At 63.8% G+C, this 41347-nt stretch carries 29 protein-coding genes and 1 tRNA gene; 23 read left to right on the top strand and 7 right to left on the bottom strand.

The genetic code is table 11. The features are described from left to right. Positions 1–79 precede the first annotated feature (79 nt). Positions 80–2863, bottom strand: a complete 2784-nt coding sequence (locus HMPREF3172_RS09170) for an esterase-like activity of phytase family protein (protein ID WP_070516987.1) — start codon at positions 2861–2863, stop codon at positions 80–82. A gap of 202 nt (positions 2864–3065) precedes the next feature. Then, positions 3066–3821, bottom strand: a complete 756-nt coding sequence (locus HMPREF3172_RS09165) for a lipoate--protein ligase family protein (RefSeq protein WP_070516985.1) — start codon at positions 3819–3821, stop codon at positions 3066–3068. Between the two features lie 98 nt (positions 3822–3919). Between HMPREF3172_RS09165 and tmk the strand changes: the two genes are divergently transcribed. Both tmk and HMPREF3172_RS09155 read left to right on the top strand, forming a co-directional pair. Continuing rightward, a complete protein-coding gene (gene tmk, locus HMPREF3172_RS10700) occupies positions 3920–6616 on the top strand; it encodes a dTMP kinase (protein WP_070516983.1) in 2697 nt (898 codons plus the stop codon). Beyond that, positions 6613–7767 carry a DNA polymerase III subunit delta' gene (locus tag HMPREF3172_RS09155; protein WP_070516981.1) on the top strand — a complete coding sequence of 385 codons (1155 nt, stop codon included), beginning with the start codon at positions 6613–6615 and terminating at the stop codon, positions 7765–7767. The genes tmk and HMPREF3172_RS09155 overlap by 4 nt, the downstream gene beginning before the upstream one ends. A gap of 88 nt (positions 7768–7855) precedes the next feature. Here HMPREF3172_RS09155 and HMPREF3172_RS09150 read toward each other — a convergent pair whose 3' ends face one another. Beyond that, entirely contained in the window at positions 7856–9466 is a 1611-nt protein-coding gene (locus HMPREF3172_RS09150) for a MocR-like pyridoxine biosynthesis transcription factor PdxR (RefSeq protein WP_083281501.1), read from the bottom strand. Between the two features lie 181 nt (positions 9467–9647). On the opposite strand from HMPREF3172_RS09150, the gene pdxS reads away from it, so the two are divergent. Beyond that, positions 9648–10559 carry a pyridoxal 5'-phosphate synthase lyase subunit PdxS gene (pdxS, locus tag HMPREF3172_RS09145; RefSeq protein ID WP_061940879.1) on the top strand — a complete coding sequence of 304 codons (912 nt, stop codon included), beginning with the start codon at positions 9648–9650 and terminating at the stop codon, positions 10557–10559. Between the two features lie 86 nt (positions 10560–10645). Here the strand turns inward: pdxS and HMPREF3172_RS09140 are convergent, their stop codons facing one another. Next, complete coding sequence (locus tag HMPREF3172_RS09140) at positions 10646–11773, bottom strand: M20 family metallopeptidase (RefSeq protein WP_083281499.1); 1128 nt, start codon at positions 11771–11773, stop codon at positions 10646–10648. A 160-nt stretch (positions 11774–11933) separates the two neighbouring features. Here HMPREF3172_RS09140 and HMPREF3172_RS09135 point away from each other — a divergent pair. Together HMPREF3172_RS09135 and HMPREF3172_RS09130 are read left to right on the top strand one after the other, a co-directional pair. Further along, a tRNA-Thr gene (locus tag HMPREF3172_RS09135) sits at positions 11934–12006 on the top strand. 259 nt (positions 12007–12265) lie between these two features. Next, a complete protein-coding gene (locus tag HMPREF3172_RS09130) occupies positions 12266–13165 on the top strand; it encodes a universal stress protein (RefSeq protein ID WP_070516977.1) in 900 nt (299 codons plus the stop codon). Between the two features lie 103 nt (positions 13166–13268). On the opposite strand, the gene HMPREF3172_RS09125 is transcribed toward HMPREF3172_RS09130, so the two are convergent. Continuing rightward, on the bottom strand, positions 13269–13958 hold the full coding sequence (locus HMPREF3172_RS09125) for a TetR/AcrR family transcriptional regulator (RefSeq protein WP_083281496.1): 690 nt from the start codon (positions 13956–13958) through the stop codon (positions 13269–13271). 192 nt (positions 13959–14150) lie between these two features. Here HMPREF3172_RS09125 and HMPREF3172_RS09120 point away from each other — a divergent pair, with 192 nt between their 5' ends. The 16 genes from HMPREF3172_RS09120 to HMPREF3172_RS09045 all read left to right on the top strand — a co-directional run bounded on the left by HMPREF3172_RS09120 (position 14151) and on the right by HMPREF3172_RS09045 (position 34279). Further along, on the top strand, positions 14151–15770 hold the full coding sequence (locus HMPREF3172_RS09120) for a carboxyl transferase domain-containing protein (protein ID WP_070516975.1): 1620 nt from the start codon (positions 14151–14153) through the stop codon (positions 15768–15770). 5 nt (positions 15771–15775) lie between these two features. Next, positions 15776–17767, top strand: coding sequence for an acetyl-CoA carboxylase biotin carboxylase subunit (locus HMPREF3172_RS09115; RefSeq protein ID WP_070517054.1), 1992 nt, complete (start codon positions 15776–15778; stop codon positions 17765–17767). Positions 17768–17788: 21 nt separating this feature from the next. Further along, a complete protein-coding gene (locus tag HMPREF3172_RS09110; RefSeq protein ID WP_070516973.1) occupies positions 17789–18958 on the top strand; it encodes an acyl-CoA dehydrogenase family protein in 1170 nt (389 codons plus the stop codon). A gap of 142 nt (positions 18959–19100) precedes the next feature. Next, positions 19101–20744, top strand: a complete 1644-nt coding sequence (locus tag HMPREF3172_RS09105) for a class I adenylate-forming enzyme family protein (RefSeq protein WP_070516971.1) — start codon at positions 19101–19103, stop codon at positions 20742–20744. Next, the gene (locus HMPREF3172_RS09100) at positions 20741–22066 is read left to right on the top strand and encodes a beta-ketoacyl-[acyl-carrier-protein] synthase family protein (RefSeq protein ID WP_070516969.1); all 1326 of its coding nucleotides are present in this window, start codon (positions 20741–20743) and stop codon (positions 22064–22066) included. The genes HMPREF3172_RS09105 and HMPREF3172_RS09100 overlap by 4 nt, the downstream gene beginning before the upstream one ends. Before the next feature lie 131 nt (positions 22067–22197). Then, entirely contained in the window at positions 22198–23778 is a 1581-nt protein-coding gene (locus HMPREF3172_RS09095; protein ID WP_070516967.1) for an AbgT family transporter, read from the top strand. A gap of 55 nt (positions 23779–23833) precedes the next feature. Further along, positions 23834–25009, top strand: coding sequence for an acyl-CoA dehydrogenase family protein (locus HMPREF3172_RS09090; protein WP_070516965.1), 1176 nt, complete (start codon positions 23834–23836; stop codon positions 25007–25009). Positions 25010–25320: 311 nt separating this feature from the next. Next, positions 25321–27006: an L-lactate permease gene (locus HMPREF3172_RS09085; RefSeq protein WP_070516963.1), complete on the top strand. Its 1686-nt coding sequence runs from the start codon at positions 25321–25323 to the stop codon at positions 27004–27006. An 86-nt stretch (positions 27007–27092) separates the two neighbouring features. Then, positions 27093–28559 (top strand): cardiolipin synthase, encoded by a 1467-nt coding sequence (gene cls, locus HMPREF3172_RS09080; protein ID WP_070516961.1) that lies wholly within the window; start codon positions 27093–27095, stop codon positions 28557–28559. Positions 28560–28619: 60 nt separating this feature from the next. After that, on the top strand, positions 28620–29135 hold the full coding sequence (locus tag HMPREF3172_RS09075; protein ID WP_218078936.1) for a MaoC family dehydratase: 516 nt from the start codon (positions 28620–28622) through the stop codon (positions 29133–29135). A gap of 24 nt (positions 29136–29159) precedes the next feature. Then, positions 29160–29975, top strand: a complete 816-nt coding sequence (locus tag HMPREF3172_RS09070; protein ID WP_070516959.1) for an HpcH/HpaI aldolase/citrate lyase family protein — start codon at positions 29160–29162, stop codon at positions 29973–29975. Positions 29976–30043: 68 nt separating this feature from the next. Then, complete coding sequence (locus HMPREF3172_RS09065; protein WP_070516957.1) at positions 30044–30700, top strand: peptide deformylase; 657 nt, start codon at positions 30044–30046, stop codon at positions 30698–30700. Next, the gene (locus HMPREF3172_RS09060; protein ID WP_070516955.1) at positions 30697–31722 is read left to right on the top strand and encodes a hypothetical protein; all 1026 of its coding nucleotides are present in this window, start codon (positions 30697–30699) and stop codon (positions 31720–31722) included. Before HMPREF3172_RS09065 ends, HMPREF3172_RS09060 begins: the two co-directional genes overlap by 4 nt. Before the next feature lie 54 nt (positions 31723–31776). Continuing rightward, entirely contained in the window at positions 31777–32298 is a 522-nt protein-coding gene (msrA, locus tag HMPREF3172_RS09055) for a peptide-methionine (S)-S-oxide reductase MsrA (protein WP_082784622.1), read from the top strand. 23 nt (positions 32299–32321) lie between these two features. After that, complete coding sequence (locus HMPREF3172_RS09050) at positions 32322–32960, top strand: nitroreductase family protein (protein WP_256173377.1); 639 nt, start codon at positions 32322–32324, stop codon at positions 32958–32960. A gap of 35 nt (positions 32961–32995) precedes the next feature. Then, positions 32996–34279, top strand: a complete 1284-nt coding sequence (locus tag HMPREF3172_RS09045; protein ID WP_070516953.1) for an MFS transporter — start codon at positions 32996–32998, stop codon at positions 34277–34279. A gap of 13 nt (positions 34280–34292) precedes the next feature. Here HMPREF3172_RS09045 and HMPREF3172_RS09040 read toward each other — a convergent pair whose 3' ends face one another. Then, on the bottom strand, positions 34293–34934 hold the full coding sequence (locus HMPREF3172_RS09040; RefSeq protein ID WP_061940826.1) for a metal-dependent transcriptional regulator: 642 nt from the start codon (positions 34932–34934) through the stop codon (positions 34293–34295). 78 nt (positions 34935–35012) lie between these two features. Continuing rightward, positions 35013–36302 carry an Nramp family divalent metal transporter gene (locus HMPREF3172_RS09035; protein ID WP_070516952.1) on the bottom strand — a complete coding sequence of 430 codons (1290 nt, stop codon included), beginning with the start codon at positions 36300–36302 and terminating at the stop codon, positions 35013–35015. Between the two features lie 137 nt (positions 36303–36439). Between HMPREF3172_RS09035 and HMPREF3172_RS09030 the strand changes: the two genes are divergently transcribed. Further along, positions 36440–40315, top strand: a complete 3876-nt coding sequence (locus HMPREF3172_RS09030) for an efflux RND transporter permease subunit (RefSeq protein ID WP_070516951.1) — start codon at positions 36440–36442, stop codon at positions 40313–40315. Further along, positions 40302–41216 (top strand): CPBP family intramembrane glutamic endopeptidase, encoded by a 915-nt coding sequence (locus tag HMPREF3172_RS09025; RefSeq protein ID WP_070516949.1) that lies wholly within the window; start codon positions 40302–40304, stop codon positions 41214–41216. Before HMPREF3172_RS09030 ends, HMPREF3172_RS09025 begins: the two co-directional genes overlap by 14 nt. Positions 41217–41347 lie beyond the last annotated feature (131 nt).

Here is a 41347-nt window from a genome sequence, read left to right as displayed (position 1 = left end):
TTTAATGCGGCGCATTTGCGCGTGAGGTTGCATTAAAGCGTGAATCTGGGCTGTCGGCTAAGCGGGTGGGGCCGTGGAATCAGCCGCGGCGGCGAGCCAAAGCTTGCAGGCCGAAGCCTCCGCCGATGAACACAGCGGCCGCAGCAAGTGCCGCAGCGATGCTCACACCCGTGCGCGGCAGAGCCCCACCCTTCGAGGAGGGCGCCTTCGCCTCGGGGCCGGCCTTGTCGCTGGCGTTGCCGGTGGCCTTGTCGCCGGCCTTGTCAGTCGGCTCGTCGCCGGCTTCGTCTGCGCCGCCATCACTGCCAGCATCGCCGGAGTCTCCCGAGGTGCCGCCCTCCTGGCCGTCTTCAGCACCGCCCGTGGGGTCATCGGAGGGGCCGTCAGCGTTGTCATCGCCCGGTTCTTCCTCTGCAGGAGGCGCATCTTCGCCGAAGACCTTGCCCAAGCGCAGGAACACAGTTTCACCGGTTGCGTCATCGAGAGCGTCGTTGTCGGTGACGGCGTAGGCTTCGCCGTCAGCCGCGATGGTGAAGCCTTCCAGCTTTTCCTGCGTCCAGCCGTTGAGCGCCTGCAGCTTCGGCAACACGTCAACCGCAACAGCCTTCTTGACCTTCTGCGGCTTTGCGCCGTCCTCTGCAGCGCCGGCCGCGCCACCCGAACCCGAGCCGTCGGCACCCGGAGCGGTGCCGCTGCCGGCGATTGGCGCCTCGTCAGCCGTACCAGCCTCAACCGCGCCGCCAGCCTCAGCACCATCCGGCAGTGTGACCTTCATGATGCGCTTAACCGCAGCGTTGGGGCCGTTCTGCTTGTCGCGTTCGATCACGGCGAGAGTGTTCTTGTCGACCACGGTGAGTTCGGACAGGCCCATCCAGTCGCCGTCCTTGTCAGTGGAGTCGAGCTCGTAGGAGAACCACTCCCAGGTCTTGTCGGTGGTGCTGTAGCGGCCGATGCGCACGGTGTTGTCGCCCTCGAGCGCTTCGAGCGGCTTGGCTTCGGGGTCTTTCCACAGGGGACGCTGGATTGCGGCGTAGACGTATTCGCCGCCCTTGCCGTCGTCAATTGCGTCAACGCCCTCAAGCCCCCACTTGCCGATGTGCTTGGCAACATCGTCCGGCAGGCTGATGGTCTCCTTGATGTTGAGCTCGCCGTCCGTGCGGTGAATCGCATTCTTGTCACCGGTCTTGCCTTCTGAGGCAATCCAGAAACCGCCGTCTTCACGTGCGGAAATGCCCTCAATGTCGAGGCCCTCGGCAGGCTTGCCGTCCTGCATGACGGAACGAGCGTCAGTGATGCGGGCGGGTGCGTTCTTGTCGCTGACATCGACCGTGTACACGCGGCCTTCGGCCAGAGCGGAGTCCGATGCGGCGTACAGGGTCTTTGCGTCAGTCGGGTGGGCGGTCAGAGCGCCCAGAGCGCTGAAGCCCAGTTCGGACTTATCCGCCACGATTGACGGCTGGGGGTCCTTCTTGTCGGACAGCTGGTAGACATTGACGGCCGAACGCACGCCGTTCTTGGCTTCGTCGACCTCGCTGGAGACCAGCAGCATGTTGCGGTTTTCAACCGGCAGGATGCCCTCCGGACCGTTGGTGGTGAACAGCAGCTGCACGAATTCGGGCTCGGCCGGGTTTTCAACGTTGTAGACGGCTACGAAGTTCGAACGCTCCGAACCGACGAAGGCGTAGCGGGTGCCGTTCATGGTGGCCGTTGCAATGCCCTCGATTTCCGGGCCCTTCTTTTCGGCGCGCTTGTTGTTGTGCAGGCCGTAGCGGTTGGCGATGTCCTCAATCGACGAACCCGCATCCCACACGACCTTGCCGCTGCTGTCGAAGACCGACCATCCGCGGCTGCCGCCCTTCCAGTCGCCCTCGTTGGCGGTGGCCAGGTGCTCATCGTCAATCCAGGCAATCGCATCGGGCTCACGCGGCACGCCGCCCAGCGAATCCGTGGGCTTGATGAGCTTGTCCTTCTTGGCGTCGACGTTCTCAAGGTCAACGCTGCCGGTGCTGAAAACACTCGTAATTTCGTTGGTGTTCAGGTCGATGATCGCCACACCGTTGTTTTCCTGCAGCGTGACGGCCAGCTGGTTGCGGCCGTTGATCGACACGTACTCAGGTTCGAGGTCCTCAGGAGTGTCAAGACCAGCCTCGGCGACCTTGGGCAGGGGAGTGCCGTCCTCATTGTGGAAGCGAACAGGTTCGGGCTTCCAATCCGAGGCGGGGTCGCCTTCGAGCTTGATCGTCTGGACGAAGCCGGTCGGCTGCTGGGGGAGCCCGCCGTCGCCCTTGTCTTCGTCACGTTCGTTTTCAATCGCAATTGCGGCGCGCTTGCCGTCGGGGCTGATGGCAATCGAGTCGGGCTGGCCGCCCAGATCGTAGGAGCCGACCTTTTTGTGGTCGCTCAGCTTGATGACGTCAACGCGGCCCTTGGGGTTTTCGTAGTCCTTGCCGGTTTCGCTGATGACGACGAGCACGTATTCGCCTACTACTGCGACCGAGGTCGGTTCGTCGTCCGCGTTGCCAAGGGTTGCGAGGCTGACAGTGCCGAGTCCCTTGGGGCTGCCGGGGTCGCTGACATCGAGGAATCCGATGCGCTTGCCCGCAGCGTCGGTGTAGACCATCGTCTTGCCGTCTTCGGAGATGTCGGAAATCTCGGCAACGGTTTCGTCTGCGATGTCGACGCCGTCAGGGCGGTTTTCGTAGACGGGGTAGGTCGCGGTCCGGGCGAACGAGGCGCCGGAAGCGGCCGTCTGCGCGTTTGCCGGGGTCGTGTCTCCGGATGCGCTGAGAACAGCGGGGGTGATGCCGACGCCGGCGATCAGACCGGCGGCGAGTACTGCGGGGGCAAGACGAGTGAGCTTCACGGATGAACTTTCTGCAGGCCGAAATCGAACCTATTCACCGTCGTACTTGCTGGTGAACTCACCGTTTCACTGAGGGTAAAACTGCGTGAACGGGCTGGGCGGGGTGTGGGGTGGCGGGTTGCCTGCGCGGCCGCGGCGGGCCGTTCTCACGCTTTAATGCAGTTTCACGCGCTGATGCGCTGCATTAAAGCGCAAATCTGCATCAGCGCGTGGATTCGAGCTGGCTGACCGAGTTGTACGCGCCGGCCGCCTCGATTTCCTCGGCTGAGAACTCCGACGGCTCAAGGTCATAGCCACGCGCATATTCCGCCAGAAAGGCCTGCTCGACTGCATCGACAGTGATGTCCGGATGGACTTCGCTGATCGACCCGCCGGTCGCGGGGTCCCAGTCGACCCCGAGCGCCGCCTCGACATCCGTCAGGACGGAGCGAATGGGGGCCGGATCCGTGACGATGACCGACGATGAGAACAGCCACCCCGTCTTCGTCACCCGCTGTGCCGTGCCGATCGCCTTGATCTTCCCGGCGACGTTGACGCTGTGTTCACCGGGACAGTACTCGCCGGGGATCTCCCCAAGCCGCGCGTCGACCCCCAATGACTGCAGGGCCCGCACATACATGTCACCGAACGAGGTGAAGCGTGCCTGAGTGCCCGTGAACATCTGGTCTGCGGGCTCCACGTGGTCGATCACGAGGCTGCCGTGGTGGTAGGCCGCAACTCGTCCGCCGAGTGTGCGCAACAGGGGAGTGAACCCGGCTTCGCGCGCCTTGCCGACCGCGTCGTCGAACCCGGCGAGGAACCGGTCGCGGCCGCCGAACACAACGGTCGGTTCGGGCCGGTAAATGCGCAGCGCACCGGGCCTGCGCCCCGCACGCACAGAGTCGAGGAGCACGCGAGCCAGGGACAGCGTGGTCAGCGGGTCGTCGTGACCTCGGGGCAGAAAATGGAGTGTCGACACGAAAACACTGTAGCGGGACGCTTTCGAACGGTGTGTGTTCAGCGTCGTGTCAGAGGGTCAACGTAGGCTGGGTTTGTCAGGACACAGGAGGTCATCAGATGAGCAATGACAAGAGGCTTTCGGCCAAGCAGTCTTTCGGCGGCCCGAACGCAGACACCTCTGACCGGATTGCGGCCATCACCCCGCAGCGCGGTGTCATCGGGCATGCGGTTCTTGAAGCCGCGACGTGGCTGGCCGTGATGTCCTCTGTCCTGCTGACGTATTCTCTGGCCGGTGTTGTGGGCTTTGCATCTTCGGCCCGAGGGGGTGCGCTCGCCGCTGTTGTGCAGCGCGAAGCTGACGGCGATTTCAACCGCAATTTCGCCAATCCTGCGTACTTGGCGGTCATCGTGCTTTTGGGCATCGGCAGCTTTCTGCCGCTCAAGCGGGTCCGCTCGATGGAGTTTTCGCAGCGCACTCTGATTCTGACCATCACGTCCGTGCTGACGGGCATCACCCTCATTGTCTTCGGCGTGTACTCAACTGTGTGGATGGGTGCGATTGCTGCGCTGTTCCTCGGTGCGCTCATTTCTCTGCAGGTCATTCACACCCCGGAACTGCACACCAAGCCCTGGCGTGCGGGCACCGTGTCTGCAGTGATCTTCTTCTTCATCGGCGCGGTCGCCCAGATTCGGGCGGGCATCGGCGCCGGCATGCCCGCCGTGCCATGGACGGTCTTCGCATCCGGCATTGTCATCATCCTGGCCGGCGTGCTCATCATCGTTTCGCCGTTGCAGCGCTCCCGCATTCCCTCCACCGGGGCGTTCCCGCTGACCCGTGCGCTGCGACAGGCTCGCGCCCACGTAGATGTGGGCACCCCGTGGCCGGTGTACGCGCTGTTCGGCGTGATCGGCTCAATCTTCGTGGTGATTGTGCCTACTGCTTCTGACGAATCGTTCGGCATCATGAGCCTCGGGCTCATGGTGTGTGCCGTTCTGGTCGGTTGGGCTGCCGGGTACGAGGCGGGGCCGACTTTCGCTCCCGGCATGACCCGGCCCAGGCTCACCGCCTTTTCGCTTATCGGCGCGGGCGTTCTCGCCATTCTCGGCGGCATGGTTCACGAAGTCTCCGGCACTGCGCTGCTGTTCGCCGCGGCTGCCTTCGCCGTCGGTGTGGGCGTGCGGGCGCAGGACTACCAGATTTCACGGCGCATCGGCCTGGGCATCGGCGCCATCATCACACTGCTTATCCTCAGCCTGGACGCACGCTTCACAGTCGTGCTGAGCGAAGCCTCAACCTGGAACATCACAGGCTCTGCAGTAGCAGTGTCCAGTGTCGGACTCCTGGCCATGGTCGGCGGCATCATCGCGCTGTTCCTGTTCTCACCCACCGGTATTCACGGCATCGGCGTCGACATCGTCCACGCGTTCCGCACGCGGACAGCAGACGGGCAACCGGGTCAGTCTGCCGGTTCTGCAGGCGCGCACGGCCCCAAACAGCCGCACGCACCGGCCGCACCTGCTGGGCACGGTGGGCAGGCAGCTCAGTCCGGTGGCGGCCTGCAGACGCCCTCCGTGCGGACCGCGCAGAGCGGTTTCTTTATCGCGGTCGAAGGTCCCGACGGTTCGGGCAAGACAACGCAGATCGACTTCATCCGCAAGCACTTGGCCGCCCGCGGCCTGCACAATGTCGAAACCACCCGCGAACCCGGCGGCACCGACAAGGGCAAGCAGATCCGCGCCGCAATTCTCGACGGCCAGGGAGTCACCCCGAAGTCCGAGGCGCTGCTGTACGCCGCCGACAGGTCACACCACGTGGCCTCCCTGATCGACCCCACCCTGAGGTCCGGCGGGGTCGTCGTCACCGACCGCTACATCGACTCCTCGCTTGCCTACCAGGCGGCCGGCCGCGAACTTGCAGAAGAAGACATCTTCGCCCTGTCCGCGTGGGGAACTGATGGGCTCATGCCCAATCTCACACTGCTGTTGGACATTTCCCCAGAAGCCTCTGCCAAGCGCACATCACAGCGCGGCAATGAAAATCACCTGGACAAACAGTCCGCAGAGTTCCGTGGCCGAGTGCGCGCACGTTTCCTGTCTCTTGCGGAAGAAAACCCGCACCGCTACGTGGTCATCAACGCCGATCAGCCCGCACAGAAGGTCTCTGAGGACATCGCCGCGGCTCTCGATGCGGCACTTGATGCTGCGGGCCTGGGCCGCAGGCCGCAGGGGCAGCAGGACCACTCGCAAACCCCGCGGCGCTCCTCAGCGGATCTGCTGACATCGGACGACCCCGATGCCACACAGGCCATGCTTTCGCTCGAAGCTGAGAATGTTCCTGCCGAATCAGAGCAGCGCTCACAGGGCGCGTCTGGCCAGTCAGCTTCGGCGCAGGGTCCGGCGGTTTCACAGATGCCCGTCGTGAAACCAGCAGAAGAACAGCAGAAACCAGCTGCCGGATCGCAGGAAACAAGCGAAGGCCAGAAGCCAGCTGACATTCAGTCGAAGCGCGCAGAGGAACAGCAGGAATCCGCTGAACCGGAACAGGTCGAAACTGCTGCGGGCAGTGCTGAAAGCGCTGACACCGCCGCAGACCCTGACAGCAGTGTTCCGCCGAAGCCGGAAGCGAAACCTGCTCCCGTGCCGGAAGCTGACACAATCCTTCCGGACACACCGTCTGTGAGCGCTGACGACGATGCCGCAACCCGCATTCTGCCGTCCCAGCCGGAACAGAGCGCCGAAAAGCTGCGCAAGCAGGCCGAAATCGAACGCCAGGCGCGCGAACGTCTGCGCCAGGCCCGCAGGGACAAACGGTGAGTGTGTGGGATGACCTCGTCGGCCAAGAAGCAGCCATCAGCGAACTGTCCGCTGCTGCTGCCGGCCAGGGGATGACGCACGCGTGGCTTATCACCGGTCCACCCGGTTCGGGCCGATCAAATGCGGCCCGGGCCTTCGCTGCCGCGCTGCTGACTGAAGACCACGGCGCAAGCCTCAGTCCCGAGGCACAGCGAGCACTCTCCGGCACCCACGAATCAATGACGATGCTGCGCACCCAGAAGTCCGTCATCTCCATTGACGAAGTGCGCCAGCTGGTCAGCACCTCGCAAAGCTCACCGGTCAACGCCGATTGGCGCGTCATCATCATCGAAGACGCCGACCGCATGGCCGAACGCACCTCCAACGTGCTGCTCAAAGCCATCGAAGAACCACCCCCGACCACGGTGTGGATCCTCTGCGCGCCCAGCCCCGAAGACGTCCTGACCACCATCCGGTCGCGCTGCCGGACCGTGGGCCTGCGCATCCCTCCGGCAGAAGCCGTTGCCCAGCTGCTGGTCAACCGCGACGGTGTCGACCCCGAGCGTGCCAAATGGGCTGCTGCCGCCGCACAGAACCACATCGGAAGGGCCAAACATCTGGCACTTGATGACGACGCAGCTCAGGCTCGCCACAGGATCCTTGAAATCCCGCAGCGGCTCACATCCGTCGGCGCCACAGTGCGACTGGCGGGGCGAACAGTCGAAGCTGCATCCGAACGTGCCGAAGAGCGCACAAAAGCCCGTTCTGAGAAAGAACGCGCCGAACTGCTCGAAACCTTGGGAGTCGAACCCGGCAAAGCAGTGCCGCCAGCTCTGCGCCCGCAGGTGAAGAAATTAGAAGAAGAACAGAAGCGTCGAGCAGTTCGCGCACGGGCTGACGAACTCGACTCGATCATGCTGGAACTTCTTTCGCTGTACCGCGATGTTCTGCTGACCCAGCTGGGCAGCGGCGACACACTCATCAACATCAGCGAAGCCGAACTCATCCGCGAAATCGCTGCACAAGACGACGCCACAACTACGCTCAAGCGCATCAACGTGCTTGAACTGGCCCGCGAACGCCTGCAGACCAACACCGCACCCCTGCTGATCGTCGAAGCCGCGTTCATCGGACTGGCCAACCCCTGGCTGGAAACTCACACGACGCGCTGAGTCTGTGGGCTGAGTCCGCGCGCTCGGGAGCAGTACGCAGGAACGGCGCTGCCAGCAAACGGGGCACCGTGTTGCAGCCCGCACCACATCACCTCAGCGAGCGGGCAGCCTCCACAAGCCGGCGAAGCCCCGTGTGCAGTTCGTCCTCCGGCCCGCCGAAGCCCACAACAATCCCATCCGGCAGTCCACCGTCACCCACACCGCCAGGCCCCTGCCCAGCCCAGTACTCCGACAGCGGCTGCACCCGAACCCCGTGCGATTGAGCCGCGGCAACCAGCTCAGCTTCCGGCAGATCGACCGTGACAACAGCGGCGAGGCCGCCCGGCACCTCGTCAACATGGAATCCGGGAACCCGCCCCAGCACCGTCCGCACAACATCCAACTTGATCCGATGCTGTGCGCGCACCGCCGCCGCGTGACGTTCCAAACCACCCGACTCAATGAGTCCAGCCACTGCCCGCTGCAGAATCCGGCTCACCGGCGCTCCCAGCTGTGCGCGCAGAACCGCAAGATCATCGATCCACTTCGCCGGCACGTGCAGGTGGCCCAAAGCAATGCCGGGGCTGATGAGCGACGCCAATGATGACAGCAGAACGACCGGTGCGCGCTCCGAAACCGCAAGCCCAGCCAAAGTCGGCAAAGGCGCTGCGTCCCATCGGAACTCGGCGGTGTGATCATCCTCGATCACAGTGAAACCATGCGAATCGGCTGCAGCCAATACCGCCAGCCGCCTGGCCAGCGGCAGCGAACCACCCAGCGGATATTGGTGCGAGGGCGTCACAATGAGCGCGTCCAGACCATCCGGGATCTGCTCGGGAACCAGCCCGTGATCGTCAACGGGCACAGGAATCAGCCGGTGGCCCAAAGCCTCGACAGCTCGTCGCAGGCCCGGATACCCGGGGGATTCAATGCCGATGTTCAGCACTGGCCGTCCAACTGACACTGCCGACCCGGTCGCGTCTCCACCTCGTCCCATTCGGTGCTGCAGACAGTCCAGAACCAGGCGAAGGCCGTCGCGAGCACCCGCGGTGACGACAACTCGCTCGGCAGAGGCGGGCATGCCGCGCACACGTCGCAGCCGGTCGGCAAAAGCGACTCGCAGTTCGGCAAGACCCAGTGGTTCTGAGCTCCCCTCCCGGAAGTCTTCTTCGGCTTCACGCGCGGCCGACCGCCAGGCCGCCCGCCACGTGGGCGACACCACCCCAGAGCCGTCCACACGGGAGGGCAGGAGGCTGATTGACGAGGTGGAGCCCGCTCCTGCGCTACCACGGCTGCTCCGGCGGGCCGCGTCGGTCTGGTCGTTCGCACGGAACTCGTCGGCCGCTGCGTCTTCACTCTCACTTTCGCGAGATGCCCGAGGTGCCTGCCCGCGGTTGTGCAGCTTGGTTGGGGTCGGCGGGTGCTCGGCTGCCGCTGGGCGTGGGACCGCGGCGAGGTCGGGGCTGACGATCGTGCCAGAGCCTTCTGCCGACACAATGCACCCTTCGGCGGTCAGCTGTTCGTAGGCGGCGACAACCGTGCCGCGCGATACTCCTGCTAAGCGGGCGAGGCTGCGGGTTGACGGCAGTTCGGTGCCGGGAACGAGAGTCCCGGTTTCAATCAGGGAGCGCAGCTGACCGGCGATCTGCACGGGAAGCGAAACGCTTGTGCTGCGATCAACGGACACAGGCAGCGTCACTGGGCGAGGGGTGCGGGCCATGCTCAGACAGTAGCTGACCGCCGGATAAGTGGTCTAATGCTGGGATGCAGAACTGGACCTGGCTTTGATCCGCTTTACGGGCCACGATGGGCGAAGTCACATCAGTTGGCCGCCCCGGCACAGTGCCGCAAATGTCGCAGGCATCGCACGCCCAAGCGGCCGAAGCCCGAAAGGATTTCCCATGGCAGCACCCGGACATCAGACAGCCGCTCAGTCGAGCATGGTCAAGCGAGGCCTGGCAGACCAGTTCAAGGGCGGCGTCATCATGGACGTCGTCACTGCCGAGCAAGCCCACATTGCCGCTGATGCCGGTGCGTGTGCCGTCATGGCCCTTGAGCGCGTGCCTGCCGACATCCGCGCGCAGGGCGGTGTGGCCCGCATGTCCGACCCGGACCTTATCGACTCGATCATCGAAGCCGTTGACGTGCCCGTCATGGCCAAGGCCCGCATCGGCCATCAGGTCGAAGCGCAGGTGCTGCAGTCGCTCGGCGTGGACTTCGTTGACGAATCCGAAGTTCTCAGCCCCGCCGACTACGTCAACCACATCGACAAGCACGCTTTCGACGTTCCGTTTGTCTGCGGTGCCACCAACCTGGGTGAAGCGCTGCGCCGCATCAACGAGGGTGCCGCCATGATCCGCTCCAAGGGTGAGGCCGGCACGGGCGATGTTTCGGAAGCCACCAAGCACATCCGCACGCTCAACCGCGAAATCAACGAAATCGCAGCCCTGTACGAAAACGCGCCCGACGAACTCTACGTCCGCGCGAAGGAACTCCAGGCGCCGTACGAACTGGTCGTCGAAACCGCCCGTGAGCGTCGCCTGCCGGTCCCGCTGCTGGTTGCCGGCGGTGTCGCCACCCCGGCTGATGCCGCGTTCATGATGCAGCTGGGTGCTGACGGCGTGTTCGTCGGTTCGGGCATTTTCAAGTCCGGCAACCCCGAAGCACGCGCCAAGGCCATCGTGACCGCCGTGCAGAACTACAACGACCCGACCGTCATCGCGGATGTGTCCCGCGGCCTGGGCGAGGCGATGGTCGGCATCAACGTCGCAGACCTTCCCGCGCCGCACCGCCTGGCCGAACGCGGTTGGTGAGCCTTCAGGGCTGACCCGGGCTCAGCACGGCCCGTGTCAGCCCAGAGTGGCCTGGCTCAGTTCAGCCCGGCTCAGTCCAGCCCGGCTCAGCTTGGCAGACCTTCTGTCAGCAGGTGTTCGAGCATGCCGGCGGTCAGTGTGGTGCGCGGACCGATCCAGTCGACGAGCGCGTGTTCGTCGTCAGCGTGCGAACCTCCGCCGACCGTGCCGAGACCATCAACGGTGGGCACTCCGATGCCGGCGGTGAAGTTGCCGTCGGACCCGCCGCCCACCGAAATCGGCCGTACTTCCGGCAGCCCCTGACTGTCGGCGATGTGCTGAGCCAGTTCGATCAGCGGTCGGCTGGAGCGTTCCTCCATAGGCGGGCGGTTGATGCCGCCGGTCAGTTCGACCTGTGCCCCCGGCAGGTGCGGGGTGAGCGAATGCAGTGCTGAGTCGACCCGCAGCTGTTCGGCGACCGTCAGTGCGCGCGAATCAATGTCGAGCTGCGCTTCGGCCGGCACGGTGTTGGTTGTGGTGCCCGAGTGCATTGCGGTGGGGATGACAGACGTGCCCACCGCAGGGTCGTTCAGCCGCTCCACGGTGAGGATCTGGTGGGCGGCTTCGACGGTGGCGTTGATGCCGCGTTCGGGTTCAACGCCCGCGTGGGCTGCCCGCCCGGTGATGTTCAGCCCGTAGAGTGCAACGCCTTTGCGTGCAGCTTTGAGCTCACCATCTGGCCCGCCGGATTCGAAGACCAAGGCGGCCGAAGCCCCGTGGGCCTCCGTTTCGATCAGGTGGCGTGACGATGGTGAGCCGAGCTCCTCATCGCCGTTGATGAAGATCGACAGCCCATCGAGTGAGCCGAGTTTCTTCTGCACGCGGGCGGCGGCGTACAGGGCGATGAGGTTGCCGCCCTTCATGTCGTCGGTGCCGGGGCCGGTGATGACGCCCTTGTTGACGGCAAACGGCATGGTGTCGAGCGTGCCGATGGGCCACACGGTGTCATGGTGGCCGATCATGACGACTTTCCGCGGCTGTGTGCCGAACCGCCACAGCAGGTGGGGAGTGTCGGAAACCGTGATGATCCGCGGCGCCACGCCCAGCAGTTCTTTGCCGACGGCGGCGTGAACTCTGGCGGACTGTGACAGTGCGTAGTGGTCCATCGACGGTGATTCGCATTCCACTAGCGTGCGGAAATGGCGGATGAATCGGTCGAGTTCCGTGCTGTCCACTGGTGATTCCCTGTCCTGATTCTGCTTACTGTCGACTTGTGTGTGCGTGCCGCCTGTCATGCGGCTGGTGGGCTTGCCCCTTGTCACCTTACTGGGTGGGTGCGCGAGGGCTTTGTTCGTTTTGCTCTTGTCTTTGCGTTCGAGTATCATTTTCCGAGTTGCCGCCTTAGCTCAGTCGGCAGAGCGATTCACTCGTAATGAATAGGTCGCCGGTTCGATTCCGGCAGGCGGCTCGGCACAGAGAAGCTCCCCTTCCAAATAGGAAGGGGAGCTTCTTTTTATCTCACGAGGCGCGGCTCGGCTTCGCGCTGTTCTCGTACCAATGTGCACGCGCTCGCCTCACCGGCCGTTCAGATGAATCCGGCCGCATCCTGCTGTTGGGCGGCAAGCCCTTCGAAGAGGAAATCGGGCTCAGCCGCCTGTGCCGTGGGGGAGTGTGGTCCGGGTTACAGTAGGGTGCAGGAAAGGCAGACCTTCTACCGGGAGTGCTACGTGAAGATCAGCGGAGACGTCGTCGTCGGAATCGACGGTTCTGGTTCAAGCCGCAAAGCGGCACAGTTCGCCGTGGACAACTTCGCGCAGGACGCTCCTATTGACCTTGTCACCGTCATCAAAACCGAACGTCCGGCAGGGGACTACGAACACAATCTGCCCGGCACTTTCTCAACCGTCGGAACACCAGAACAGCGGGAAAAAGGCGAAGACGCAATTGAGCGCGTCATGTCTAAACTCGACATTCCCGATGGCGCTTCAGTGAAATCCCGCGTGCTGTTCGGCGATCCGGCAGAAGAGCTCGACAGGTGCGGCATGGACGCCGGCCTGCTGGTCATCGGCCACCACGGATCAGACCAGCCCGTTGCCGGAAGGATCGGCACCGTCAGCCGCGGCTTGCCGGGACACGCACTGTGCCCGGTCCTCATTCACCGACCCGTTGACGATTCTGAAGACAGTGAAGACAGTCGTGGCGAACGCCCCGTCATTGTCGGCATGGACACCTCAGAGTATTCGGCGGTTGCCGCACTCGATGCAGCGGAATTCGCACAGCGGGCGGGAGTCCCCCTCCAGGTGGTCGTCGCCACCGGAACTCTGGAAAACTCTGACCGGGCCAACTCGCAGGTCGACTTCGACCTCACGTGGCTGCGCTCAGAATTCCGCGACCTCAAGGCGTCCGCGAAGTTCGTCGAATCTTCCAACCCCGTCGAAGCGCTCGCTGAGGCGTCTGCCGACGCGCAGCTTCTGTGCATCGGCAAGCGCGGTGTGAACCTGTTCCACGGCATGGCGGTCCAGCTGGGCCGGGCCGCTGCCGGACTGGTGACCGAAGCGCGCAGCTCGCTGCTGCTGTCGACATTCCGCGACGACCCGCGCCTGGCCAGCCGCCGCATCATCAACTGACTTCCGTTCACCGCCTCTGCCCAGCGGTGAAAATCCACGGGCGGGAATAGAGCCCCGACCGGCGGGGCTCACCCTGCCGGCACGCGGTGCTCCGCTGGGTGCTTCACCCCAGGCGGAGTGCCGCGCGGGCGGCGTCGCGCAGATGCTGCTCGATGACGTCTTTGTCGAGCCTGCGCACCACGTAGGGCGTCGAGTTGAGCATCCCGATGACCGCCTGAACAAGCACCCGCACCCCGGCCACTTCAAGGTCGGGGTGCACGTGTATCAGCACGTCTTCCCAGCCGGTCATGTATTCCCTCTGCAGGCGGCGCACGCGTTTGCGGTCACCTTCCTGCAGGGCCTCGAAGTCGCGGTCCTGAATGCGGATGAGCTCCGGTTCGTTCACCGCGAATTCCACGTGGAAGGCCAGGAGGTCTTCCATTGCCTCGCGCGGCTGTGCGCCACTGTGGGCTGCGACGATGCTGCTCATGCCAGCGTGCAGCCGTTTGGAAATGCCGACCAGAAGTTCGGCCAGCAGCGCTTCTTTTGAATCGAAGTGCCTGTACACCGCAGGCCCGGAAATCCCCGCGCCCGCGCCGATGTCGTCAATGCTGACGGCGCGGAACCCTTGACGGGCAAACAGCTTTTTGGCCGAATCGAGGATCTGCTGGCGCCTGCGCTCTTTCGCGGCCTGCCGCTTAGTCGGGGCCGGTGAAGCTTCCGAGGTGCCGCCGGCTTCACTGCCTGCTGTCACCTGATTGTCGGGTACCTGGGCGTTGCCGGGGCGGGTCGCGCCTGTTGCGCTGCGTGTCATGCCGCCCTCCTTTGCTGGGCTCTTTCGCCGCCGGTGTTCTTGCTTGTGTCTGGAGACACATCGACATACTATACTTTCAGTTAGTGGCAATTCACTGAAATCGGCAAGCGGCAGTCAGAAAGCACATTCTGAAAGCCCGTCTGAAGGTCTGAAACCTCACGGCCCAGTGGAATCCAGTACGAAGGAGTTCGGATGAAGACACTTGGCACGCCGCCTGATGCTGCGGTCGGCGCCGAACGCGCGGCGGCGCACCAGACGCTCATTGACGAACTGCGTGAGCGCATCACCCAAACTGCCCTGGGCGGTTCTGAGCGTTCACGGCAGCGGCACATCGACCGCGGCAAACTGCTGCCGCGCGACCGCGTTGAGCAGCTGCTCGACCCGGGCACTCCGTTCCTGGAGCTTTCACCGCTTGCGGCCAACGGCATGTACAACGACGACAGCCCGGGTGCGGGAATCATCACCGGCATCGGCGTGGTTGCCGGCCGCACCTGCGTGATCGTCGCCAACGACGCCACGGTCAAGGGCGGAACCTACTACCCGATGACCGTCAAGAAGCACCTGCGCGCCCAGGAAGTTGCGCGCGAAAACCAGCTTCCCTGCATCTACCTGGTGGACTCCGGCGGCGCCAACCTGCCCAACCAGGACGATGTCTTCCCGGACCGTGAGCACTTCGGCCGCATCTTCTACAACCAGGCGACCCTGTCCGCTGCCGGCATTCCGCAGCTGGCCGCCGTCATGGGGTCCTGTACCGCCGGCGGTGCCTACGTTCCGGCGATGGCGGACGAATCGATCATCGTCAACGAACAGGGCACGATCTTCCTGGGCGGCCCGCCTCTGGTGAAGGCCGCAACCGGTGAAGTCGTCACAGCTGAAGAGCTCGGCGGCGGTGCTCTGCATTCGCGCACCTCGGGTGTCACCGACCACCTGGCTGCCAATGACGAGCACGCCCTGGAGATCATGCGCGATGTCGTGTCCACCCTGTCCCCGCAGGAAAGCCTGACCCCGGCGTGGGCGCGCCGGGAACCGCGCGAACCGCTGTTCAGCCCGGACGAACTCACCCAGGTGGTGCCGGCCGATCTCAAAACCCCGTACGACGTCCGCGAAGTCATCGCCCGTTTGGTCGACGGCAGCGAGTTCCATGAATTCAAAGCCGAATACGGCACAACGCTTGTGACCGGTTTTGCCCACCTGGACGGGCACCCCGTGGGCATCATCGCCAACAACGGTGTGCTGTTCGGCGAATCCGCGCAGAAGGGCGCGCACTTCATCGAACTGTGCGACCAGCGCGACACCCCGCTGATCTTCCTGCAGAACATCACCGGCTTCATGGTCGGCCGCGACTACGAAGCCGGCGGTATTGCCAAGCACGGCGCGAAGATGGTCAACGCTGTGGCCACCGCCCGGGTGCCGAAGTTCACCGTCGTCATCGGCGGTTCCTACGGAGCCGGCAACTACTCGATGTGCGGGCGCGCCTACAGCCCGCGTTTTTTGTGGATGTGGCCGCACACCCGCATTTCCGTCATGGGCGGCGAACAGGCAGCCAGCGTGCTCTCAACCGTCAAACGCGACCAGATTGAGGCGCGCGGTGAAGAATGGTCGGCTGAAGAAGAAGCCGAATTCAAAGCGCCTGTCCTGCAGCAGTACGAAACCCAGGGTGTGCCCTACTATTCGACCGCACGGCTGTGGGATGACGGCATCATCGAACCCGGTGACACCCGCCAGGTGCTCGCACTGGCTTTGGAAGCCGCCCGCTACGCCCCGCTTGCCCGCCCCAACAACGCGCCCGGCTACGGCGTGTTCAGGATGTGATCGCTGTGTTTTCAACAGTTCTCATTGCCAACCGCGGTGAAATCGCCCTGCGCGTTATGCGCACTTGCCGTGCGCTGGGCATCAAAACGGTTGCCGTGTACTCCGACGCCGACGCCGAGGCGGCACACACCAAAGCCGCAGATGTCGCGGTTCGCTTGGGTCCGGCATCTGCTGCGGAATCGTACCTGCGGATCGACAAGGTCATTCAGGCCGCCAAGGACACCGGGGCCGAGGCGATTCACCCCGGCTACGGCTTCCTGTCGGAAAACGCCGAATTCGCTCAGGCCTGTGAGGACGCGGGGATTGTGTTCCTCGGACCGACCGCCGAGGCCATCCGCACGATGGGTGACAAGATCACAGCCAAGCAGGCTGTGGCTTCGCGCAATGTGCCGCTGGTTCCCGGTGTGGCCGAAGCCGGTCTGACCGACGAACAGCTCATTGAGCGGGCTGACGAGGTGGGCTTCCCCATCCTCATCAAGCCCTCAGCCGGTGGCGGCGGCAAGGGCATGCACGCGGTGCACGACCCGAAGGACCTCAAGGACTCTCTTGCTGCAGCCCGCCGCGAGGCAGCGTCGAGCTTCGGCGACGACACCCTGTTCATTGAGCGCCTGGTTGCCACGCCGCGGCACATTGAAGTGCAGATCCTCGCTGATGAGCACGGCAATGTCATTCACTTGGGCGAACGCGAATGCTCGCTGCAGCGCCGCCACCAGAAGGTCATCGAAGAAGCCCCGTCGGCGCTGCTGGACGAAGAAACCCGCGCGGCCATCGGCCAGGCGGCCTGCGACACAGCCCGCTCCGTGGGCTACCGCGGTGCCGGCACGGTCGAATTCATCGTCTCGGCTGACAAACCCGACGAGTTCTTCTTCATGGAGATGAACACCCGCCTGCAGGTGGAACACCCCGTCACCGAAGAGGTCACGGGTGTTGACCTGGTCGAGTGGATGCTGCGGATCGGAAACGGCGAAGAGCTTTCGCTGAAGCAGGACGACATCACGCTCACCGGCCACTCGATCGAAGCGCGCGTCTACGCGGAAGACCCCTCCCGCGGCTTCCTACCCACCGGCGGAACGGCACTTGACGTGCAGTTCCCCGAAGGCGAGGGCATCCGCATTGACGCCGGTCTCGAAGCCGGTCAGCGGATCGTGTCCGACTACGACCCGATGATCGCCAAGGTGATCGTCACCGCTGATGACCGCGAAACCGCGCTGTCACGCCTGGACTCCGCGCTCGCACGCTCAGCCGTGCCGGGCATCACGACGAACATCGACTTCGTCCGCCGCCTGGTCCGCCGTGACGATGTTGTCGAAGGCAAACTCGACACGGGCCTGATTGACCGCATGACGGAAGACGAACTTGCCCACGCTGCCGGAGACATCGACAAACTGTTCGCCGCCGCGTTCGTGGTGAGCACCCGGGGAGCTGCGGGGACACAGAAACTCGGCGGCACCTCGGCAGGGGAGCGCGCAGAAGCGCCCAGTGCGTGGGCTCGGCCCAGCGGATGGCGATCCAGCCGCCAGCCTGCCGTGAGCGTGAAACTGGCCCACGGCGGTGAAGTCGAGACCGTCGTGTGGCGCGGCGAAGAGCTCACGCCAGTCACCACGGAAGCCGGTGACACGGTGTACAAGCTCACGATCGACGGCGTGCAGCACACCGCGATGCTGTGGGCCGATCCGGACACCCGCATGATCTGGGTCGCCAGCGAACGAGGCGTCTACAGCTTTGCGCGCCCCGTTGCCGAATCTGAACTCGACCCGGGTGCCGCGGGTGCCGACATCTGCGCACCCATGCCGGGATCGCTGACCCAGCTGCTGGTCGAAGACGGGGCGGAAGTCGCTGAAGGCGACCCGATCGCCGTCGTGGAGGCCATGAAGATGGAGCACGTGCTGCGCGCACCCGCCGCCGGCACCGCTCACGTCAAAGCCGCTGTCGGCGCCCAGGTGGCACTGGACGAAGTGCTCGTCACGATCGTCGACGAAGAAGCAGAAGAAGACTGACCAAGAACTTAAGGAGAGCTCATGAGCTTCACCCCAGGAATGCTGCCGGAGGAATACGAAAGCCTCCGCAAGGCAGTTGCTGATTTCACCGACAACGAAGTCGCCCCCGTATCAGCCGAACTCGACCGCAAGCACGAATTCCCGTACGAACTCGTGGCGAAGATGGGCAAGATGGGTCTGTTCGGCCTGCCCTTCCCGGAAGAGTACGGCGGCATGGGCGGAGACTACTTCGCACTGTGCCTGGCGATTGAGGAAATCGCGCGTGAAAACCAGTCGCTGGCCATCACGCTCGAGGCCGCTGTTTCACTCGGTGCCATGCCCATCTACCTGTTCGGCACGGAAGAGCAGAAGAAGGAATGGCTGCCTAAGCTCACGGACGGTTCCGGTCTTGCATCCTTTGGCCTGACGGAACCCGAAGCCGGTTCGGATGCCGGCGGCACCCGCACCAAGGCGACGCTGGAGAACGGCGAATGGACGATCAACGGTTCGAAGTCGTTCATCACCAACTCCGGCACCGACATCACCCGCCTGGTCACCGCGACCGCCGTCACCGGCACCCGCGTGGGCAAGGATGGGACGGAAAAGCCGGAGATCTCCACCATCATGATTCCGGCCGGCACTCCCGGCTTCACGGCTGAGCCGCTGTACGACAAGGTCGGCTGGAACTCCTCCGACACTCACCCGCTGACCTTCGACAACGTCAAGGTTCCCGAAGAGAACCTGCTGGGTGAGCGCGGTCGCGGCTACGCAAACTTCCTGCGGATCCTCGATGAAGGCCGCATTGCGGTTGCCGCACTGTCTGTCGGTGCCGCGCAGGGCTGTGTTGACGCGTCCGTGAAGTACGCCCAGGAGCGCACCAGCTTCGGCAAGCCGATCGCCAGCTACCAGGCTATTTCCTTCAAGATCGCCCGCATGGAAGCCCGTGTTTCGGCAGCCCGTGCGGCCTACTACGAAGCAGCCTCGAAGATGCTGGCCGGCGAACCATTCAAGAAGGAAGCCTCCATCGCCAAGCTCATCGCAGGCGAAGCAGCCATGGACAACGCGCGCGACGCAACACAGGTCCACGGCGGCTACGGCTTCATGAACGAATACCTGGTGGCCCGCCACTACCGCGACTCGAAGATCCTCGAGATCGGCGAAGGCACCACCGAGGTGCAGCTCATGCTCATCGCCCGCGCTCTCGGACTGTGATCTGAGGGCGGGCTGACGAGGCTGGGCTCGGGTCTGGGCTGACGAGGCGCAGCTCCGGCTGAGCTGCTGAGTCCGTACCGCTGAGCGAACCGGAGGCCGGGGTGTTTCGACCCCGGCCTCCGCTTCTGTCTAGGCTGAAACTGTGCCGATAACCCATTCGATTCTCACCACTGCCGCCAACTATCCCGGCCGTCCGGCGATCGTCGGCGAACACGCCCGCCTGACATACGCGGAACTGGCCGAGGACGGCCGCCGCGTCATCGCCGCTGTGCGTTATCTACTGGCCCAGGCGCCGAACCTGCCCACACCGGCCCCCGAAACCCAGGGTGCGCCGGTGATCGCGGTGAGTTCCACCTCGGCATTTGAAGCCGCCCGCATTATGGCGGGCCTGGCCGGTTACCGTGCGGTGTCGGCCACCATCGACCCGCGCTGGCCGGTGGACCACCAGCGGCACGTGATTGCCGAAGTCGGCATCGGCCTGGTGATCGTCGATGATGACCAGGTGCAGGCCCGCCTTCTTTCCGCCCTCGGTTCGGACTGGGGTGGGGTAGTCGTGCCGGTGCAGCGCTTCAGGGAAATAGAGGCGCAAGTGCAGCCTGCCGAACCGCCGCAGGTGCGGGATGCTGCCGAGCCGTACCTCATGCTTTTTTCGTCCGGCACGACCAGCAGCCCGAAGGCGTTTCTCAAAACCCGCGGCCAGTACAGGGCGAACTTCGCGGTGTCTTCCAGCTATCTGGAGCCGCTGCCGGGAGTGGCGACCCTTGCACCCGGGGCGTTTGCGTATTCGCTGACGCTGTACGCGGCGGTTGAGTGCCTGGCCAGCGGGGGAGAGGTCCACCTGGCTGACGAGCTTTCCCTGCCGGGGCTGGGCAAGCGTGTGGCGCAGCAGCGCATTACGCGGATTGTCACAGTGCCGGCGGTGCTGCGCGGCATCATTGCCCAAGCCACCCGCGGGCCTAAGGATTTTGCGGGGCTTGAACTCATCGTGGTCGGCGGGGCTAACCTGCCGAACGAACTGCGGAAGGACCTAGCTGAAGTGCTGCCGCACGTGCGGCTCATCAGCTACTACGGGGCAGCCGAAATCGGCTTCATCGGGGATGCCCGCGGTGAGGACAGCACGTGGAATCAGATCTACGACGGCATCCAGGTCGAAATCCGCGATGATGCGGGCGCCCCCGTGCCGGATGGTGAAATCGGCACACTGTGGGTGCTTGCTGAGTCGCGCTCCGATGACTACATTGCCGGCACCGCCGATGTCCACCTGCTGGATGAACGAGGCTGGGCTACCGTCGAAGACCAGGGCCGGATTGCCGTGGTGGACGGCAAACGCCAACTGCAGCTTCTGGGACGCAAGGGCGACATCATCAACGTCGGCGGACACAAGGTTGCGCTGCCGGAAGTCACACGTGCTTACGCGGGACTCACTGTCGGCGGCCAGCACCGCGAAGCCGTTGCCGTGGGCGTGCCGGATGCCGCCCTTGGAACCGCTGTCGCTTTGGTTGTCGAAGTCGGTGACCTGGTGCCTGCTGATTCAGGTGACAGAGTGTGGTCAGACTCACAGGAAGAGTCCGGCTTACGGGAACAGAACGGCCCCGCCCCGGTGTTGCCCGAAGAGCTGAGCAAGGCCTCACTGCGGGAGCACGGACGCAAACACCTGGCCCCGCAGTTCGTTCCTTCGAAGTATTACGTCGTGGAAGCACTGCCGCGCACGGTCGGCGGTAAAGTGCGAGCCACTGAAACAGTGGGGCTCATTGAGACCGGTGGGAAAGGAGTTGTCCGTCTGTGAACGCGCACCACTCTGAACCCAGTCGTGTCTGGATTACCGGAACGGGCGCTATCACGCCCAGCGGTCTCAACGTTTCCGACACCTGGCAGGCCGTGCAGCACGGACACAGCGGAATTGGAGCGCTCGAAGGCCAGGAATTCGAAGGCCTCAGCGTGCGCATCGGCGGACAGGTTCGCGGTTTCAACGCGGAAGACCACGTGCCCCGCCACCTGGCCCGGCGCTTAGAAAACTTCCACCTGTGGGCCATCGCAGCCGCCGACCAGGCCCTCGAGGAAGCCGCAGACATACAGACCAGCCCAAGTGGCGCCTCGTCAGCTGACCTGCCGTGGGATCCCGCCCGGGTCATGATCGTGACAGCCACCGGGTCCGGGCCCATCCGCCCCCAACAGCGGGCAGCGCTCGCATACGCCGAAGACGGCCAGCGCGGCGTACCGCTCACCCTGTCCATACACGGCGCACCGGATTCTCCGGCAGCACTCATCAGCCAGCGACACGGAATCACCGGCCCCGCTCACGCAGTGTCTGCCACGTGCGCATCCGGAGCCGTCGGCCTAGGCGAGGCGCTGCGAGCCCTGCGCCACGGCTATGCGGACGCCGCGATCGTCATCGGCGTTGAAGACTGCATCAACCCCGCCAACCTCGCATCGAATGCGAACATGCGTGCGCTCGCCTCTGGTTTCAACGATCACCCACAGGAGGCTTCGCGTCCCTTCGACCGCGATCGGGCCGGTTTTGTCATGTCCGCAGGCGCAGCTGCCGTCGTGCTGGAAAGCGATGCCGCTCTGCACCGCCGCGGTGGGCAGGCACTGGCTGAGCTGGCCGGATTCGGCTCATCATCCGATGCTCACCACGCCACCGCCCCAGACCCAGAAGGACGAGGCGCCGCCGCGGCTATGCGGGCTGCCCTGGCCGATGCTGGTCTCACCCCGGAGGACTTCGCCACGGGCGGACCCGCAGGGGCACCCCTGGGGCACGTGAACGCGCACGGGACCTCCACCTCGGCGGGGGATGCTGCAGAAGCCCGCGCCCTGGAAGCCGTGTTCGGTGATGCTGTCAGCCAGATTCCCGTGACGGCAGTGAAGTCGTCCACCGGGCACCTGCTGGGTGCCGGGGGAGTGCTCGAGGCGATCATCAGCGTGTGCGCTCTGCGTGACGGCGTGATCCCGCCGACCGTCAACCTTGACGTGCCCGACTTCCCGAAGCTCGACGTCGTCGCAGCCCGCAAGCCACTCGACCGTGCTGGTCCGTGTATGAGCGCGGTGCTGTCGAATTCCTTCGGCTTCGGCGGGCACAACGGCTCAGTTCTCATTAGAACCGTCTGAGCACAGGCTCCCACTGGGTGGTGGCCTGAGCTCCCCGCCACCCAACCTGCAGACAGGCTGGTCAGCCGTCAGAGAAGCGATGCACCGCGGGTGTTGCCCCCCTCATCCATTTCTGCATTCAGGAGCTCACCGTGTCGACGACAATCGACAAGGCCGCGCAGACAGCGCCGGCCGAAAAAGACGAAAAGAAGGCCGCACAAACCGCTCAGGCCAGTGCGCAAAACGACGAAACAACAGACCAGACCCAGCCGAAGAAGCGCTGGGAAATGCCGCACCTGCTGTGGCTCATGTTCATCATTCTGGGCCTGGCCACAGCCGCCGGCTATCTCATTCCCGCGGGGGAATATCAGAAGAACCCCGACGGCTCGATCAACCCGGACGACTTCCGCTACCTGGAAGACCAGTCGCCGGTCAGCCCCCTAGGCGCACTCATGATGCTGCTGACCGGGGCGGTCAACATGGCCCCGGTTGCCTTCGCCGTGCTGTCGGTCGGGGCGAACGTCTCCGTGGTTTTGGAATCGAAGGCGTTTGAGAATCTGCTCGATTCCACCATCTACAAACTGCAGGACAAGAGCACGCCGCTGCTGGTGTCGGGACTGTTCTGCCTCATGGTCTACATCGGCGGGTTCTCCGGCAATGACGCGCTGATTGCGATTGTGCCGATCGGCGTTCTGTTTGCCCGCAAACTCGGGCTTGATGGGATCGTGGCCGTTGCGGTGACAACATTCGCCGCGCTCATCGGGTTCGGCACGGGACCCACGCACATGGCGGTGTCGCAGATGCTTATCGGCCTGCCGCCATACTCCGGCTTCGGCATGCGCATGCTCATCATGAACATCTTCATGCTGGCGGGCTTGGCCTTTGTGCTGATGTACGTGCGCCGTATTCAGAAGGACCCCACGCGTTCGCTCATGTGGAAGCACGGCTGGCGGCCGCACGGTGCTCTTGCTGCAACGGGCGGCGAAGGCGGTGAGGCAGCTGAGGCTGGTGTTGAAGGAGAGGCTGCAGGGGACGCTGCAGGCGAAGGCGACACCGTCGCTGCGACGAAGCTGCAGATGCGCTCGGTGCTTGTGCTGGCGCTGTTCATTGCGCAGTTCGGTGTGGTTGTGGGCTATTCGCTGCTGGTGGATTCGAAGCAGGTCATCGAAGTGATGTTTGCAACCAACCTGGTGTCGGCGATCATCATCGGCAAGGCTGCGGGCTTTAAGTGGAACCCGTTGGCGGAGTCGATTGCCCGCGGTATTTCCAGCATGGGCTTCATTGCCATCATCATCGGCATGGCGGGCTCGATTTCCGGCCTGCTGACGGAAGCGAAGATTCTCGACACGATTGTCTACACGCTCACGCTGCCGCTGCGCGATGTGGGCCTGGGCTGGTCGGCAGTGCTTATGGTTCTGCTGTTTGCGGCGATCAACTTCATCATTCCGTCGACGGCGGCTAAGGCTGCGATTCTCATTCCGCTTCTTGCTCCGATTGCCACGGCACTGGGTATGCACCACCAGCTGGCGCTGCAGGCCTTCCAGCTGGGTGATGGGCTCACGAACATCCTGTCGCCGGTGCTGGCGTGGCTGGTCGGTTCGTGCGTGACCGCCGGAGTGCCGTATCTGACGTGGGTGCGCTGGGCTGCGCCGAAGATCGGTGTTTTCCTGGTGATGTCCGCTGCTCTCATGTTGGGCCTTACGGCACTAGGCTGGACGGGAGGAGTGGCGTGACCAGCCACACGGATGAACTGCAGTCGGGTCTGGCGTTGATCCGACAGGAGGATGTATGACTGACCGCGAACAGCGACTTGTGGAACTCGAAGAGAAGTACCTGCCGGATGAGCTTTTGGAGCGCTTCCGGGAGCGTGCCGCACAGTATGACCGTGATAACGCGTTCTTCTTCGAAGACTTGGAAGAACTTGAACAGCGCGGCTATCTGACGCTGTTTGTGCCCGAAGAGCTCGGCGGTCCGGGCTTGGGTATGAACGAGGTTTCCCGTCTGCAGCAGCGGCTGGCGACTGCCGCCCCGGCGACCGCGCTGGGTGTGAATATGCACTTTGTGTGCACCGGCATGATGCGGGCCATGTGGAATCGCGGCGATAAGTCGCTGCAGTTCGCGCTGGAAGAAGCGCGTGACGGCGAGGTCTTTGCCTTCGGTGTTTCTGAGCCGGGCAATGACTGGGTTCTGCAGGGCTCGAACACGAAGGCAGTGCCGCAGGAGGATGGTTCCTACCGTTTGTCGGGCGTGAAGATCTTCACGTCGATGACGCCTGCCTGGACCAGGCTGATTGTGCACGGCAAGGACGAAACCGCTGCCGATGGCCCGGAACTGGTCTACGGTTTCCTCACCCGCGGTACGGAGGGTGTTAAGTCCTCGGACGACTGGGATGTTCTGGGTATGCGTGCCACGCATTCGCGGGCCACGATCCTGGAGGATGCTGTTCTCGAGGCTGACCGGGTTGTGCGCCACATCCCGGATGGTCCGAACCCGGATCTGCTGACTTTCGGCATCACCGCGAACTTCCAGCTGCTCATTGCTTCGGTGTACGCGGGTCTTGCTCGCCGTGCTCTTGAGGTCGCTTCGGAGGCTCTGCGCAAGCGCCGTTCGGCTAAGAACGGGGGAGCGCCGTATACGGAGATCGGTGAGTTCCGCGTGCGTGTTGCCGATGCCGCTCTGGAGTTTGCCGCCGTTCCGGCCCAGTTGGATTCCTACACGCGTGATTTCGATGAGTGTGTGGACTACGGTCCCGCGTGGGCGCAGCGCTTTGTCGCGGCTAAGTACATGGCGCAGAAGGCTGCCCGGGCGAATGCCGAGGCGGCTCTGCACTGTGCTGGAGGTGCGGGCTTCGGGAACGCTGCCGAAGCATCGCGTCTGTACCGGGATGCTGCCGCGGGTATTTTCCATCCGCCAGCTCCCGAGGTGTCGCGAGCCGTATTCGCCAACGCTTGGCTGGATGACTGAGCTGGTGTGAATGACGGTGGGCGCTGTGCGGAAAGCACAGCGCCCGCCGTTTTTGTACGGCAAAGTACCGTCTGCGTGGGGTTTATCCCCACTCGCGTGGGGAGCACTTTTCTTCGCCGCTGACACACCTGGTGTTGACCTGGTGTTCAATCGTGAGTTGCTTCACAATATGCTTGAACTCTGCGGAAGAAAACACTGCCGCAGGCTTGGGACAATTCGACTCACGGTCGCAGCACCGCGGATGCGTCTTTCCCAGCATTCCGCCAGTGCCACGCCAACGCGGCGTGCACCCTGACAGTTAAGAAGACAATATGGAGAAGTACACGCCCGCCGTCGACGCAGTCGCGGGTTCGGTTACTGCATCAGCCCTCGTGGGACTCATCCCGCTGCTGGTGTTCTTCGCAGCGCTCGTCGTCCTCAAGCGCTCGGCTCACGTTTCGGGCCTCATCGCCCTGATCACCGCGATCGTGGTGGCCGTCGCAGGCTTCAAAATGCCAGTCGGCTACGCACTGATGTCCGCACTGCAGGGTGCGGCATTCGGCATCATGCCGATTGCCCTCATCGTCATCTTCGCCATCTGGCTCTACCAGCTGACCGTCATCAACGGCCGCTTCGAAGACCTGCGCAACATCTTCGACCGCGTGGGCCACGGCGACATCCGCGTCCAAGCCCTCCTCATCGCCTTCTGCTTCGGTGGTCTCCTTGAAGCGCTCGCCGGCTTCGGCGCACCCGTCGCCATCACCGCGACCATGGTCATGGCCCTGGGCATCAAACCGCTGCGCGCAGCCGCCGCGGTCCTCATCGCCAACACCGCGCCCGTCGCCTATGGCGCCATCGGCACCCCCATCACCACCGCGGGCAAGCTCACCAACATCGACCCCAACGTCATCGGTGCGATCATCGGCCGCCAGTCACCCATCCTGGCTCTCCTCGTCCCTCTGATCCTGCTGTTCATCATCGACGGCCGCCGCGGTGTGAAAGACCTGTGGCCGATCGCCCTCGTCACCGGTGTCACCTTTGCCATCTTCCAGTTCCTGTCCTCTAACTTCTTCAGCTACGAACTGACCGACATCGTCGCAGCGCTCGGCGGCCTGGGCGGAACGATCCTGTTCATGAAGATCTACGAACCCCGCGGTTCGGTTGAAGCTCGTGAGCGCCTGGGCGTGGCGGAACCGCCGAAGGCAGAGAAGATCAGCGGCGAACGCACCTTCTTCGCCCTGTTCCCCTACCTTGCTCTCATCGTTGTCTTCGGCATCGCCAAGCTGGTTCCGCCGGTCACCGCGTTCCTTGCATCGACCGACGTCAAAATCCCATGGCCTGTCATCCATGAAGCGCTCGTCGACGAAACTGGTGCGGTCCGCGACTCCACCGTGTTCACGCTGTCCTGGCTGTCCTCGCCCGGTTCGCTGCTGCTGATCACCGGCATCATCGTCGCAATCGTCTACAGCGTCTGGACTTCTGGCGGTAAGTTCCCCTCGCCGCTCGGTGCTGCCGCCAAGGAACTGGGCAACACGTTCTACCGCATGCGCTGGGCGGGCCTGACGATTGTTCTGGTGCTGTCGCTGGCCTACGTCATGAACTTCTCCGGACAGACCATCTCGATTGGCGTGTGGCTGGCAGGAACGGGTGCCGCCTACGCCTTCCTGTCCCCGCTGCTGGGCTGGATCGGAACCGCCGTCACCGGTTCGGACACATCCGCCAACGCACTGTTCGCCAAGCTGCAGCAGACCGCTGCCGTCGAACTCAACGTGCACCCCGAACTCACGGTTGCCGCAAACACCTCCGGTGGTGTGGTCGGCAAGCTCATCAGCCCCCAGAACCTTGCAATTGCGGCCACCGCGGCCAATATGCCCGGCCAGGAGTCGGTCATCTTCCGCAAGGTCATCGGCTGGTCCGTGGTGCTGGTCCTGTTCCTGTGCCTGCTCATCGGCCTGCAGTCCACCCCGGTTCTCGGATGGATGCTCGCGGGTCTGGACCTCGCTCCGATCGGCGGCTGATCGCTCGAGCACACACCTGGAACGGCGCAGTCACCGCGCCGTCCCTTAGTGTTTGAACTGTAAATTTTGGGTGAAAGGCAGGGACGATGAGCTTCTGGACGGTCATGTGGGTGATCTGGCTCGTGGTGTCCTACACCATCAAGATCATCGCTGTGGGCGTTGTGCCGGAAAACCGCCGCCCAGGAGCCTCGATGGGGTGGCTCATGGCCATCCTCTTCATCCCGCTGATCGGCGTGCCGCTGTTCATCATGTTCGGCAGTCCCTACGTCAACGACCGCAGGCAGCGCATCCAAGCTGAAGTCAACCAGCTCCTGGAGAAGGGAACAAAAGACGTTCCCGACTGGCCCGAAGGCTACGAACCCGCCAGTGATTTCGCGCAGATTGTCCAGCTCAACCGCCACCTGACCGGCTTGCCGATGGTTGATGCCCGCAAACTGAGCATGTCCACCGACTACCGCCAGGCGTTTCATGACATGGCAGATGCCATCGACGCTGCTGAATCCTATGTGCACGTCGAGATCTACATCATGTCGCGCGACGCCTACACCGAGCCGTTCTTCCAGGCCCTCGGCCGAGCTGCGCAGCGCGGTGTCAACGTCCGCGTTCTGCTGGACCACATCGGATCACGCAAATACGACGGCTTCCGTGACATGCAGAAATGGTTCGACAGTGTGGGCATTGACTGGGAGCTCATGCTTCCCTTCCTGCCGCTGCAGGGCAAAATGCGCCGCATTGACCTGCGCAACCACCGCAAACTCGTCGTGATCGACGGGCGGGTCGGTTTCATGGGCTCCCAGAACCTCATCGAATCCGCCTACGGATCCCAGAAGAACCGCGAGGCGGGCCGCCACTGGAACGACCTGTGGGTCAAATTGTCCGGCGAGGTCGTCGCCGAACTCGAAGCTGTATTCGCAACCGACTGGTACTCCGAACGCGAAGAGGTCATCGGCATCCGGCCCTACGACTTCGACGGACGGCCGGTGCCGGAGTTCGAAGGCAAAGATGCGGTCGTCCAACTGGTCCCATCGGGGCCGGGCTTCAAAACGGAACCGAACCTGCGCTGCTTCACATCGCTGATGTACCTCGCCGAAAAGCGGCTGTCGATTGTCAGCCCCTACTTCGTACCGGACGAAACGATCAAAGCTGCCATCATCACCGCCGCCCACCGCGGGGTCGAAGTCGAACTGTTCGTCAGCGAAAAAGCTGACCAGTTCATGGTCGAGTACGCCCAGTCGTCCTACTACGACAACCTACTGGAAGCCGGCGTGCGCATCTACCGTCTGCCCAAACCGCAGATTCTTCACACCAAGTGCTTCATCATCGACGACGACTACGCCGTCTTCGGATCATCCAACATGGACATGCGCTCCTTCAGCCTCAACTACGAAATCAGCCTCATGTGCGCTGAGGGCGACTTCGTGTCCGGCATTTCGAATGTCGTCGAGGAGTATCGGACCAGGTGCACGGAACTCACCTTGGACGAATGGCGGGAGAGGGGCCTGTTCCGCCGCTACCTGGAGTCACTGTTCCGCTTGACATCGGCACTGCAGTAACGCCGGTCACACCGGACGCGATAGATTGATGACAGTTTTCATGCAAAGGAGCACAGAATCGTGAGTGAAGAAAACGGGCCCGTCATCCAGCAGCGCGGCCTCTACCTTGACGAAATGGAAGTCGGTGCGGTGTACAAGCACGCCCCCGGTCGCACCATGACAGAAGCGGACAACACGTGGTTCACAGCCGTGACCATGAACACGCAGGCCCTCCATCTGGACGCCGCGTGGTCTGAGCAGCAGCCCTTCGGCCAGCGCCTGGTGAACTCGATGTTCACACTGGCCACCCTCGTGGGCCTGTCGGTTTCTCAGCTGACCCAGGGCACCATCGTCGGAAACCTGGGATTCTCCGAAGTTTCTTTCCCCCACCCCGTGTTCCACGGTGACACGCTGTACGCCGAAACGAAGATCCTGGACAAGCGGAACTCCAAGTCCAGGCCTGGCCAGGGCATCGTCACGCTCGAACACATCGGCCGCAACCAAGACGGCACGGTCGTTGCCCGAGCCGTAAGGCAGACGCTCATGTTCACTTCCGACCCGAACACCAACACGGCAGGCAGCGACGCCGCCGAGTGACCCGCCCCAACTGAGGAGATAACCATGCCGACCATGAAACCAGCCTGGCTTTTTGTTCCCGGCGACCGCCCGGACCGCTACAAGAAAGCCGCCGAGCGCTCCGACATCGTCATCGTCGACTTCGAAGACGCTGTGGCACCCGATGACAAAGCAGCCGCCCGCCGTGCCTTCCTCAACTTTCAGAACGGCCCTGATGCTCTGAGCCCGGAGCGGACCGTCATCCGCGTCAACCCAGTCGGCTCGCCCTCCTTTGCCGAAGACCGCAAGTTCATCGGCGAACTGTCTGGCCGCTACAGCTGCATGCTGCCCAAGGTGGAAAGCGCTGAGGACACCGAAAAGCTTGCCGGACTCAAGGTGATTGCGCTGATCGAAACCGCAAAGGGCGTTCTCAATGTCGGCGAGATCGCCGCATCGCCGAACGTGACAACCCTTATGTGGGGTGCCGAAGACCTTACCGCCGATCTCGGCGGCGGGTCCTCCCGCAAAGCTGACGGCACCTATCGCGACTTCGCCCGCGTGGCGCGCGCCAACATGCTTTTGGCGGCAAAAGCCAACGGCAAGTACGCACTTGACTCGATCTGGGCGGACATCCCGAACCTTGAAGGTCTGCGTGCCGAAGCCGAAGACGCCGTGGAATCCGGCTTCGACGGCAAAGTGTCCATCCACCCCAACCACATCGAGGTGGTGCGCACGGCGTTCGCGCCGACCGCCGAGCAGATCCACTGGGCGCTTGGCGTGCTGAAAAAAGCCGAAACCTCCAACGGAGTCTTCCAGTACGAAGGGCAGATGATCGACGAACCTCTGCTGCGTCAGGCCCGCCGCATCCGCTCGCGCGCCTGAGGTCCGCAGCTGAGCCCCGCATCTTTGTGCCCCGTCCCTCATCAGCGGGATGGGGCACAATTGTGCTTATGAACCCGATTGTCGATCAGGTTGAAACTGTTCTGCGCACAGCACAGGACAACAACGGCGTGGCCCCCATCGTCCAAGCCGGCGACCCGGTGCTGCGCCGCCCAGCAGCCGCCTACACGGGACAGCTGTCAGACGAACAGCTTTTCGGTCTGCTCGAAGTCATGCGGGCAACCATGCACGCGGCCCCGGGTGTCGGGCTTGCCGCCCCGCAGATAGGCATCGGCGTGCGCATCGCTGTCATAGAAGACCGGGTGCGACTGCCCGAAGACCAAGCCCGCGAAAGGGAGCGCACACCGCTTCCGTTTATGCCGCTGATCAACCCAAGCTGGCATCCTCTGAGCAATGAGCGCGCCGCCTTCTTCGAAGGCTGCCTGTCCGTGCGCGGCTATCAGGCTGTGACAACCCGGTTTGCTCACGTGCGGCTGCGCTCAGAAGACCCTGACGGCAACGCCAACAGCCGCGATTTCCGCGGCTGGCCGGCACGCATCATCCAACACGAACTCGACCACCTGGACGGCACGCTCTACCTGGACCGGGCCGACATCCGCTCATTGACAGCCGACGACAACCGAGGCCTCACCCAGGGCGATCCCGCAACTGCCGCGCAGATGCTCGGATTCAGCCTTCCACCCCACACACCACAGGAGAAACCATGAGCTCATTCTTCTCTTCACTGCGCGGTGCTGCAGATTCAGCTGCCGAGCGTTTCCTCCCGCGCATACAGAGTGCTGTTCCCGCAAGCAGCCTGCGCACACTCGGCACGGATATCCTCTACGGGGTGGCCGCGGGCCTGCGTCCGCGCCACGTGGGCGGCAGCGGGCTGGCCGGCGCGACCGTGTTCGGCGGCCTCCTTGCGGCAGCGTCTGCTTTGGAAGTACAGCAGATTCGCGAAGACACGGGGTGGACCGTTTGGTTTGGAGATGCCCGCACAATCGAAACCGCTGAGGACATCAGCATCGACAAGCTCGACACCTACCTCACGTGGGCGGCCCCTGTTATCGGTGTGGCTTCAGCCGCGCTGTGGCCGGTCAACGTGAAGGCCAACGACTGGCTCGATGCCTGCCTTCGCCGTTGGGGTGTCGCTTCGCCCGCACTCGTCACGGGCCTAGCAACCTTCGCTGTCAGCCGGGCAGCGCGCCTTGTCGAAAATGGTCTCGAAGACGCGGACTACCCTCTGCCTGACGGCGAACCGACAGTCGTGACTTTGCCGCCGGAAATCCTTGACCTTCTGCAGCGGATCGCCGACCCGGCAATCTCACCCCTGCCACAGGCAGCCGAGCAGATCCAGAAGCAGCTGCGCACCGCCTCGTTCACGGTGTGGACTGACGATGATGAGGGCGTCGAGGACGGCGCACTCACCGGTGATGCCCTGCTGAACCGCGAACTGGACTTCGTCAGCGTGGACACCGGCAGTGACGAAGCAGGCCCCATCGTTCCGCGCTCGCACACCTACCCCGTACGCGGCCGCGTGAGCGTGGACGGCACCGACTACCTGGTCGAGCTGATGATCGAGGAAGGCCGGCTGCGGGAAATCATGTTCTTCATCGACTGGGACGAAGAAGGCGTCGACCTCGAAGACGTTGACGCCGATTACAGCCCGGAGGACGAACCTGACCTGCTGACCGTCGCACAGTGGGCAAGCGTCGCTGAGGACGCGCAGATCGAAGTCGAACAGTAAACCCCGCAGGGCCGCCGGTGGAATAGCCCAGGAGCGTGCGAGGTTATGTCGAATATGAAGACGCTGACGCTTGCCGCCGGATGCTTTTGGTGCCTGGAAGCCGTCTACAGCCGTACCCGCGGAGTCAGCCGCGTCGAATCCGGCTACATCGGCGGTGACATTCCCGATCCCACCTACGCACAGGTGGCGTCGGGAATGTCGGGGCACGCAGAAGCCGTGCGCGTGACGTTTGACCCGGCCGTCGTGCCGGAAGATGTCATCCTCGGCATGTTCTTCACCGGGCACGACCCTACGAGCCTCAACCGGCAGGGCAACGATGTCGGCACGCAGTACCGTTCGGCCATGTTCTACGAAGACGCGGAACAGAAACAGCACTTCCAAGACGCCATCGCACACTGGCAAGAGCTTTTCCCCAGGCCGATTGTCACCACCCTGGAGCCCATGAGCCGGTTCTACGTGGCCGAAGACATCCACCAGAACTTCTACGGGCGCAATCCGGGCAACGGCTACTGCATGTTCGTCATCGACCCCAAGCTGGCGCAGGCACGAGCCCGGTACGCCGAATACATGTACTGACAACACCTGATCGAATGGAACCTATGACAACCCCAGAAGAACCAACAGCGGCAACACCCCGCCGCCTCGACCCCGTCGAATTCACCGACCCGGTTCTCACCGCCATGAAGAATCGCCGCTCGGTGTCCAAGGTCGGCCCCGAAACTCCGACGGACACACAGCTACGCGACCTGCTGGCCGCCGTCACACCGGTGGCCGACCACAAGGCGCTGCGTCCGTGGCGGCTGATGACTCTGCGCGGTGATGACCGCGTGGGCCTTGCAGAGGCACTTGACGAAGCCGACGGAACCGTCCGCCCCGCAGGGGAAATCAACCCCAAGCCGTTTCGCGCCGAACTGCTCATCGCGGTCATTGCCGACCACATTGAGCACCCCAAGGTTCCCCAGTGGGAACAGCACGCCACCGCCGCCGGTGCCGCCCATCTGCTGGAACTGGCCCTGTGGCAGGCCGGTTGGGGCGTTATGTGGCGCACCGGCCCGAACGCCAACGCCGAACCCATCCGCCGCTTCCACGGTCTGAAGGACAGCGAACTCATGATGGGCTGGCTGTACGTGGGCGACGTGGAACCTGAATTCCACGAGCGACTGACCACGTCCAGCAGGCCGCCGCTCGACCCGGATGTCTTCCTTGACACCAAACAGGGGTGGTCTTCACGTCTGTGAAGAAGAGAGCTAAGTGGCGCGGGCCGAAAGTAGCGATGCCCGCGGACATTTGGGTGCTCATCAGCGCCGCGTTCATCGTGGCGATCGGCTTCGGCATCATCGCTCCGGTGCTGCCGCAGTTCGCCCACTCCTTTGATCTGGGCGTGACCGCCACGACGATCGTGGTGAGCTCTTTTGCGTTCTTCCGCCTGCTCACCGCGCCCGCTGGCGGCCGCCTGGTCAACACGTTCGGGGAAAGGCCCATCTACGTTGTGGGCCTGCTCATTGTCGCCGCTTCGACCTTTGCCGTGGCGTTTGCCCAGTCCTACGAACAGCTGCTGCTGTTCCGCTCTCTCGGCGGGATCGGCTCGACCCTGTTCACGGTGTCAGCCATGGCGCTCATTGTGCGGATCGCCCCGCACAACGCGCGGGCTCGTGCCACCGGCATGTACGCGACGGCGTTTTTGGTGGGCAACATCGCCGGCCCCGTCGTCGGCGGTCTTATGGCCGGCCTGGGCATGCGGGTGCCGTTCCTCATCTACGGCACCGGCTTGGTCATTGCTGCTCTGGTTGTGCACCTCAAACTGACCACAGGCCGGAATGACGAGGTGGAGGGCCCGGATCCGCAGGATGCTCACGAGACCGCTGGGGTCGGCTCTGATGGTGCCGCCGACGGTTCCGTTTCACCGCAGGCTGCCGAAGCCGTCACCGCGAAAGAGCGCCCAGACCGGCTGCCTCCCATGCGCTTCCGTGAAGCGTGGGCCTTCAAGTCCTATCGCGCGGCACTTGTCGGCGCGATGGCCAACGGCTGGGGTGCTATGGGTGTGCGCACCGCTATCTACCCGCTGTTTGCGATCTACGCACTCCAGGCCGATGTCGCCGCCGCAGGTTGGGCGCTCGCCCTGTTCGCCGCCGGCACCGCCCTGTCAGTCAACACTCTGGGACGGGCTGCCGATGTGTACGGCCGCAAACCGTTCATCATTGCAGGACTGCTGGTGCTCGGCTGCTCCACGATCCTGGTTGGCCTGTGGCAGTCGTTCCCCGTCTTCCTGATCTTGTCGGTCATAGCCGGCATCGGTGCGGGAATCGTCAACGCACCCCAGCAGGCCGTCATCGCTGACATCATCGGGCCTGACAGGGCCGGCGGCAAAGTGCTGTCGCGCTATCAGATGGGCATGGACGTCGGCGCTATCTTCGGGCCGATCGTCTCCGGATGGCTGGCTGACGCCTACGGCTACGGGGTCGCCTTTGCCGCGGCCGGTGCAGTTGTTGTGCTCGCCGGTATTCAGTGGTTCTTCGCTGAGGAAACCATGCCGGGCCGCAAGAAAGCCGAGGCTTAGAACCGAAGCTGGTTCAGCCCTCCTGGACGGGGGAGACCCACACCGCTTCGGCCAGATTTGGGGCGTTTTCCAGCACCGCGCTGGGAACAATGTGCGCCCCGGGAACACATCCGTGATTGGCGGCTTGAGTGAGAATGTCGTTTTCGCTGTCATCCACGCGATCCACCCGGTGCAGCCCTTCTGTCGTGGCCTCGCCCAGCAGAACCGCGCGATCAGGGTGGTAAATGCGGCCCCCAGCATCGGGAATCGGATCGCCGTGCGGATCAGCCGTGGGGAATCCCATGAGCGCATCGATGCGGGACACGAACAGGTCAGAAACAGCGTGTTCCAGTCGCTCCGCCTCGTCATGGACTTCCGTCCACGAATAATTGAGCATGCTGACCAGGTAGGTTTCGAGCAGGCGGTGCCTGCGGACCATCTGCACCGCGTGACGGCGGCCCACATCAGTCAGTCGGACCGGCTTGTACGGGGTGTAGGCGACAAGGTCAGCAGCGGCTAGGCGCTTGACGGTGTCAGTCACACTCGCAGACGACGTGCCGAACCTTTCGGCCAGGGCCTTCGTCGTGATGGGGCCACCACCCCACTCCTCGGCGCTCCAGATGGCCTTGAGGAAGTCCTGGGTGACCGGTGACAGGTGTTCCAGTTCAGTGCTCACACCTTCACCCTATGCGTATTCGTGCATGTGCCGAAAGGGCTGCCGCTGCGGTCACAGCGGCGGTGCGGCGAAGGGTGTTTACACGTCGTAGCCCAAGCAGACCAGCACAATGAGCACCGCGTTGAGCGCCACAATGAGGGCTGTTGTCACCCACGCGGCAGCCTGCAGGGGCAGCGGGTTGGCGAATCGACCCATGATGCTGCGCCGGCCGGTGTAGATGACCAGCGGAATGAGAGCCGCGGGAATGCCGATTGAGAGCAGCACCTGCGACACAACGAGCGCGAACGTCGGATCGATGCCGAGCGCCAGAATGACAAGTGCCGGGATGAGGGTGGTGAGCCTGCGCCACAGCAGGGGGATCTGCATGTGCAGCAGGCCCTTCATGATCGATGCGCCCGCATAGGAGCCCACTGAAGTTGAAGCCAGGCCGGAAGCCAACAGGCCGATGCCGAAGAGCACGCCGATGAACGGGCCCATGGCCCCTGTGATGGCCGCGTGCGCGCCCTCAATGGTCTCAGTGCCCTCAACGCCTGGCAGGGCAGCCGCCGCCAAGAGCAGCATGGCGAGGTTGACGCCGCCTGCCAGGATGAGCGACAGGAACACGTCCCACCGGCTGGCCTTGAGCAGACGGGCAACAGTGCGTTCGGGAATGCCGGTGCCGAAGCGATCGCGGATGAGGTCCGAGTGCAGGTAGATGGCGTGTGGCATGACGGTCGCACCCAGGATTGCAGCGGCCAGCATGAGTGAGCGCGTGTCCTCGAAGCGGGGAATCATGCCCTGGGCCATGCCGGCGGGATCGAGGTCGCTGATGAGCAGGCCGGCTGTGAAGCCGATCGTGATGATCACCAGCAGGGCGGTCACCAGTGCTTCGAACCATCGCTGGCCCGCGCGGTCAGCGGTAGCCAGCAAGAGCATTGATACCGCGCCGATGATCATTCCGCCCCACACCAGGGGGATGTCGAACAGGATGTACAGGGCAACTGCGCCGCCGACGACCTCGGCGAGGTCAGTTGCCGCGGCGACGAGCTCCGCCTGCAGCCAAAATGCCCGTCGGGCAGGTTTCCTCAGCCGCGCGCCCAGTATGCTCGGCAGGCTTTCGCCAGTGACCAGGCCGAGCTTGGCCGACAGGTACTGCACGATCATGGCGGTGAGATTGGCGGCAATGAGAACCCACACCAGCAGATATCCGTACTCAGCGCCCGCGCTGAGGTTCGCGGCGACATTGCCGGGATCGACATAGGCGATTGCCGCAACAAAGGCCGGACCCAAAAGCCACACCAGGCGCTTGCGGTGAACGTGCTGGTGGCGAGTATCGCCGCGTGCGCCGCCGTCGTGTGCGCCGCCGCGGGAAAGGACCCTGTTTGCCATGAAATTAAGGTAGCTTAACTTGCGGGTGCGGCCAAATTCTTGCGGAGGTTTTCCTCACCTGAAACGGGCGGTTGTCCCGATGCGGACCGGGGGTTGACCTCAGGGTGTTCGCAGGGGCCGTCGAATAGGATGGCCGCGTGAAAACACTGACTCGCCTGAGCCTGAAGAACCGTGCCCTCATCGGACTGATCACCGTGGTTGCGGTGATGTTCGGCTTCATCGCAACAGCCCAGCTGAAGCGGGAGCTCTTCCCCGCCTTCGAACTGCCGCAGGCTGTCATCTCCGCCCAATACCCGGGTGCATCGCCCGAAGCCGTGGAGAGCGAAGTCACCGACATCATCGAAAGCGCGATCAGCGGTTCCGAATCAGTCGAATCAGTCAGCTCCACCTCGTCATCAGGTTCGTCCGAAGTGACGGCCGAAGTCGCCTACGGGACCTCATCAGATGACATCGTCCGCGAACTCGAAGGCGCGATTGCCAAGGTCAAAGAACAGCTGCCCGACGGGGTCGACCCCATCGTGTTCAGCGGTGCTCTTGATGAGTTCCCCGTCGTCGTCATTTCGGTCGCTTCTGACGGTGACAAAGAAAAACTCGCCGATGACCTCAATTCGGTTGTCGTCCCCGAACTGAAGAAGCTGGCCGGCGTGCGCGCAGCCGCGGTGTCCGGCGCTGACGTCAAACAGGTCAACATCACGGTTGACCAGGAGAAAGTCAAAGACAAGGGTGTCAGCGTCGACGAAATCGCCGGCGTCCTGCAGGCCAACGGCGTTGCCGCCTCGGCCGGTGAAATCGAAGGCGACAACGGGGACGCACCGGTCGAAGTCGGCGTGCGCATCACGAACCTCGACCAGATCCGTGACCTGCAGGTCACGGGCAAGGACGGCCCCCTCAAACTGTCCGAGGTCGCTGAAATCAAGCAGGTGCCCGCTCCGGTTGAGAGCATTTCGCGCACCAACGGCAAAGAGTCGCTGACCCTGGCGGTGACGAAGACCCCTGACGCGAACACGGTCGATGTTGCAAACGCCGTGCACGACGCCCTGCCGAAACTGCAGGACAAGGTGCGCGGCAACCCCGAATTCACCACGGTTTTCGACCAGTCGCCGTTCATCCAGCAGTCGATTGACGACCTCGTCCACGAGGGTGTGCTCGGCCTGGTGTTCGCGGTGCTGGTCATCCTCGTGTTCCTGCTGAGCGTGCGGGCGACCCTCATCACGGCGATCTCAATTCCGCTGTCGCTGCTGCTGACAATGATCGGTCTGTGGCAGACGGGCTATTCGCTCAACATGCTCACGCTCTCAGCACTGACCATTTCGATTGGCCGCGTGGTCGATGACTCGATTGTCGTCATTGAGGCCATTCGCCGGCGCCACACGATGGGCGGCACCAAGTTCAGCAACATCCTCGCCGCCGTGGGCGAAGTCTCCGGAGCCATCACCGCTTCCACACTGACGACGGTGGCGGTGTTCCTGCCGCTGGTCTTCGTATCCGGCCAGACGGGCGAGCTGTTCCGTCCCTTCGCTCTGACCACCTCGATCGCCCTGCTGGCATCGCTGCTGGTGGCGCTGACGATCGTGCCGGTTCTGGCATTCTGGTTCCTGCGTGCGCGTGAATCCAAAGTTCGCCTTAACCGCGCCCAGAAGAAGGAAATCGCGGCCCGCCGCAAGGAGGGCCTGCGCGGCCTGAAAGCTGAGCGCAAGGAACGCCGCCGTGCTGGCAAGAAGGGAGCCGCGGCTGCTGAGACCGCCGAGGTGGCGCCGGCTGCCCAGGTGACCTCCACCTCGGCGGCAGCTCCGGAAGCCGAGGCGGAGTCGGCTGACGCTGTTTCACCTGATGCCGAAAGCGAGATCGACGAGCTCGAGGGTCTGCGTTCGCCGGTCACCCGACTGCAGAAGACCTACACGCCGGTCATCGGCTGGACGGTGCGCCACCCGGTGATCACACTCGTCGCCAGCGTCCTGGTGCTGGTGCTCACCCTGGGCCTCGTGCCGCTTCTCAAGACCGACTTCCTGGGCGACATGGGCTCGGACACGCTCAACGCCAGCCAGAAGTTCCCCGCGGGTGTTGGCCTGGAGGAAGCCGGGAAGCTCGCCGAACCGCTCGAAAAGGACATCCTCGCCACGGAAGGTGTAGAGGATCTGAGCTTCACTGTCGGCTCAAGCGAGTTCGACATGGGCGGGGCTTCCGGTTCCGGCCGACTCAGCGGTACCTACCTCATCAACCTGTCCGAAGGGGCAAGCGCTGACGAGGTCTCACAGCGCCTGACTGAGAAGTTCAAGGACATGGACCCGGACAAGTCCGGCAGCTTCGAAGTCATGGACAACTCCGGTCCCGGTGGATCGACAATCGACATCACGCTGACCGCAAACGACACAGAAGCGCTGAAGAAGTCCGCCGAAAAGCTCACAAAGAAGCTTGAGAAGACCGACGGCGTGAAGAAGGTCGACAACAGCCTGCGCGCTGTCGGCGATGTCATCCACGTCGACGTGAAGCGCAAAAAGGCAGCCGAATACGGTCTGTCTGAAGCGCAGCTGGGCCAGATTGTCACGCGTGCGATCAACGGGCAGATCATCGGCCAGGTGGTTCTCGACGACGTCACCAACAGCGTGTACCTGTTCGACGGCGACGCGGAGACCATCAGTGATCTCGAAGACATTGAACTGACCGTCATGGTCATGCCCGATGGTTCACCCGCCACGGGAGGTGCCGGTGCTGGTGGCGCTGGAGGTGCTGGTGGCGCTGGTGGCCCGATGGGCGGTGGGCGAGTGGCCGAGCCTGCCTCGAAACCGTCCGATGCGCCCGGCCTGGGGTCGAACACACCGCCGACCGATCAGCCGCAGCAGCCCAACCCTGACAATGAGGGAGGGGAAGACGGTCAGCAACAGGCACCTCGTGAACCTGGGCAGGAAGGCGGCCAGCAGCCGCAGGCGCCCGGTGACGGAGGGCAGGCGCCCGGTGACGGCGGGCAAATGCCCGACGGCCAGATGCCGCAGATGCCTGACGGTCAGATGCCGCAGCAGCCTCAGATGCCCGAAATGCCGCAGGTGCCGGAGGTTCCGGAGCCTCCGCAGCCGCAGGAGAAGACGATCAAACTCAGCGAGATCGCCAACATCACGCAGGAGAAGACCGCCCCGGTCATCAGCCACTCCGACGGCCTGCGCTCGGTGACGGTCTCCGCTACTCCCGACGGCGATGACCTCGGAGCGGTGTCCGCCGCGGTGCAGAAGGCCGTCGACGACACGCAGTTGGAGCCGGGCGTCAGCCAGGACACCGGGGGCGTGTCCGCCGAACAGGAAGACGCCTTCAAGCAGCTGGGCCTGGCGATGCTCGCGGCGATCCTCATCGTGTTCATCATCCTGGTGGCCACATTCCGTTCGCTGCTGCAGCCGTTCATTCTGCTGGTGTCCATCCCGTTTGCCGCGACAGGTTCGATCCTCGCGCTGCTCATCACGGACACGCCCATGGGGCTGACGGCCATGATCGGCATGCTCATGCTGATCGGCATCGTGGTGACCAACGCGATTGTGCTCATCGACCTGATCAACCGCTTCCGCGCACACGGGGCGGACCTCAAAACCGCTGTGTTCCACGGGGCGCGCCTGCGCTACCGGCCGATCATCATGACCGCACTGGCGACGATCTTCGCGCTTGTGCCCATGGCCATGGGGCTCACCGGCGGCGGCGTGTTCGTGTCCAAACCGCTGGCACTGGCTGTCATCGGCGGTCTCGTGTCCTCGACACTGCTGACGCTCATCCTGGTGCCGGTGCTGTACGAACTGCTCGAAGGCTTCAAGGAGCGCCGCGCTGAGAAGCGGGCCGTCAAGGACGGTGCGCGCGCCGCTGTCATCGACAAGGCCGAGGCGGAGGCTGAGGCTCAGGCGGGTGCCGATGGTCAGGAGCCGGCGGGTGTTGCCGCTGGTCAGGCGGCAGGTTCTTCCGGGCCGGCGAATGATGACCGTCCAACCCAGCCTATGCCGGCAGCCAAACCCGACAACGGAGGCGATGATCAGCTGTGAGGTGAGCGGCACCTCGTCACCGGGGAGGCTGGGAAGCCCCGCCCGGTGGCGGGCGGAAGTGCTGCTGGTCGCGGGAGTTTCGCTGGGGCAGTCGGCGGTGTACGCCGTCGTGCGGCTGGCGGACATGCTCACGCGCGCACCGCTGAAAGACAGCACTGCTGGGCTCAACCACAGCCAGTCCACGCGGGAAGTTTTTGACCTGGTGTACCAGCTGCTGGGTATCGGGTTCACGCTCGTGCCGGTGGCGCTCGCGCTGTACCTCATGTGGCTTGACGGGCAGGGTTCCGTGCTCGAGCGGCTGGGACTGGGGCGCGGTGTTGGTCGTGGTGGTGCCGGCCCGGATGCGGGGTGTGGCGTCGACCCGGATGCGGGGCGCAGTGCCGGCCCGGATGCGGGGTGCAATGCTCGTGGTGGCGGCACTGCGTCTGATGGTGTTTTGCGCGACGGAGCTCGGCGTGCCGCTTGGGGTGATGCCTGGCGTGCCGTCGGGCTGTTTGTGCTGATCGGAGCGGGGACGCTCGTTGTTTATGCCGCTGGGCGAGCGCTCGGTGTGACAGCGCAGATCTCGACGAACAACTTAAACGCCGCGTGGTGGACCGTGCCGGTTCTGCTGCTGCAGGCGGTGAAGAACGGTGTGCTGGAAGAAGTGCTGCTGCTGGGCTTCTTCTGGGATCGGCTGGAAAAGCTGCGCTGGTCGCCGTGGGCGATCATCGTGGGGCTGGCGGTTTTCCGCGGAAGCTACCACCTGTATCAGGGGTTCGGCCCCTTTATTGGCAATGTGCTCATGGGGCTGATCTTCGGCTGGCTGTACATGCGCCGGCGGAGGGTGATGCCGTTCGTCGGCGCGCACTTCCTGCTGGACGCGGTCGGCTTTTTGGTGCCGGGCATCCTGCGCGGCTGAGTGCGCTCGGCGGCTGGGCCAGACTTGCGCGCTAATGCAGTTTCACGCGTTAATGCGGCGCATTTACGCGCAAAGTTACATTAAACCGTAAATCTGGGTTGGACCGGCAGCGCGCGTTGTCACGGTGAATT

The organism is Brevibacterium sp. HMSC08F02 (assembly GCF_001807555.1).
GTDB lineage: Bacteria > Actinomycetota > Actinomycetes > Actinomycetales > Brevibacteriaceae > Brevibacterium > Brevibacterium ravenspurgense.
The sequence above is the reverse complement of the archived record's forward strand: the minus strand, read 5'-3'. Positions and strand labels throughout refer to the sequence as shown.

Excerpts from the sequence above, each read along its gene's own strand:
- tmk (WP_070516983.1), top strand. The coding sequence starts at position 3,920 with ATGAGCAATGACAAGAGGCTTTCGGCCAAGCAGTCTTTCGGCGGCCCG.
- HMPREF3172_RS09150 (WP_083281501.1), bottom strand. The coding sequence starts at position 9,466 with ATGGCCCGCACCCCTCGCCCAGTGACGCTGCCTGTGTCCGTTGATCGC.
- pdxS (WP_061940879.1), top strand. The coding sequence starts at position 9,648 with ATGGCAGCACCCGGACATCAGACAGCCGCTCAGTCGAGCATGGTCAAG.
- HMPREF3172_RS09125 (WP_083281496.1), bottom strand. The coding sequence starts at position 13,958 with ATGACACGCAGCGCAACAGGCGCGACCCGCCCCGGCAACGCCCAGGTA.
- HMPREF3172_RS09120 (WP_070516975.1), top strand. The coding sequence starts at position 14,151 with ATGAAGACACTTGGCACGCCGCCTGATGCTGCGGTCGGCGCCGAACGC.
- HMPREF3172_RS09110 (WP_070516973.1), top strand. The coding sequence starts at position 17,789 with ATGAGCTTCACCCCAGGAATGCTGCCGGAGGAATACGAAAGCCTCCGC.
- HMPREF3172_RS09090 (WP_070516965.1), top strand. The coding sequence starts at position 23,834 with ATGACTGACCGCGAACAGCGACTTGTGGAACTCGAAGAGAAGTACCTG.
- HMPREF3172_RS09085 (WP_070516963.1), top strand. The coding sequence starts at position 25,321 with ATGGAGAAGTACACGCCCGCCGTCGACGCAGTCGCGGGTTCGGTTACT.
- cls (WP_070516961.1), top strand. The coding sequence starts at position 27,093 with ATGAGCTTCTGGACGGTCATGTGGGTGATCTGGCTCGTGGTGTCCTAC.
- HMPREF3172_RS09070 (WP_070516959.1), top strand. The coding sequence starts at position 29,160 with ATGCCGACCATGAAACCAGCCTGGCTTTTTGTTCCCGGCGACCGCCCG.
- HMPREF3172_RS09065 (WP_070516957.1), top strand. The coding sequence starts at position 30,044 with ATGAACCCGATTGTCGATCAGGTTGAAACTGTTCTGCGCACAGCACAG.
- HMPREF3172_RS09060 (WP_070516955.1), top strand. The coding sequence starts at position 30,697 with ATGAGCTCATTCTTCTCTTCACTGCGCGGTGCTGCAGATTCAGCTGCC.
- msrA (WP_082784622.1), top strand. The coding sequence starts at position 31,777 with ATGAAGACGCTGACGCTTGCCGCCGGATGCTTTTGGTGCCTGGAAGCC.
- HMPREF3172_RS09050 (WP_256173377.1), top strand. The coding sequence starts at position 32,322 with ATGACAACCCCAGAAGAACCAACAGCGGCAACACCCCGCCGCCTCGAC.
- HMPREF3172_RS09045 (WP_070516953.1), top strand. The coding sequence starts at position 32,996 with ATGCCCGCGGACATTTGGGTGCTCATCAGCGCCGCGTTCATCGTGGCG.
- HMPREF3172_RS09035 (WP_070516952.1), bottom strand. The coding sequence starts at position 36,302 with ATGGCAAACAGGGTCCTTTCCCGCGGCGGCGCACACGACGGCGGCGCA.
- HMPREF3172_RS09025 (WP_070516949.1), top strand. The coding sequence starts at position 40,302 with ATGATCAGCTGTGAGGTGAGCGGCACCTCGTCACCGGGGAGGCTGGGA.